The sequence below is a fragment of the Paenibacillus sp. NN59 genome (genome assembly GCF_057597225.1).
On sequence record NZ_CP199678.1, the window covers coordinates 1,960,574 to 2,018,244 of the forward strand.

A 57,671-nucleotide genomic window follows, 5' to 3' on the forward strand; every position below is an offset into this window, starting at 1 on the left:
TACCACCTGAGATTATTCGGATTGTCATCGGTTCGATTATCTTCTTCATTGCTGCACAAGGCATCGTGCGCTGGGTACTTAAACCGTTCTATTCCAAGCGCAAGAAAGAGAAGGTGTTGTAGATGGACTTGTTGACAATCGGGCAAATTATCAATACGACGCTTGTCTTTGCTACGGCATTGATTTTTGCTTCCCTTGGCGGGATATTCTCGGAAAAATCTGGGGTAACAAACCTTGGACTTGAAGGTTTCATGGTGTTTGGTGCGTTCGCAGCCGGTATTGGTGCTCACTATGCCCAAGAAGCGGGTATGGGCGGGACAACATCGGCGTGGATGGGGGTACTGCTTGCCATCGTGCTTGGTGTACTCGTTTCACTTATTCACGCGGTAGCATCCATTACGTTTAAAGCTGATCAGATTATCAGTGGTATCGTCATTAACTTTTTAGCGGCAGGAAGTACACTGTATTTGGTAAAACTGCTGTTTGAAGGTTCAGGTGATTCACCTTTGGTACAAGGCTTCAGCAAATTTAATGTGCCGTTTCTCGAAAACATTCCTTTGCTTGGAGAAGCATTTTTCAAAAATGTATATCCAACGACTTACCTAGCGATTTTGTTTGTATTCCTGACATATTACATTATGTTTAAAACACCGTTTGGACTTCGTCTGCGTTCTGTAGGTGAACATCCAAGCGCGGCGGATACTGTCGGGGTTAAAGTTCGTCGTTACCGTTACGTTGCTGTTATGATCAGTGGTGCGCTTGCGGCGATTGGCGGAGCAGCCATTACATTGACAACAACAGGTACGTTTTCGCATAATACCGTTTCCGGTCAAGGTTACATTGCGATTGCAGCGATGATCTTTGGTAAATGGAATCCAATCGGTGCTTTCGGCGCGGCTGTATTTTTTGGATTCTCTCAAGCGATCCGTAACTATGTGCAATTGTTTGAATGGTCACAGAGTATTCCCCAGGAAATTATTTTCATGTTGCCTTATTTGCTTACGATCATCGTTCTGGTGGCTGCAGTTGGACGTTCTTCGGCTCCATCTGCGCTGGGCGAACCGTATGATCCTGGTAAAAGGTAACTTTAGCAAACCGGATATCATTTGGTATCCAAAACATAATTTCGAGAAAAGACCTGCGATTTTGAGCGGGTCTTTTTTTGTGTGCTCCATTGTAGTACCCAACTTTTTCGGTAGGGACAAAGAAACAGGCGAATTCGGTCATGGACGAATACACTGTTTTGAATGATCCGAGGAGGAGGGATAGTATGAGAAAACAGGTTACGCGTACTGAAGCGATGAAACTTATAGGCAAAAACATAGTTGCGGTCAAAAAAGACGGTACTCGGGTTACGGGGAAACTGTTAAAAGTATCAGGTAACAAACTCGTTCTCAAGCGTTTAGGTGGAAAAAAAGTACGTACCAAAGCCATCTTGCCTTTGGTATTATTTGATCTGCTGGCCATTGCGACCTTACCTTACGCTTATGGCCAAGGCCCGGGATTTGGACCAGGGTATGGTCCAGGTCCGAAACCTGATTGTTGCCCAGGGTACGGCCCTGGTTATGGACCCGGACCGGGTTACGGCCCAGGCCCAGGATATGGTCCTTATGGTCCCGGACCGAGACCGCCTGGATTTTTCTAAAAACGACTAGAGTCTTTTTTCCATTTCGTAACAGCGACTGATCAGGATATATCGCAGGTTTTGATATCCATTTTTTTGATAGAATTGATTCCCCTTGATATTGCCTTCATCCACCATGACTTTGGATTTTTTGCAACCACGGGATGCTGCAAAGTTCTCTGCTTCATGCAGTAACGTCTGTCCGTAACGCTTTCGTTGCTCTTTCGAACTAACGGCCATCATATCTACGTAAAGCAGTTCTCCATGCATGAGAAAATGAATGAATGCCACAGCAGGTTTATTTGGCTCCGGCGAGATTACAAAGGTCATGCCCCTGTTCATTCGCAGGGGTATTTCTTTGCGTATTTTATGGATTTCCTTCTCGCTCATATGTGATAAAGGAACAAGCTGTGTGTCAATCAGCTTCATAATTGCGCCGTCATCCAGCTTGGATGAACGCTGACGAATGATCATGCGGGGCCTCCTTTCAAGGCCAGTCGTGCGGCCTGTATATCTTATGCCTGGGGCGAGATAAAAGGTGACTGCATGAAGGCCGGACATTGAGGCAATCATAGAGTGGAGAGCGTGTGTAAATGTGGTTAGCATATTTTTATCAAAAACAGGTATTGACTTATCGGTTAGAGGAATCATATAATGTTCCTAACATTTAACGAGAATATTTCATCGGCTATGAAGAGGACGAAGTTTTAAGGGCTCTTTTGCTCAGAGAGTGGATGGATTTGCTGAAACCACCACCATTACCCCTTATATACGAGCTCACCTCGGAGCTGTTTTCCTGAAAAGCATTGGAACGTCAAATCCATGCGTATTAGGGGGAATCGTAAGTCTGCGTTACAGACAACAGGTATGGGAGACGACTACGTCGTTTGTACATCGTTTTGTTATACCTGGTAAGGTCCGTTATTGCGAAATTTCGGACAAAGTTGGGTGGTACCACGGAAGCGATAACCTTTCGTCCCTCGCAAGCATGAACTTGTTTGCAGGGATGGAAGGTTTTTTTGTACCTTTTTATGTCAGAATGGTGTAAATTTCGAGAGGAGGATGACTAATGGGAGCTCAAATTCCAGAAGTACGATCGACAGATGAATTACGTGAAAGATGGATGAAGCCGGAGGTCATTAGCGGTTCCGAGATTTTGCTAAGAAGTTTGCTGCTTGAAGGTGTAGACTGTGTCTTCGGTTATCCGGGCGGTGCGGTATTGTACATTTACGATGCGATGTATGGCTTTGAAGATTTCAAACACGTTCTAACTCGTCACGAGCAAGGTGCCATTCACGCGGCTGACGGTTATGCACGAGCAAGTGGAAAAGTCGGCGTATGTATCGCGACCTCTGGTCCAGGTGCAACGAACCTCGTTACAGGAATTGCAACGGCATATATGGATTCCGTACCACTGGTTGTCATTACGGGTAATGTCAATTCCAGCTTAATCGGCTCGGATGCTTTCCAGGAAGCAGATATCACTGGTATTACAATGCCGATCACCAAACACAGTTATCTGGTGAAAGATGTAAAAGACTTGGCGGGCATCATTCATGAGGCATTCCATATTGCTAATACCGGACGTAAAGGACCTGTACTGATCGATATTCCAAAAGATGTATCGGCAAACAAAACGTTGTTTGAACCGAGCACTGAACCTGTTATATTGAGAGGGTACAATCCACGCACGGTACCGAATAAACTGCAGGTGGATCGCTTGGCACAGGCCATTCAGGAAGCAGAGCGACCAATGATTATTGCAGGTGGCGGTGTAGTTTACTCTGGCGGACACGAAGCGCTTTTCGAGTTTGTGGAGAAGACGGGCATCCCGATCACAACAACACTTCTCGGACTTGGAGCTTTTCCAAGTGGACATGAGCTTTGGACTGGAATGCCGGGAATGCACGGAACCTATACGTCGAACATGGCCATTCAGCAATCGGACTTGCTCATCAACATCGGTGCACGATTTGATGACCGGGTAACGGGTAAGCTGGACGGATTCGCACCACACGCGAAAATTGTCCATATCGACATTGATCCTGCAGAGATCGGCAAAAACATTGCGACTGATATTCCGATTGTAGGCGATGTGAAAACAGTACTGGAGATTGCAAACAAGGAAGTTGGACGTGCTGAACGTGCAGATGCCTGGAGAGATCAGATCAAACAGTGGAAACAGGAAAAGCCGTATAGCTACACGGATTCGGATGAAGTGTTAAAGCCGCAATGGGTTGTTGAATTGTTGAACGACACCACAAAAGGTGAAGCGATCGTAACAACGGACGTTGGACAACATCAAATGTGGGCAGCACAATACTACAAATTTAATCAACCGCGCTCATGGGTTACTTCAGGTGGACTTGGAACAATGGGCTTTGGATTCCCATCTGCGATCGGTGCACAAATGGCTAATCCGGATCGACTGGTAATCTCCATTAACGGAGACGGCGGGATGCAGATGTGTTCTCAGGAACTGGCAATCTGTGCGATCAATAACATTCCAGTTAAAATTGTAATTATTAACAACGAAGTACTTGGTATGGTTCGTCAGTGGCAGGAACTGATTTACGAAAATCGCTACAGTCACATTGATCTGGCAGGAAGCCCTGATTTTGTGAAGTTGGCTGAAGCTTATGGAGTGAAGGGACTGCGGGCAACGAACAAGGAAGAAGCCGAGCGTGCATGGCAGGAAGCTTTGGATACACCAGGGCCAGTCGTTGTAGAATTCGTTGTACGTAAGGATGAGAATGTATATCCAATGGTTCCGCAAGGAGCAACAATCGATCAAATGCTGATGGGAGATGCTGAAGAATGATAAGACATACGATTTCGATATTGGTTAATGACCAGCCAGGTGTCCTTCAGCGTGTATCCGGATTGTTTGGTCGACGCGGGTATAACATCGAAAGCATTACAGTAGGTCAATCTGAAGAGCCAGGACTTTCCCGAATGGTCATTGTTACGATTGGTGACGACAAAACACTCGAACAGATTGAAAAACAGCTGTATAAAATTATTGATGTTATCAAAGTGGTTGACTTTAGCTTGAAACCGATGGTTGCTCGTGAACTCGCGCTGATCAAGGTGAAGGCAGAGCCCTCGGAGCGTCCGGAAATTTTGGGTGTGGTGGAAACCTTCCGTGCATCGGTTGTCGATGTAGGCCCAGCAAGTCTGATGGTACAGGCCGTTGGTGATACGGACAAAATTGATGCGATGATCGAGCTGCTCAAGCCATATGGCATTCGTGAATTGTCCCGTACAGGCGTAACAGCATTGGTACGAGGCAACGTATAGAGGTATAATGAAATCAAGATGGGCTGATCCATACATGAACACAATGATTTACTTGTGAAAATGCTCAGTTAGCGTAAAATAAATGCTATCTGATCCAAATGTGTCAGTCCAGTAACTGCTGTAAAGTAACATTTTAGTGATGTAACGCTTGAAAAGAGAGCTACACCCCCGCATTAACGAGCGGGTGTCTGAACGGATCGGATCAGAAGCGGTAATCAGCATTGATCAGGTAATTTTTTAAAAGATGTGAAGTTGACCGGTCCATTGAGACACCCGCTCATTAATGAAGGGTTCTTTACAATACAAAGGAGGACTTATAACATGCCAGTAACTACTTATTATGAACAGGATGCAGAGCTTAGCGTATTGAAAGGAAAAACGATCGCGGTGATCGGATATGGTAGCCAAGGTCATGCTCAGGCACAAAACCTGCGTGACAGCGGATTGAACGTAGTCATCGGACTTCGTGAAGGTAAATCTTTTGACGCTGCTAAAAATGATGGATTTGAAGTGTTGTCTCCGGCTGAAGCAACTAGCCGTGCAGATGTGGTTCAAATCTTGCTGCCGGATGAAACACAAGCTTCTGTATACAAAAACGAAATCGAACCGAACCTGAAAAAAGGCGCAGCATTGCTCTTCTCTCACGGTTTCAACGTTCACTTCGGCCAAATCGTTGCTCCAAAAGACAGCGATGTATTGCTGGTAGCTCCTAAGTCCCCTGGTCACATGGTACGTCGTACCTATGTAGAAGGATTCGGTGTTCCTGGTCTGATCGCGATCGAAAAAGATGCGACTGGTAAAGCGAAAGATATCGGTCTCGCTTATGCTAAAGGAATCGGCTGTACACGTGCAGGTGTTATCGAAACTTCCTTCCGTGAAGAAACAGAAACAGACTTGTTCGGTGAACAAGCGGTTCTGTGTGGCGGTGTAAGTGCCCTCGTTAAAGCTGGATTCGAAACGTTGACAGAAGCTGGATATGCTCCAGAAATGGCGTACTTCGAGTGTCTGCACGAATTGAAACTGATCGTTGACATGATGTACGAAGGTGGTCTTGCAAGCATGCGTGATTCCATCAGTAACACTGCGGAATATGGTGACTATGTAACTGGACCTCGCGTCGTTACTGAAGATACGAAGAAAGCAATGAAAGAAGTGCTTTCCGATATCCAACAAGGTAAATTCGCACGTGACTTCATCTTGGAAAACCAATCCGGCCGTGCATTCTTGACAGCAACACGTCGTAACGAAGCTGAACACCCAATCGAAGTGGTTGGCGGACAATTGCGTGAAATGATGCACTGGATCAAAAAGTAAGCAACGATTCCGTTCACTTTTTGAACAAGCATCTTAAGGGATTCGAGCAACTTACAGCGTGAACTGGAAATAGCGGCCGTGCTTATGCGTGAGCCGCTATTCTGGTTTACAGAAATGAATAATATGCAGGGGGTGCGAAGGTGCGTAAAATCTATGTATTTGACACAACGCTGCGTGATGGAGAACAATCTCCAGGAGTCAATCTGAACACTCGCGAGAAGGTGGAGATTGCCCATCAACTGGAGCGTCTTGGCATTGACCGGATGGAAGCAGGTTTCCCAGCAGCATCTCCGGGTGACTTGGCCGCAGTTAACGCCGTAGCGAAAGCGGTTAAAAATATTACGGTCATCGGTTTGTCCCGCTCCAGAGAGCAGGATATTGATGCGGTGAAAGAAGCGCTTAAAGGTGCAGAAGACCCGTGCATTCACGTATTTCTGGCCACTTCGCCAATCCATCGCCAGCACAAGTTGCGCATGGATAAAGGGCAGGTTCTGGACACGGCTCGCTCTGCGATTCGTTATGCGAAGAAGACATTTTCCAAGATTGAGTTTTCCCTGGAGGATGCAGGGCGTACCGAGTATGATTTCCTCGTGGAAATGGTAAATATGGCAGTTGAAGAGGGTGCTTCTGTTGTTAACATTCCAGATACGGTCGGTTACCTGAGCCCATATGAATACGGGAATATTTTTAAACATCTGAAAGAAAATGTTCATAACATCGATAAAGTTCAGCTGAGTGCACACTGTCACAACGATCTGGGGATGGCAACAGCGAATACACTTGCCGCCATTTTGAACGGCGCTGATCAGATTGAAGGTACGATTAACGGCATCGGAGAGCGTGCAGGCAACACCGCGATTGAAGAAATTGCGATGGCACTCGAAACACGTCAGGAGTTTTTCCAGGCGAAAACGACACTGCAGTTGTCCGAGATCGCACGTACCAGCCGCTTGGTTAGCCGTTTGACCGGTATGGTTGTTCCTGGCAACAAAGCAATCGTTGGAGCTAATGCCTTTGCTCATGAATCCGGTATTCACCAGGATGGTATGTTGAAGGAAAAAACAACCTACGAGATCATGACGCCAGAAACGATCGGTCTCAAAGAAAGCAAGCTAGTGCTCGGTAAACACTCCGGACGTCACGCGTTCCGTGAACGCTTGATTGAACTTGGGTATGAGCTGGATGATGAAGCATTGAACCGTGCTTTTGCACAATTTAAAGATCTGGCAGACAAGAAAAAAGAAGTTACCGATGAAGACCTGCTTGCCGTAATCGAAGAAAAATTACAGGATGCACCTGAGGTGTACAAACTGGAATCGATCTTTGTTACGTACGGTGATGAATCCGTGCCTACAGCCAAAGTGCGTATTGCTACGCTGGATGGGGAAACGGTGGAGAAACAGGCGGAAGGTAATGGTTCGGTGGATGCGATCTATAACGCTATTGATCAGGTGAGCGGAGAAGAAGTAACGCTATCGGACTATTCCATCAAATCCGTAACACACGGTAAAGACGCACTTGGTGAAGTACATGTTGTCCTTACCCAAAATCAAGTTTCTGTTCAAGGGCGCGGTGTGAGCACAGATATTCTCGGTGCTAGCGCTCGTGCGTATGTTGACGGCTTGAACCAACTCATTGAGAAACGTAAAACGTACACCAACCGTGTTAACGTCAATTTGTAGAAGAGTACTGCCGGTGTGCTTGGAGTACAGACATACAAACCTGCCAATTAGGTGGGAATAGTAAGGCCAAAGCCGATATAGCAAAGCTAAAACCGAACATGTGAAAAAGTCTGACCCTTCTGGAGTCAACTGTACCTTTAGTGTAGACGTGATGAAGTCTATCTATGAGTACAGTCCAACAAGGGTCAGACTTTTTTTATTGTAAATTTACCAAGCGTATGCGTTAGGGGCGTGTCCGCCAGGACCAGGGAAGATTTCATCCAAACGGTTAAGAGTGGATTCATCGAGCGTCATGTCAAGACATTTCAAGGCGGTCTCGAATTGCTCCAGTGTGCGCGGACCAATGATTGGCGCAGTAACAGCTGGATTGGCAGCTACCCAGGCAAGTGCAACTGTATCCTGTGGCTCACCAAGATCACGGCAAAGTGCGGCGAAATCCTCAAGCTGTGTCTGATGTTTCTCAATTCGTTCTGCAATGCCTCCACTGCGAGTCCCTTCAAGTTTCTGTAAGGCATTGCGTCCGAGCAAACCGCCATCCAGCGGGCTCCATGGAATAACGCCAAGCCCGAGGGCTTTAGCCGCCGGTAATATCTCCAGTTCAGGCAGGCGGCAATTCAGGCTGTATTTATGTTGCTCAGATACAAGGCCGAGGAAGTGGCGGTTTTTCGCTTCGCTCTGAGCAAGGGCGATCTGCCACGCGGAAAAATTACTTGAACCGACATATCCGATTTTGCCCTGGTATACTGCATGTTCAAATGCACCCCACAACTCGTCCCATGTGATAACAGGGTCGACATGGTGCATCTGGTATAATTCAATATGATCGGTTTGCAGACGCTGAAGAGAGCCTTCAAGGTGACGTCTGATTTTATATGCGGAGAGACCGGCTTCATTGTTAGGGCCATCTGTTTCATCATGCATGGAACCGTAGACTTTGGTGGCAAGCACGACCTTTTCACGTCTGCCTCCGCCTTGTTTGAACCAACGTCCGATGATTTCTTCGGTGAGACCGGAATTTTCACCCCAGCCATAAATGTTAGCGGTATCAAAAAAGTTAACGCCGGCATCCAGCGCTGCGTCCATAATGCGGAAAGCTTCTTTCTCGTCCGTGGCTGGTCCAAAATTCATCGTACCAAGACAGATACGGCTGACCTTAAGGCCTGATTTACCCAAATACGAATATTGCATGTTAAACATCCCTCCAGCATACCTGATTTGATTTCAGCTATATTTTACCTTACCCTGAACTGGCGAACAACTTCGAAGTGCTTGTAATGATCTTCTTATAGGCAAAAACTATTAAAGTCATAGATTGTATATCTTGGTCAAATGACCGTAGAATATGATACAAAGAAGAGAGTTATTAATGAGACGATGTTTACACAGAAACGCTAACATGGGCGGATCAGTGATGAATGAAAATGAAGGAGTGGACAACCTATGGCAGACGTGAAAAAAATTGCAGTAATCGCAGGTGACGGAATTGGTCCTGAAGTTGTGGCCGAGGCGGAAAAAGTTCTGAAACGTACGGAGGAAGTATTCGGTTATCGTTTTGAAACAGAGCACGCACTGTTTGGTGGTATTGCCATTGACGAGAAGGGCACGCCGCTTCCGGAAGAAACATTGACTGTATGTAAAAATGCAGATGCAGTGTTGCTTGGAGCAGTAGGTGGACCGAAATGGGATAATAACAGTAAAGAGTTGCGTCCTGAAACAGGACTGTTGGGTATTCGTAAAGCGCTTGGATTGTTCTCCAACCTGCGTCCTGCCGTTGTGTTTGACTGTTTGAAAGACGCATCCACGCTGAAACCGGAAGTACTTGAAGGTACAGACCTGATGGTTGTTCGTGAACTGACGGGCGGAATTTATTTCGGTGAGAAGTTCAGACGTGAAAGTGCCCAAGGTGAAGAGGCAGTGGACACTTGTGCTTACAATGTTGCGGAAGTAGAGCGCATCGTTCGTCAAGCATTTGAGATCGCTCAAGGTCGCCGTAAAAAACTGGCTTCTGTCGACAAAGCTAACGTACTGGAAACATCCCGCCTCTGGCGTGAAGTCGTTAACCGTGTAGCTCCAGATTACCCGGATGTTGAACTCGAGCATGTGCTTGTAGACAATTGCGCGATGCAGTTGCTGCGTCGTCCGGCAAGCTTTGACGTCATCGTAACAGAGAATATGTTTGGTGATATTCTGAGTGATGAAGCGGCTATGTTGACAGGTTCCATCGGTATGCTCGCTTCGGCATCGCTGGGTGAAGGAAGCTTCGGTCTGTATGAACCGGTACACGGCTCAGCGCCGGATATTGCCGGTCAAGGCTTGGCTAACCCGATTGCTACCATCTTGTCACTCGCGTTGATGTTCCGTACAACTTTTGGCTATGCAGAAGGTGCAGATGCCATTGAAGAAGCGGTAGCGAACGTGCTGAATGCGGGCCACCGTACAAGTGACATTGCTGTCGATAAGAGCAAAGCGATCAGCACGACCGAAATGGGCGATCTGATTGTTGCAGCTATTCAGAAAAAAGCTTAAGTTTCGTTTCAGCCTTGTTCACTTATTGAGACATTAACAGATCTCAGGTTACAGTCCTGTGGTTCGTATAAGAAACAGCCCTTTGATGCCCTAGCAGACCGTCTTTTGGTTTCTAATAGTGGAGAATGCAAAGGGCTGTTCCTTTCTCATTTACAACTTGAATTCGGCACGAAAACTTCTTATTTATAATTATTATAAAAAAATAACGTTTATAATCTTGACTTTGAGAAGTACGGATGATAACATTTTATTTGTACTTGAGAACAAGTATCAACAAATTTAATGACAGGACAAGCGCCCTGCGTGCATCCTGATGATGAGCAATCCATATGGATGCTTACATAATCCCAAAGGAGGAATTTTTAGTTATGGCAGAACGTTTGGTTGGTAGACCAGCACCAGATTTCGCAATGGAAACAGTATCAGGAGACGGACAAGATTTTGGATCCGTTAAACTGTCCGATTACCGTGGCAAATGGCTCGTATTCTTCTTTTATCCTTTGGACTTCACATTTGTGTGCCCAACTGAAATTACAGCTTTGAGCGATGCTTCTGAGCAATTCAAAGCTTTGGATACAGAAATCCTTGGCGTGAGCGTAGACTCCGTACACAGTCACAAAGCATGGATCAACACACCTAAAGACAGCAACGGTCTTGGTCAGTTGAGCTTCCCGCTTGCTTCCGATATTACGAAGCAAGTAGCTAAAGATTACGGCGTTCTGATTGAAGAAGAAGGCGTAGCATTGCGCGGTCTGTTCATCATCGATCCAGAAGGCGAACTGAAATATCAAGTCGTTAACCACAACGATGTAGGCCGCAGTGTTGAAGAAACACTTCGCGTACTGCAAGCACTTCAATCCGGTGGATTGTGTGCAATGAACTGGAAACCAGGCGACAGCAATCTGTAAGCCGGTTTACTTGAACGATTGATGTTCAAGCCCTCATCCCCCTCGGGATTGAGGGCTTTTTGCAACCTTTTTCAAAGATATACCGTTAACTTAATAAAGGTGTTTGAACAAGCTGTCAGACGTGTTAATAATGTAATAGAAGAAGATCTTCTTTTTTATAGAAGAAAGAGGAATTGAAGGCTTGTAAGGCGAATAGGGTATGGAAACCCGGTAATTTAAGTCATTCCGGTAATCCGCATTTATAATTTGCATATGAATGTGATACACTGTTTGAACGATTCCCTTTCGGAGGTCTTTCAAGTGCACGGGTGTATATTGACTAAATTCCCGGCACCTAATAAGGAGGGTGAACAAAAATGAGTTACTGTTGTGGGGCAAGTATGGTGGGAACGAAGGGCACGCTGAAGCATTACCGCACCCAGGTTCATAATGTTCCCCTGCTGTTTTGTCCGGTGTGTCACCGGGTTGAGGTGCATTACAAGGTTGAGAATGAATATGAAATTCTTGCTGAATATGCGCATGGCGATGGGGCTTCTGAGATTGATTTTCAAGACTATGTGACAGAAGACGAGGATGCCATCTTCGAAAATTGCGTAAACCGTGAAAGTGAAGATGCAATGGTGATTGTTCAGCGTCAGATTGATATGTCACTTGATCTGCTACGGCTCGCCAAGGAAATGAAGGATGAGAAATGGGAGAGCGAATTGAAACGCCGCCTTGCCGTCATGAGTCAACGAAAACTTAAAATTCAGCATAACAAGACTGGGCTATAGATTGCAGTGAGATGTGACATGGATAGACCAATATCTATATCTGTAATAAGCAGTATGAAACGAAGCTGATCTCCCTTTATGGAGAGGAGGCTTCGTTTTTTGTGTGTTTTAGAGTGATCTTTTCTTTTTTTTTGCAAAATAATTTCCATTCGACACTTTCTCCGATTGACTCTATTCCCTAAACTTGTCTATGATAAAAGCAGACTTGCAAAAGAGGCGGAGCAAAATAAAGGGTTTTCGTTTGGGAATTGGAAAAGGTTAGTAAGGAACAAAACGTAAATGATTTTTCCGGACATTCTTGAATGAGCCGGATTAGACCAGCTTAAGTTCCGGACATGCCATCCTATTTTCGGCTCAGCCCCCTAATGAAAGGGACCCGGTAATCAATAAAAAATCGGCCCTTCCTGTTTCTGTGATGATATGATGTCCGAACGGCAAAGTTTATCATTTACGTGAAAAGGAGGAACCTGAAGTGATTCGTGAATTTCAGGATATAGCGCCTCAACCAACGGATGTGATTCCTCAAGTACATCTGGATAACAATAAGTATGAAAATGTACTAGAACACATGGATAGCGGTATTATGTTATTTGATAATCATGGGGTCTTGACGTTTATTAACGTTCAGATGGCTAAGCTGCTGGAGCTGCCGAGAGATCTGTTAAGCGGTTGCACGTTAATGCAGATGTTGCGTCTGCCCCAGATGAGCCGATTTAAGAAAAAGAAAATTTTACGAATTTATCGGGAAACGATCTTTCATCGTAAGCGTTATCATGAACTGACGGATGAGTATGGAAGGCACTGGCTTGTGACCGTGACCTATGGTGATCAGATGGATGGCGATTTTCTTTTTAGTGTCAAGGATGTTTCGGATTATAAGCAGATCGAGCAGACGGCCTATCAAAACGATAAACTGGCTATGCTTGGCCGCATCTCCGCATCAATTGCTCATGAGATCCGTAACCCGTTAACAGCCATTCGCGGATTCATCCAGTTGCTTCGGCCCCACCTGCTACAGCTGGGTAAAGACGAGTATGCCAGAATCATACTCACCGAGATCGACAGGGCAAATGACATTATCTATGAATTTCTGAACTCCTCGAAACCTTCGGCTCCGCAGAAAACGGTCATGACCGTAGAATCTTTGCTTAAAGAGGTCGTTCTATTGACCGAGAGTGAAGGGTTGATGAAAGGATGCGAAATTCTGCTTGAGGTGGATGACACCCCGCTTAATGTATCCATTGATGTGAAACAGATCAAACAGGTCATTCTGAATATGGTCAAAAATGCAATGGACGCCATTGAAGAAGTCGGTGAAGAATATACAGGCTTGATCCGAATCACAACAGCTACGGAAAATAATTTTGTGCAAATTACGATTGCGGATAATGGAAGAGGTATGGATCATAACACGCTGGTACGCTTATTCGATCCTTTCTTCACCACAAAAGAAAGCGGCACGGGTTTGGGACTTTCCGTGAGTTACCGTATTATTAAAAATCATGGGGGTACCATCTCTGTGGATAGTAAAAAGGGTGAAGGCACCAGCTTTATGATCAAGCTTCCACTGGTGAATTGACCAAACGTTTTCTGAAGGGATCGGTATTTTGCCGATTCCTTTGTTTTTTGTTGGCAGGATAAGGGTTATAGTTAGAAATGAATGCGAATACATAAGCATCGCGGAAGGAAGGGATTTGTTTGAATATTCAAGATATGGAGCAAATGAACGGACAATTCATGGAACATGTAGGCAAAGTGATTGTGGGTAAAGAGCATACAATGGAACTGATGTTGACAGCGATCATTGCATCAGGTCACGTACTTCTGGAAGATGTCCCTGGTACAGGGAAAACAATGCTAGCCAAATCGATGGCGTCTTCACTGGACTGCACATTTCAGCGGATACAGTTTACACCTGACTTGCTACCATCAGATCTGACGGGTATCCATTTCTATAATCAAAAATCAGGGGATTTCGAATTCAGGCCCGGACCGCTGTTTGCGAATCTTGTACTGGCAGATGAGATCAATCGAGCAACACCACGTACACAGTCCAGCTTGCTCGAATGTATGGAAGAACGCCAGATCAGCATTGATGGTTCAACAAGGCAGCTTGAGCGGCCGTTTATCGTTATCGCGACTCAGAATCCTATTGATAATCAAGGAACATTTCCGTTACCCGAAGCTCAGATGGACCGGTTTATGATGAAGATTCGCATGGGGTACCCAACTGATGAAGAAAGTGTAGAGATCCTAAGAAGGACGGTGGCCAGCCGCTCAGTAAATGATCTGTCTTCTATTATCTCGCGCGAGCAACTTCTGAGAGCACAGGAAACGTATAAGACGGTTAACATAAACGAGGACCTCCTGCTTTATATTGTACAACTCACTGAAGCAACGAGAAAACATTCTGAACTGTCACTTGGGGTTAGTCCACGAGGGGCTCAGGCGCTTCTAAAAGCAAGTCAGGCATGGGCGGCACTTCACGGCAGAGATTATGTTGTACCTGATGACATTAAATTACTGGCAGAGCCTGTTCTGGCTCACCGCCTGGTGTTTCGTAATCGAATCAGACAGCAAGAAGGACTTGCGGAACTCATCATTCAACAGATTCTGACCGAAACCGAGGTGCCAACCGAGACACTTACTACAGGCGGACGTTAAGCTTATGGCACTTCTATGGCTTGTCGTTGTCGGGAGTTTAGTGATTGTGTTGCATGGCATATGGTTTGGACGGCCTGTGTTGCGAAATCTCAAGTATAGTAGACAGTTCAGCAAAACAAGGTGTTACGCTGGTGATGAACTGGAGATGATCGAAACGATATCCAATGAAAAACGAATTTCTGTACCTTGGCTTAGACTTGAAGCAATGATGCCTGCTTCATTTGTGTTTCGTTCAGGTTCAGGTATGGATATTAGTCAAGGTAATATTTATCAGAACCATAAAAGTGTTTTCACATTAAAACCGTATAATCGGATTACACGCACTCATCCGTTTGTCTGCTCCAAGCGGGGTGTGTACACGATGGATACAACTACCATGACCGGTGGAGATCTATTTGGAGTATGGCGTTCCTCAAAGCCGATTCCTGTGCAGATGACGATGATTGTATATCCTTCATTGGTTAACACGGAAGATATGCCAGCCATCTATCAAGTGTGGCAAGGAGAGGTGGAAGTTTCTCGCTGGATTGTAGAAGACCCGTTTCTAATCCTGGGGGTGCGGCCTTATGGGGCTGGTGATCCAATGAATCGTATTCACTGGAAAGCAAGTGCGCGGACAGGAGAACTTCAGGTGTACAAGCAAGGCTGGACGGCAGATCCCCAGTCATGGATTATTGTAAATATACAGGACTCTGCTGAGATGTGGAGTGTGGTTACTCGGCCTGAACTGATTGAGCAGGCACTCCGCTACGCAGCCACTGCAGTGGTAGAGGCCATTGGAAGAGGATTGCCTGCTGGATTTGCACATAACGGCTACCGTGTAGGCGGGGGACGCGATGTACTTCGTATTGAACCGGATTACGGTACACCTCATCTGGAGATGTTACTGGAAGCTATGGCTGAAACTGAATTAAAGTGTCTGGTACCGATGGAGCAGTTTTTGCAAGATGAAGTACGATTGAATGAAGAAGAGAAGCAGATTCGCAGTTATTTGTTGATTACATCATATGTCTCGGTTGCCATGGAACATGAAATCGAACGTTTGCATGAGCAGGGGCATCGGGTAACGGTTTTGCCTGTAGAGCAGTTGAAGCGTGATACAGGGGCGGTGGGCGCATGAGTGAAAATGATGCAATAAAGCGAGCGCATATCATATCCATGTTGGCTGTTCTTTCGATAGGCATATATTTGTTTCCAATCTTTACGATCACATCATTGTATACCCGCGCTTATTTTCCATATCTGTTGTTCGGCTTATATGTTATGGCAGGCCTGCTCGGTCTATGGATTCAGCATCGTTTTACGAGCGTTATTGAGAAAAGCTCATTCGTTCGAGGTGTAATGGCATTTGCTATCTGTATTTTGTTCGTATGGGTTTCTGGTATGTTACTGACGCTTTCACTCCCAGCAATCATTACGCTTGGAGCAGGTTTATTTATCGCTGCACTCACAGGTTTGAATTTTGATTCTGCTTTTCATTCGAGCAGGTTGTGGCGCCTGCAACTCGTGGGTGTAATCAGTGCCATTGTATCCACGATCGCAGCAATGCAAATTGAATTCATGCTACCGATGCAGATGTACACGGGCTACATCTATGCTGCTGGAGTCATCAGTTTCGGATGTTGGATTGTGGGACAATACAGGGCACAACTGGATCGTGCGGTACTTAATGATGGCAAGCGCAGATTGGTACTGCGGGAATTCACACGAGCAAACCACCTTCGGATCCTATGGATGTTAATTATTATTGCAGGTATCGGTGCTTTTCCGAGTCTTGCTGCATGGCTCGCACCGTTGCGGGATCGTCTGCTTGCGTGGATCAGAGGTCTGTTCGGAGCTTCTTCACCTCAGGAACCGCCACTTACACCTGAGATGCCGAATGAGCCGATGAACCTGCCGGATGAGTTCAGAGAGCCACCTTCAGATCCTTCTTTATTCTGGGAAATCCTCGGCTGGATCGTTTTTGGGGCAGCGGCGGCTGTGATTTTATGGCTTTTGGTCAAACTGGGCAGAACCATCATGGACAAACTGGCGGAGCGTTTCAAAGGATTGTTACAGCCTGGGCAAAAAAGACAAGAACCGAGAACGGATTATGTCGATATCAGCGAAACGCTGGAGGTGCCCACAAAGGTTCGTAAACGATGGTTCCGCAAAAAGGAACCTGTCCCCACTCAGGCTGGAGAGCGTATTCGATACTATTATCGGGTATGGGTAAGCAATGCGATGGATCGGGGAGTAAAGGTTGAGAAGTCTTATACGCCACTAGAGACAGCGGAAAGCATTAAGGAGAGTTATCTTAAGAGTAAAGAGGGCACAGAGCAAGAGTTGGCAACGAGGCTTCCTGAAGTCTATAATGCTGTGCGCTACGGGAAGAAAGATGAACATAACCCGGATATGATTGAGATGGACCGAATCTGGAAATCTTACAGTAAATAAGCCCGGAATCCCTTTACTTTTCTTGTCACGTTCAAGTATCATGAGAGGAATACACAAGTTGGTCAGAAAAGGAGCAGACATTAATGAAGACAAATCATAGTAAAATTGTAGATTGTACCATTCGTGATGGTGGATTGGTGAATAATTGGGACTTTAGCGTCGACTTTGTTCAAAAGCTGTATGCAGGGCTGAATGAAGCTGGCGTTGATTATATGGAAATTGGCTACAAAAATTCACCGAAATTGCTTAAAGGCTCCGAAGATGCCGGACCTTGGCGCTTCCTGAATGATGATTTTCTTCGTAAAGTCATTCCGCAAAAAGGCAACACCAAACTGTCTGCACTTGTGGATGTAGGACGTGTAGAAGAGAACGATATTTTGCCGCGCAGTGAGAGCATGCTGGATCTGATTCGTGTCGCTTGTTACAGTAAAGATGTGGACAAGGCGCTTGAACTGGTGCAAACGTTCCATGATCGCGGTTATGAAACAACACTGAATATTATGGCACTCTCGAATGTTATGGAGAATGAATTGCTGGAAGCTTTTGAAATGATCAAGGAGAGCTCCGTTGATGTTGTCTATATCGTAGACTCATACGGTAGTCTGGATCATAACGATGTGAAATATCTGGTGGAGAAGTTCAAAACTCATCTTCCGAACAAACGTCTTGGCGTTCACACGCATAACAACATGCAACTTGCGTTCTCTAACACGCTCGTAGCCGCTGAACTTGGAGTTGAATTGTTGGATGCTTCTGTATACGGTATGGGACGCGCTGCAGGAAACTGCCCAACAGAACTGCTGGTAGCACATTTGAAAGGAACCAAGTATAATTTACGCCCAGTGCTTGAAGTATTGGAACAGCTTATGGTTCCACTGAGAGAAAAAGAAGAATGGGGTTATATCCTGCCTTACATGATTACAGGGACGCTGGATGAGCATCCAAGGTCGGCTATGGCACTTCGTTCATCGGAGAACAAAGACAAAGTCGTTGACTTCTATGATAAGTTGACAACGCCTGAAGTAAACTTCGATAAATAAAAATAGTCTTAAATACAGTTGTAAATTTGAAAAAACATGGCCTCTTACTCGGGGTCCATGTTTTTTTAGTTCTTTGTGCCTTGTTTTTACTCATTTCCATGAATAGATATTCCTACTTATAACTATTTTTTAGTTCACGAATAGGGATTTAAATGTTATTATGTACCAGATAGAATATATGGATTTTTAAATTAAACAGTGGTCAATATATGTTTTTGTCGAAATGTGTAATATACTTGGTGAATCAGATCAATAGAATTCAGTTGTACACGTATTACAGGATAGTGATCCCGGGAAGGAAAACATGGCATGAAGTTTAAAACGCAAGGTCAGAGTCAAATAGGTTGGGTCGCCATCGGCGGCTTATTGTTTTTCCTCGTAAGTCAATGGTTTCGTTCTTCTTCAGGCTATGATCTGAATTATTCGGGTTACCCGGTGATAACACTTTTAGGTGGATTTGCTGCAACGGCCGCCTGTATCGGTATTTATAATCAAAGCTGGCTATTTCAAACTCAAAAATTGACGCTACGCAGAGTGTTAATGACAACACTCTTTTTAATGTTAGGTCTATTTGAACTGGTGCATATCGTTTCGTTTGCAGAAGAAGTTCCTAACAGAGCGATGATGGAATCCGATTTTTCATTAATGATGTCAACGATGGGATCACTGGTTTGTTCTGCGGGACTGTTATTTATATATTGCATACACGAGAAGCAAGTTGCATTACCGCGCAAATTTCTTCTGTTCAGCGCTACCCTTGGTGCCTTTCTGATTTTGTACATCTGTTCTATTCAAGAGTGGAGTTTTCTACCTGAGATGCTTGATGGTCATCTGCTTGGTAAAGTATTCACTCGCCTGCATTGGGTCGCAGGTCTGCTGTATGTTACTGGGGCTGTCGTTCTGTATGTGCAGTGGAAAAAGACAAAAAACGCCGATCTACCACCTATCCTGAGCGGTATACTCTGTTTTCTGCTAGGTCAGGGGTATTTCGTGACTGCAAGTGTAGTGGACGATCTCAATCTGCTGCTTGGTATGCTAAGCAATTGTTTGGGCTACTTTTTCATTCAAAAGGGGCTCTATGCATCCGTAGTTGATACCCCCTTCCTGCAACAACAGGCCGCTGAGGCCAAAATGAACTATATCGCACACCATGATGACGTCACCGGCCTTCCAAATCGCCGTCGCCTAAGTCAACGCCTGCAACTCATGCTGGATGATGCGGTTGTGGAGGAAAAGCTCGTCGGTGTACTTGTACTCAACATTAATCGTTTCAAAACCATAAATGACTCCCTGGGACAACAAGCGGCTAATCGGGTTCTGCGTCAGGTTGGACAGCGATTGAATCATTCATCTCTTCCGGGAGAAGAGGTGTTTGGTCTAGGTAGAGATGAATTTGCGCTGACCATGACGGACTTTTATAGTACAGATACGGCATTACGCCGGACACGGTCCATTCTGCAACTTTTTGAGAAACCCGTTATGGTGGATGGGAGCGAATATCATCTTACGCTGGGCATAGGTATGGCGATCTTTCCTTATGATGGAGAATCTCCCCAAGAGATTATTCAGAATGCCGATACGGCTCTGCATAGTGCGAAGGAGCAGGGAATTGAACTCAACCGCTACGCACATGCCATGCAGATGAAAGCTCAGGAACGATTGCAACTTGAAAATGATCTGCGCAAAGCATTGGCTCGGGGGCAGTTTTATCTGGTATACCAACCTCAGGTGAATCTGCAAAGCGGACTGATCGTAGGCATGGAAGCCCTTGTGCGATGGCATCATCCGCAACGCGGTTCAGTGTCACCGGCAGAGTTTATTCCGCTGGCCGAGGAGAGTGGACTGATTGTTCCGCTTGGAGAATGGGTGCTGCGAGAGGCATGTGCACAGAACAAGCTATGGCAGGAAGCGGGATATCGCAAGTTATGTGTGTCCGTTAACCTGTCGATGAGACAGTTCAGACATTCCCACCTGCTCGACAGCATCAACAGTATTCTCAGAGAAACGGGACTTGAACCGGCATGGCTTGAACTGGAGATCACGGAGAGCATGACGTTTGACAAAGACCGGGCCTTTGAACAGCTTCATAAAATTAAAGAGATAGGTGTACATATCAGTATTGATGACTTTGGCACGGGATACAGCTCACTACATTATCTCAAGGATCTGCCGATTGACCGGCTCAAGATTGACCGATCATTTGTGAATGAAATAATGGAAGACAGCAATAACGCTGCTATTGTATCCACGATTACTTCGATGGCACACCATTTACAACTCAAGGTTACAGCAGAAGGTGTTGAGAACGAGGAACAGATGATGTTTCTTCGCAATCAGCATTGTCATGAGGCACAAGGTTATTTTTTCGGTAAACCGATTGAAGCGGCGGACTTTGAGCAAAGGTTCCTTAGAGATATTGACAAGCCTGCGGGATAAGGAGTAGCAGGGTCGCGAGAGCGTTCCTGCCTTTCTGGTATCCAATTCTAGGAAAAAACTGTTGATATGCCTTGCACGTTAGTGCGGATCGTGGTATATTAGGTTTTGTAAAATCACTGTTAACTTCCATTTGGAATTTAACGGGACGTAGCTCAGCTTGGTAGAGCACCTGGTTTGGGACCAGGGGGTCGCATGTTCAAATCGTGTCGTCCCGATTGTTCATTTTGCGGGTGTAGTTCAATGGTAGAACTTTAGCCTTCCAAGCTAATAGCGTGGGTTCGATTCCCATCACCCGCTTAACAGCAGTACCTGGAAAACCCTTGGATGTTCAAGGGTTTTTCTTTTTTTTGAATTTAGATACAGACAATGACATCTTGACCTTTGCTTTTTTTCAATGATCTGGTACAATAACGGAGAATTGATACTACACATGAATGAGAGGTAACCATACGTCCCATGAAGTAAGACACATGAAGTGAACCCCAGTTAACTGCAGATTGTTGTATGACGCAGTCAGCCGAGCGGCTGAGCAATGAGGGGATTCGTGTGTCCAAATTCAGCTATAGGGAATAGTATGGAAGAAGCAAGTTTTTCGGCTTGCGTAGGCCCTCGTCAGGGTTTCTTTGTTCATGCTATGGTAGCCTCATATCTGTATTTTGAACGCGTTAATCCATTCAAAATTGCTAAACCGCCGGCTGATGCCAGCGGTTTTTTTTTGGATTTTTTGTTCAGGAAGGATGAGGACTCATGACGACATTGGTGCGCTTACATGAAGTATCAAAAGAATGGAACGGTAATGAATTGTTTGCCGGATTGAACCTTGAAATTAACGAGGGCGAACGACTTGCCATACTAGGCCGCAATGGATGCGGTAAAACGACACTTTTACGGATTATACTCGGCGAGGAGGATGGAGGTGGACGGATTGATCGTCAACTTCCATTGTCAGAATGGGGTTTCATGCGTCAGCGCTCAGAGGTGCCGAGTGGAATAAATGTATTGGATGCAGTAAGGCGGGAGAGTGGACGTATTGATGAAATCAAGCGGAAGCTGGAAGAACTCGAGCGCCGATTGAGCGATGCTGATGGTACCGAAGATAACGCTTTGCTGAACGAGTATGCCCGATTTTTGGAGGAATATGAGCAATTGAACGGTTACATGTGGGAAACAGAGGTGGAGAAGGTATTAACCCGCCTCGGGCTTACTACAGAACACTGGAGCAGGCCTTATCACTCACTCAGCGGTGGTCAGAAAACGAAAGCACGACTTGCAGGACTGCTGGTCAGCAATCCCAAATTTCTGATTTTGGATGAACCAACGAACCATCTGGATGAAGAGAGCATGCGTTGGCTGGAGACTTGGTTATCCGCATACGAGGGAACGGTGCTGTTTGTATCCCATGACCGGACATTTATTGACCGGGTAGCGACCAGTGTAATTGAATTTAATGCAGAGAAACTAACCAAATATAAGGGCGGTTACACCGATTACAAAGGCCATAAAGAGCGGGAACTGAAGGAACAGGAGACGATTTATCGCAAGCAACAGCTGGAACGTAAAGCACTGGAGGAGACCATTCGTAATTATCAGCAGTGGTTCCATAAAGCTCATGACTCGGCAGGAGGCCAAGAGGTGAAGATTACCCAGAGCTTCTACAAGGCCAGAGCCAACAAAAATATTTCGCGTTATCATGCCAAACAGAAGCAACTGGAGCGGCTCGAAAATGAGCGAGTGGATAAACCACGGGAAGCTACGAAACTGAATATGGAGCTACAAATGACTTCACTCGGTGCACGTCAACTTCTTGCGCTGGAAGAAGTGAGTTTTTCATACGATCCAAAGCAGTCATTTCTTCATGATTTGCGGCTTGCGGTCGAGCGTGGGGATCGGCTTGCCGTGCGTGGGGCAAACGGATCGGGCAAGAGCACGTTGCTGAAATTAATAATTGGAGAGCTTCAGCCTTTACAGGGAAAGATCAGCCGTCATCCCCAGCTTAGCATCGGTTACTTTTCACAAGAACTGGAGGGATTGCCTGGGGATGCAACGCTGCTGGACAGTTTGCTGGTTCTTCCTTCCATGACGCAAAGTGCCGCGCGAACCATCCTGGGATGTTTTTTATTTTCACGAGAAGATGTGTTTAAACGTATTGGAGATTTAAGTATGGGGGAGAAATGCCGTGTAGCCTTTCTACGGTTGTATTTCGGCGGTGCTAATCTGCTTGTACTGGATGAGCCAACGAATTATCTCGACATCGACACCCAGGAAGTGATGGAGAATGTGTTAAAAGAAGCCTCTGGCGCACTGGTTATCGTATCCCACGACAGGATGTTGACCCGATCTTTGGCGAATCGTCTGTGCGACTTAAAGCCGGATGGAACAGCATCGCTCTTCGAAGGCGGTGTAGCCGATTGGGAACAAACGGTGCAACTACGGGAGTCTGCACTGGGCACACGTGATTCGGATGATGAGCGTCTGCGGCTGGAGATGAGACTGTCTGAGTTGCTTTCTTCCGCAAGTCCTGCAGGAACGGAACGAGAACGCTTTTCGCTCACGGAGCCTGCGGCAGAGATGGAGGCGGAATCAGCCGAGATTCGTGTCATTCAACAACGGTTGAAGGAGCTGAGAAATCAAGGTGCATCTGCAAATTAGCAATTGGGCATGCTTGCTATTTCACCGTATTTTGCATATAATAATGAACGATCATCGATCATTGGTATCGATAAAGGTTAGTTTAATTTGAACAAACGTATTGATGGAGACAAGTAAGCAGTGCCTCTGGACAGGGAGGAAGCGCCGTAGATTGAGAGCGTTTCTGTAGAACCAGGCTGCCGAAATTCACTCCGGAGCGGTTCCCTGAACCTGATGATGTGTGCAGACACAGAGACGAAAGTAGGGGTAAACGGTTAACGGTCGTTATTCCGTACAAAGTGAGACAGAACGTGTTGCAGAGCTTTTTTGCAATGTGACAACGGGAGTCTAACAAGGGTGGTACCACGGTCTTTTCGTCCCTTTTGGGGAGAAAAGGCCTTTTTTTGTTGCAATAACAGCATTTAAAGGAGGCAATTACACATGAAAGAACGTTTGGAAGCATTAAAGATCGAAGCGCTGGAACAGCTATCGGGCGTTAACGATCCGCAGACGCTGGCTGATCTGCGTGTAAAGTATTTGGGCAAAAAAGGGGCACTGACTGAGATTCTGCGCGGCATGGGTTCACTAAGTGCCGAAGAACGCCCAGTCATTGGGCAAGTCGGTAACGAGGTTCGTGGAGCGATTGAAGAGGTGATCAACAGTAAGCAGGAGCAGTTCCAAAAGGAAGAGACTGCGAAGCGTCTTCAATCCGAGAAGGTTGACGTAACCTTGCCGGGGCGTCGCGGACGTCAAGGCGGATTGCATCCATTGACCAAAGTGGTGCAGGAGATCGAAGATATTTTCATCGGTATGGGATACCGCGTAGCAGAAGGTCCTGAGGTGGAGATGGACTATTACAACTTCGAAGCTCTGAATCTGCCGAAGAACCACCCGGCGCGTGATATGCAGGATTCCTTCTATGTTACTGAGGATCTGTTGATGCGTACACACACCTCTCCAGTACAAGTTCGTACGATGCAAAGCATGAAAGGTGAGGTGCCTGTCAAAGTCATCTGCCCTGGTAAAGTATATCGCCGTGATGACGACGATGCGACACACTCCTTCCAGTTCCATCAAGTCGAAGGCCTTGTAATCAGTGAAAACATTCGAATGAGTGATTTGAAAGGAACGTTGCTGCAATTTGTGCGTGAAATGTTCGGCGCTCACACGGAAATTCGTCTGCGTCCAAGCTTCTTCCCGTTCACCGAGCCAAGTGCGGAAGTGGATGTAACTTGTGTACAATGCGGTGGTAGCGGATGTCGTGTCTGTAAGCAAACAGGCTGGCTCGAAATTTTGGGCGGCGGTATGGTTCACCCGAAAGTGCTGGAGATGGGCGGATATGACCCGGAGAAATACAGTGGTTTTGCCTTTGGTATGGGTGTAGAACGGATCGCGATGCTGAAGTACGGCATAGATGATATTCGTCATTTCTATAACAGTGATCAGACTTTCCTGAAACAATTCGGACGTCTGTAATGATATTGATTGTCAATGAACGTCAAACTAATACAAAGATTAAGGAAGTGAACGTGCATGAGAGTATCGACAGATTGGCTGTCTGATTACATTGCCCTTGAAGGTGTAACCCCACAGGAGCTGGCAGAAAAAATCACCCGTGCAGGGATCGAAATTGATGTTGTGGAGAACCGCAACCAAGGGGTGAACAAGGTTGTTGTTGGTTATGTGAAGAGCAAGGAGAAACATCCGGACGCTGATAAACTGAATGTCTGTGTGATTGATGCAGGACAAGAGGAAGAGCTACAGATCGTATGTGGCGCGAAAAATGTGGATGCGGGTCAAAAAGTAGCGGTAGCCCTTGTTGGCGCAAAGCTTCCAGGCGGGCTGGATATTAAAAAAGCGAAGCTGCGCGGCGTTGTATCGCTTGGTATGATCTGTTCGGCCAAGGAGCTTGGCATGAACGACAAATTGCTACCTAAAGAGCAACAGGAAGGTATTCTTGTGCTGCCGGAAAACACAGAGATCGGCACGCCAATCAGCCAGGTGCTGGGTCTGGATGATCATGTGCTGGAGCTCGACTTGACGCCGAACCGTTCCGACGCCTTGAGTATGCGCGGTGCGGCATACGAAGTGGGTGCGATTCTGGGACGCGAAGTGACGTTGCCGAATCCGAAAGATCAACTGGTTGAAGCTGGTGATGAAGCCGCTAATCATATTTCTGTAGAGATCAAAGCTCAGGAGCAATGTAGCCATTATGCGGCTCGTTATGTGACTGGAATCAAGCTGGGGGCTTCCCCGCTCTGGATGCAGAACCGTCTCATGGCGGCAGGCGTACGTCCAATTAACAATATCGTGGATATTACCAATTATGTCATGCTGGAATACGGGCAGCCGTTGCATGCGTTTGATGCGGATAAGCTGGAGAACGGCCGTATTGAGGTGCGTATGGCACACGAAGGCGAAACGATTGTGACGTTGGATGGACAGGAGCGTAAGCTGGAACCGCATATGCTGCTTATTACCGATGGCGTGAAGCCTGTTGCCATCGCCGGGGTTATGGGTGGTGAAAATTCCGAGGTATCGGAAGGCACCGTGAATCTGCTCTTGGAGTCCGCCAAGTTTGATGGCGGAACGGTTCGGAAGACGTCGCGCCAACTGGGGCTACGTTCCGAAGCAAGCTTGCGTTTTGAAAAAGAAGTAGACCCGGGTGCTGTAATTACGGCTCTGGATCGTGCGGCTGAACTCATTCAGCGTTATGCATCAGGCCAAGTACATCAAGGGATTGTGCAGGCTGGGGCTGAAGCTTCCGAGAAACGTGTCATTCAAATGTCTCTGAACAGACTTAATCGTTATTTGGGAACGGATCTTTCTCTGCTTGAGGTGAAAACAATCTTTGCCCGGTTGCACTTTGCATGTGGTGATGCGGAGCAGGGTGTTCTCGATGTGGAAGTGCCTACTCGCAGAGGGGATATCACGATAGATGTGGATCTGTTCGAAGAGGTTGCCCGTCTATACGGGTACGACAACATTCCAACAACGTGGATTGAGGGCCCGACTACACCAGGAGCATATACCCGTCCTCAAGCCATTCGTCGTACGATCCGTGGGTTGATGTCTGGTAGCGGCTGGCAGGAAATGATCAGTTATTCCTTTGTTCATCCGGACAAATCAGTGCTGTTCCCTGCGCTGACACAAGGAAGCAAAGCGGTTAAGCTGGCTATGCCGATGAGTGAAGATCGTAGTGTGTTGCGTACGAGCATTCTGCCGCAGATGCTGGATGCTGCTGTATACAACATGAATCGGAAGCAGGATTCGCTTGCTGTGTTTGAAGTAGGCAGTGTTTTCTTCACGGAGGAAGAGAAGCTGACGAAGCAACCGCATGAAATTCCGGTACTCTCCATGTTGCTTACGGGTGACCGTGTAGCGCAACAATGGAATGTAGGAGCAGAGAAAGTGGACTTCTTTGACATCAAAGGTGCACTTGAGAACTTGTTTGCTTATTTGGGGCTTGAGCAGCGGATTCGCTTCGTGGCGAACAGTCCGGAAGGATTCCATCCAGGGCGTTCTGCCTCCATCTATCTGGATGGCAAAGATGGAAGTGAAGGCACATTGATCGGTACTCTCGGTCAGTTGCATCCAGAACTACAGCAACAATATGATCTGAATGATGTTTATGTTGCTGAAATTGCTCTTGAAGCGATATATCAGGAAGCGGATGCGGATATTCGTTATCGTGAGCTTCCGCGCTTCCCGGCAGTAGAGCGGGATATTGCCGTGGTGGTAAACAAGAATATCGAAGCTGGCGACATGCTCCGTACCATCCGTGAATGTGCGGGTGAACTGTTGCAGAACGTACAGGTATTTGACGTATTCACAGGCAGCAAGCTGGGTGAAGACAAGAAAAGTGTGGCCATGGCTCTGGTATACCGAAACCGTGAACGCACGTTGACAGACGAGGAAGTTACCGAAGCTCATGCGCGGGTCGTAACACGTTTGGAAGAGCAATTCAACGCAGAACTGCGCAAATAAGACAGAAGTCAATTTTTTGAACAAAGATTAGCAGGAATTGCTCGAAGTCACATCGAATCCTTAGCAATAGAGGATCGATGTGACTTTTTTGTCATTACAGCTTAGAATCAACATACAGACTTGAAGGAGGGCACAACTGTGACTACACCTGATCGTACACGCGTCACCGTAGAGATCTACGGGACTTCCTATAAACTGGTCGGCAGCAGTGCCGATTATATGAAACAAGTAGCTAATCTGGTAGATGAGCGTATGAGCGCCATCTCCAAAAGTCATTCCCGTTTGGACACGCCGCGTATTGCTGTACTTGCGGCCGTACATATGGCTGAGCAGTCTCTACAGACGCAGGAGATCCGAAATGAGCTCAAGATGCTCACGGGAGAACGTACAGAACTTCGAAATGAATTGAACCGATTAAACGCCATTCAGAGCGAACACCAAAAAGAATTGCAACAGCGAGATCAGTCTCTCGCTGAGGTTCGCCAGAAGAAGATTGAGGCGGAGCAGGCTTTGCAAAAGCTCACCGCAGACAAGCAGGCTGAAATCTCCAAACTGAATGCGATGTTGGAGCAAGAGCGCAGCCAAATGAAGGATCAGATCCAGAAGATGCAAGCGCAAGCCGCGTCACAACTCAAAGAGGCAGAAGTGAAAGCTAATACACGTGTAAAGGAAGCAGAGGAAAAAGCGGCAAGCCAACTCAAACAAGTACAGGCTCAATCTGCGTCGCAACTTAAAGAAGCACAGAACCGTGCGGCAGCTGAGCTACAGCAAGTGCGGGCCAAAGCCGCAACTGAGTACAAGGAGTTGCAGGAAAGAACTGCGGCACAATTGAAGGAAGCCGAAAGCAAGGCAGTAGCAGAGCGCCAAAAACTGCAGGTTCAGGCGGCAGAGCAGGTACAAGCGGCCAAAGAAGAGGCAGAAGCCGCGATCCTCTCTGAACTGGAACAGGCTGAAGTCAAATTGAGACAGGTGGAGGAAGAGGCAACCCTCCAATATAGCGAACTTGAAAATCAAATGAAGCAACGTCTGGAGCAAGCCGAGCAGAATGCACAGAAGCAGGCGGATGCGTTCGAAGCACAAGCGAAACAAGAGCGTGAAGCATGGATTGCTGAAGCTGAACAGAAGCATCAGGCTACACTGGAGCAATTGCAGGCTGAGTTTAAAGCTCTTTCCGAGCAATCCGAACTGGAATGGATGGAGAAAGAGGCATTTTATGAAGAGCAATTGAAAGAAGAGCAGGAAGCAGCGGCTACCCGTACAGCTGAGGCAACGGCTGCGGCTGAAGAAACGCTACAGCAGGAGCGGAGTAAACTGGCTCGTCAGTTGCAGGAAGAACGCGCTCAGGCAAATGCTCGCATAACGGAGATCAATGAACAACTGGGAGAGGTTCGGAGTCAGCTTCAACATGCGCAGGAAGTGGTGTCTGAGCAAGAACAGTTGCTTCAAGCGGAACGTACCCATGTGGAGTCATTGCAACAGGAGCACGAGATCCGTATTCAGGATCAGGAGACTCAGACACGTCGAATTGCGGAGCTTCAGCAGCAATTGGAGCAATTGAGAGGAGACAGCAATGATCTGCAGAACAAACTCCGTGAAACGGAGCAGTCGTTGAAACAGACACAGGACTCTCAGCAACAGTTGCAAGATCTGTATAATGAAGCAGTGGATCGTGAAACAGCGCTCACAGCTCAACTGCGTAAACTCCAGGAACAGCATACCCAGCTTGAACAGGATGCGCAGCATTTGCTTGAAGCAGAAGCGAAGTCAGAAGAAGAACAGCGCAGATTGCACAAGGTACTTGAGCAGGCACATGCGGCTGTACGTACATTGCAAAATGAGATCACAACACTAACGGAGAGTGAACAATCATGGAAAGATCTTGCTGAACAGCGACTCGCCGATATTGGCGATCTGGAGAATCAGATTCTCGAAGCGGCCGATCAGAATGAAACGCTGGAGGCTGGTGTACAGTCCTTACATGATGAACTTTCCGTTGTAAAGGAAGAAGCACGTCTCTACAATGAAGAGGCTGTTCGTTATGAGAAAGAAAACGAGGTCCTGGAAGAAAAACTCAAGCAATTGGATGAGGAATTACAAGGCACACGCCGTGAACTAAATGATAAGCATGAGGAGTTAGCTGATACTCGCGATGAATTGCATAGTGCCCAAGAGGAATTAAGCCGTTTGCAAGAACAATACAAGCAGATCCGTAACGATTATAGTGATGCTCTCCAACGAGAAGAAAATGCTGGTTCTCTAATGAGTGAACTCGAAGCGGAGAAGAATGCGCTGGAGCAATCGCTGAACGAAGCAAGACAGTCCGCTGAGCAGCTTGCCAAGCGTTATACAGAGCAAGCGAATCAACTCGCGCAGACGGAAGAGGAAGCTCTCGAATGGCAAATTAAACATGAGGATCTGTCGGCCAACCAGGCGGAACTGTCTTCTCGCATCGAGCAACTAATGACACGTGAAGAAGAGCTTCGCTCACAGTTGGAACAGGCAACTCAGTCGGCAGAACAGAACGAACAGGTATGGAAGCTCCGAGCTGACGAATGGGCGGAGCAGGAGCAGGCATGGCAGGATCGCTGGACAGCGCTGGAGAGTGAATTGACAGCGTGGCAACGAGAGAGTGCAGCGAGTTCCGAGAAGCTGGAAGAACTGGTACAAGAACGAGACCAGTTGCTCAGGGAACGTTCACAGCGGGAACAGCATCAAGTGGAGGCTGATGAGGAGAAGCAGATCATGGAGAATGAACTGCGAGAAATAAGTGAACGTTATGAACTAGCGGCAAACCAGCTTCGGTTGATGCAGGTTGAGCGAGAGATGGAACAAGAAAAGGCGGAGCAACTCAATACGGAATATCGTCAGTTGCATGATGAATATACGAAGTTACAGACGGAATATAACGAATGGATTGAATTGATTGAGCAGGATCAGACGTAACGAATGACTCTTTTCGTCGATGTGCTGACCAGCAAACTCTTGCATAATTTGTTATAATACACAAAGAGCTCCCGTCGCTACGGGGGCTCTTGTCTTGAAGTGTTATTCTTCTACTATAATTTTGGAGATCATGCTACTGTGTCCAGATCCACAAGAAACGGAACATGACATTTCGAACTCTCCGACTTTGTCCGGGACAATGACTTTGGAACTTTTTTGAGTGTCTAGCAGAAGATTGAACTCAGGCACGAGCAAACCGTGATTTCCGTTGACGTTTTCATAAACAATCTTCACAGGCACACCTTTTTTGAGTCGATATTCGGGTTGATCGAATTCGTAGTTGCTTGCCTTGATCACCAGTTGTTCGCTGGCTGTAATCTCTGGCTCGGATGCTGAATCTTTGGGACTACCGCATGCAGCAAGAACAAGAATTAACATACACGCGGCAAGCCATGTTATACCTTTCTTCATCATGTACCTCCTTCAGACGTGTGAGATGGATAAAATTTGAATGATTTCTCAAATCATCATACCGCAATCTGGCGATGCCTGTACATGTGGGGTATGTCGTTTTATTGAAATTTATCGATAGTTGCTGATCACTTGATGTGCAAAAAGAAAAACCTCTTCAGGCCAACGGCCTTCCGAGGTTTAGGTGTCTTGTTAGAGCGTTAGCCAACATGGCAGGCTGTCTTTAGCTTTTGGAGCTACGTCCGGCATCAAACGGTGTGGATACCGGGATGAAGAGATCGATAATCCCGATGACCAATGCGGCGAGAATGGCACCGAGCAGGCTGACCTCAACGTGATCAACCACATATTGACCCAGCCAAATGACCAGTGCACTTACGATAAAGCCGACGATTCCCCGGCCAAAAGGATTCACTCTTTTGCCAAAGATGCCTTCAACGATCCAGCCCAGCAAGGCAATGACCAATGCAAGCATCAGTGCGCTCCAGAAACCACCAACGGCGAAACCGGGAACGATCCAGCTTACAACCATTAAGACGATAGCTGCAATAATAAATCGTACGACATGGCCCAGAAAATTCATAGGGGTTACCTCCTTTGTTCAGATTGGATTGGGCATAAACATGGGAACTCTAAGGGAGTAAAATGAATAGCACAATCCTGACACATGTAGTTTGTGGCGTCATACCCCAAGTTATGTGTGGAAGGATTCGTTAAATAGCGCAACAAAGTTTCTTTCGTTATAATACAGGTATAGTTTGGAAGGAGTTGTACACTTGGACACGAAAATATTACACACATTAGAATATCGCAAAATTCTAAATACATTGATTGGCTTTGCTCAAACGTCAATGGGCAAGAAAAAAGCGGAGCAACTTGAACCGAATAGTGATCTTGAAGAAGTAAAACGTTTACTTCAACAAACGGATGAAGCTTTCACCTTTGAGCGTCTCAAAGGTTCCCCATCATTTGGCGGGATTGTAGACATCACGGCTTCTGTAAAACGTGCTGAGATTGGAGGCACCCTGAACCCGCATGAACTGCTGGGTATTTCCACAACGACACATGCGGCCAGACGATTGAAACGTCAGATTGCAACGCTGCATGAGGACGAGCCGATAGCGTCGCTCTTCTATATCAGTGACCAGTTGTCCGAGCAGAAGGAGCTTGAAGATGCGATCCGTATCTGTATTGATGATAATGCGGAGGTTGCAGATAGTGCGAGTGTAACGCTGGCACAGATTCGCCGTGAACTGCGCGGGGGAGAAGCACGGATTCGGGAAAAGCTGGATTCAATGATTCGTTCATCTACGGTATCCAAAATGCTTCAAGATCAGCTTATTACGATTCGTGGAGATCGATTTGTGATTCCGGTCAAAGCAGAGTACCGCTCTTATTTCGGCGGCATTGTTCATGATCAGTCTGGTTCAGGAGCGACTCTATTTATTGAGCCGGAATCCATCGTGGCTATGAACAATAAATTACGCGAAACCCGGATTCGGGAAGAACGTGAGATTGAGGTTATTTTGCAAAAATTGACGGCCCATGTCAGTGAGCAGGGTGAGTGGCTGTTATATGATGTCGATTTGCTGGCATCGCTTGATTTTATTTTTGCCAAAGCACGTTTAGCCCGTGAACTGAAAGCAACCCTGCCTCGGATGAATGATCGGGGTTTCCTGAAGCTGAAAAAAGGACGTCATCCGCTGATTCCGATTGAACATGTCGTTCCAATTGATGTAGAGCTGGGCAACGACTACACCTCTATTATCGTGACTGGACCGAATACGGGTGGTAAAACGGTAACGTTGAAAACCATCGGTCTATTAAGTTTAATGGCGATGTCGGGATTGTTTGTTCCAGCCGAAGACGGCAGTCAGCTATGTGTCTTTGATGCGATCTATGCCGACATTGGTGATGAGCAGAGTATCGAGCAGAATCTGAGTACGTTCTCTAGCCATATGACCAACATCATTCGTATTTTGAAAAATATGACGCCGAAAAGTCTCATCCTGTTGGATGAACTTGGAGCAGGAACAGATCCGGCAGAAGGTTCTGCGCTCGCCATCTCCATGCTGGAGCATATGCACCAGACAGGTTGCCGCATGGTGGCAACGACTCACTATAGTGAGTTGAAAGCTTATGCGTACGAGCGTAAAGGCGTTATTAACGCCAGTATGGAATTTGATATTAATACACTGAGTCCAACATACCGTTTGCTTGTCGGTGTACCGGGACGCAGTAACGCTTTTGCGATTGCAGAGCGCTTGGGGCTTCCGGGTTACATTCTGGATTATGCACGCGGTGAAGTGAAAGAAGAAGATCAGCGGATTGAACACATGATCGCTTCGCTCGAAGAGAACCGTCTAACAGCTGAACAAGAGCGCCAGAAAGCGGAAACGCTTCGTCAGGATATGGAGAAATTGCGCAGCCGCCATCAAGCCGAGCTGGAAAAGCTGGAACAACAGCGTGACCGCCGGATTGAAAAAGCGGAGGAAGATGCACGCAGCATTGTTGATAAGGCCCGTGCAGAAGCAGAGAAAATTATTGCGGATCTTCGTCAGCTGGCCCTGGAAGAGGGGGCTTCTGTCAAGGAGCATAAATTGATCGCTGCTCGTAAGCAGCTGGATGAAGCAGAACCGGAAAAACGTAAAAAAACGGTGAAAAAGACAGCTGCTCCGAAAGCACGTGCAATTGGCCCAGGTGATGAAGTTCTGGTTTATAGTCTGAATCAGAAGGGGCATGTCGTGGAGATGGCAGGCAACAAGGATGCTGTGGTACAGCTCGGCATTATGAAAATGAAAGTGTCGCTGGATGATTTGGAGTTGCAACAGACAGCACCAGCAGCAAAACAGCCAAAGCAAAAACCAGTCACAGGCATGAAGCGTACTCGAGATGATAACGTGAAGAGTGAGCTGGATCTGCGGGGGGCTAACCTGGAAGAGGCGCTGATGGAAGCAGATCGTTTCATCGATGAAGCATTCCTTGCCAACTTGGGTCAAGTGTATATTATCCATGGCAAAGGTACAGGAATTTTGCGTACGGGTATTCAGGATTACCTGCGGAAGCATAAACATATTAAAAGTTATCGTCTAGGCAATTACGGAGAGGGAGGAAACGGTGTAACCGTCGCTGAACTGGAATAGCCTCAAGATGAATAAACAATGCCTGCTGTTCAGTCAAGGTGGATAGCAGGTTCGGAAGGAGAATGGGAGTGAAAGAAGCGATTGACGGACTGCTGTCTCATCCGCTCGGGATGGTCCTCGGTTTCTTCTCGGTTGCCATTATGGAGTTGCTTGTTTTTCTGGCATGCTTCGAACTGGTGACCAAATATAAATGCTGGACGGAGATCAAAAAAGGCAATGTGGCTGTGGCTATGGCTACAGGCGGGAAAATCTTTGGGATTTGCAACGTACTCCGTTTTTGCATTCAAGCAAAATCTTCAGTATATGAAGCGATGACATGGTCATTTGTCGGGTTTGTTTTGTTGCTCATTGCTTATTTTTTGTTCGAGTTCCTGACGCCAGTGTTTTCAATTGACCGGGAGATTGAAGCAGATAACCGTGCAGTTGGATTAATATCCATGATCATTTCTGTCTCACTGTCCTTTGTTATTGGCGCAAGCATTGTCTAGGGGGATCGATGATGAAAATATTGATACGGATTTTGTTTGCGGCGTCGATTGTGTTTTTTGCCATCGGTGTGATCTATGTGTTAAATACGTAATTATATGAAAGAGAAAGGTTGATACATGATGGAAACAACGGTATGTCCTTGGTGTCAAACAGAGATTGTTTGGGATGAGGAACTGGGTCCGGAAGAAGAGTGTCCGTATTGTCATAATGAATTAAAGGGTTACCGTACACTGAACATTAACATTGGTGATGAAGAGAATGATGATAGCGAAGAAGAGTTCGACATGAAGGACATTTCAAACGATAAAGAGCAAATCTCGGACCTGACTTCGCTTTGGGGTGATGAAGTGGAACTGAAGTTGCCAGAACTTCGGACATTGAATAAATATGCAGATGAGGGCAACGATCTGATTCAATATGAACAAGGTGTAGAAAAGCAACTGGATCAGCAAGAGGAAGTACCAGAGTGTCCGAATTGTCGGGAATTCATGATTCTAGCTGGTACGCAGACAGCGAGTCAGGATACATTCACACCAGTGGCCAATGCTGCTTCTGGGAAAGGTGTTGTCTTGTCATCTCCATTTACGGTATTGACTTACGTGTGCTCTGGTTGCTTCCAGGTTCAATACAGTTTATCAGAGGATGACCGTCTGCGTTTGATTCAGAACCTGAGTGCACACGAATAGATCACATTGGTTTGAAAACTAATTTTATACAACACCAAAGATTCATCATGTTTTCCTCCGGCTTGGGGTACGTTAAGCCTTAAGAGCCACCTGTTCAAGTTAAGTTGGATTCAGGTCATGGAGGAGGGGCAGATGAAGATTACTTTGGGAAGACAATCCATTCTGCTTTTAGGCGTGAATGGATTGTTTGCGTTAGCCGGAGCCTTGTCCGGTACGTTTTTGAACGTGTTTCTATGGAAAAGCCGTCCGGATTACGCCATGCTCGGCTGGTTTACCATCAGTCAGCAACTGGCTATTGGCATCACGTTTTGGCTCGCGGGGAAGTGGGTCAAGGAACATAATAAAATGAGTGCATTGAGGCTTGGGACAGCATTATCTGGTATGTTCTATATGCTTGTTCTGTGGACTGGCAAGAGCGCTGTGGATTGGATCTGGCCGTTAGGTTTGCTCCTAGGATGTGCATTGGGGCTATTCTGGATTGCCTTTAATGTCGTCTATTTCGAAGTGACGGATCGGGAAAATAGGGACTTGTTTAATGGCTGGGTTGGTTTGTTAGGCTCTATGACAGGCATTGTTGGGCCGTGGTTTTCGGGCCTCATTATTTCACGTATGGCAGATAATACAGGATATCGGCTTATATTCACCGTATCTCTTGTTATTTATATTATTGCAGTGATTTTCAGTTTTTTTCTGAAAAAACGAAAAGTTAGCGGGACATACTGCTGGTTAGAACCCATCCGGCAGTTGTCCACCCCAAAGAGTCCGTGGAGGCCGCTTTCCATGGGGCTGTTTGCCCAAGGCGTTCGGGAAGGGGTATTTGCCTTTTTGATTGCACTGCTGGTTTATCTGGCGACAAGCCAGGAGTACAAGCTTGGACAATTCTCTCTTATTACTTCAGCTGTTGCGCTCGCCAGTTACTGGGCAGCAGGAAAATGGTTTAAACCTCATTATCGATCTAAAGGGATGTTTACAGGTTCCGTGTTGTTACTTCTGGTGTTGTTACCACTACTCTGGAAAGTGACATATGGGACACTGCTTTTTATGGGAATCGGAAGCGCTATAGCGATGCCGCTATATATTTTGCCGATGATCTCCGCAGGTTTCGACATGATGGGCACAAGCGGCGAAAATGTGGAGAAAAGGGTTGAACTTGTCGTATTGAGGGAACTCAGTCTGATGTGCGGGCGGCTTTTTGGCTTGACCGTATTTATGATTACTGTGTTAAACTCGCCATCAACTAAAGTGTTAATCTGGCTCATTATCATCCTTGGGGCTTTTCCGCTCATTGGCTGGATGTTTATGAGGAAACTTTTGATCAACACGACAGCTCGTGATTCATAAAAGTTTATAACTAAAAAAAAGGGTGCAGCGAGGGAATGGAAGTTATCCCTTAGCCGTACCCTTTTGTTGTTTTTCATACGACGAAACCGTATGTCATCCAATGTGTTTTTGCGTTTAGGCTGGAGATGGTTTGCTCGTTCTTGTTAGGGAGAAAAGCTTCATATCTTCATTCTGAACGCCGCTAATGGCATCTGCGATCAGTGAGGCCGCAATCATGCTGTACACCGTTCCGTTCCCACCGTACCCTTCGACAAAGTATGAATGTGGGTAATCCGGATGCGTACCAATGATGGGAAGGCCATCATGTGTATTACCAAATACAGCACCCCAAGCATAATCCACCTCTAGCTGATCAAGCGGGAAATATGTTTTGAGCTCATCTAGCAGAACATCGCCTTGATTTTTGGAACGGAGCTCGCGCTGATCCTTGTCCGGTGTTTCTTCATCAAGTCCACCCACGATAATGCGGTTGTCTGGCGTGGTACGCATATATAGATAAGGGCGAGCCGTTTCCCAGATCATAGCTTGCTCATGCCAAGAGCTCAGATCAGACAGAGGTTTGGTTGTTATAGCATACGTTGCTTTCAAATACGCTCCCCGGTCTTTTTTGATCTCTTGCGTTTCATAACCGGCTGCATAAACGATCTGCTTAGCTCGAATTTTGCCATGGGGAGTATAACACAAGACCCCTTCATCGTCATATTCACAGTGAATCATTTCTGTTTGTTCGTAGATACGTGCCCCATGTTGAACGGCCGACTCAAACAGCCCTTGCACAAACCGATACGGATTTACTTCCGCATCTCCTCTGGTGTATAAGGCGGCTGGTTTCACAAAAGGAAAATGGCTTTTGATTTGGTCTGCGTTCCATAGCTCTGCTTCGAATCCATGCTTTTGTAAGGTCTGATATTCTTCCTCTAGCAAAGAAACATCTTCTTCGCTGCTGGCAAAACAAAAGCTGTTTCGCGGAATAAACCACGGATCGGTCTTCAGACTCCCGGCAATTTCGGAAAGCTGCTGCATGGCTTCACGGCACAGCTGATAAAAGCGTACCCCTTTTGCTTCTCCAAATGTGTTGATGCACGATGTCAACGTTTTGTCATTGGTATATTGTAGCAGGCCGGTGTTGGCTGAACTGCTTCCATGTGCTATTTTTCGCTTGTCAATGACAACCGTATCGAATCCACGCTCTGCAAGCAGCCTTGAAGTCAGTGCACCTCCCATACCGCCACCAATAATCAAGCAGTCACAAGAGATGTCGCCATTTAAAGAGGGATAATCCACATCCGATTTATAAGTTGAAGGCCAGTAAGGTGTGCCATATACAAGATCCAATTGAACCAGCTCCTTTGTCTTCACATTGGTATAGTTTTGTATTTCAAGGTAACAATAAACTCGCATAAACTATAGATCTAGGAGGTACGACGTACATGCAACATTCACAAATGCAAGCCCTGAGTCCAAAAGAATTGAACTATATTGCCGATTCCATCTCCAACGAGGAGATGCTGATCAAGCAATGTGCAGCTACAGCTTCCATATCTACACATCCGGCTATTCAACAGGCATTGAATCAATATGTTCGCTCTCATGAGCAACATATGAACACATTGATTCAAACATTGCATCAGCATCAATCTCTTGCACCTTCCCAATCACAATAATTCACATCAACAAGCAACCCACAGCAATAAATCAGCACATAGGAGGAAAACACACATGTATAATCAAACCGGAACTTTTATGCAAGAACAGGATTTGTTAAAAACCATTCTTGCAGACCTGAGACGAACTTCGCGCGAATACACAACGGCTACAACAGAATCTTCCTGTCCGATGGTTCGCACTATGTTCAATGATTTGACGAATGATACACTTCGCCTGCAAGGAGAACTGTTTAACCTGATGCAGCAGAACAACATGTACTCCGCTTCTGCTAAAGCACCGCGTCAGGACTTGGACAAGCAGATTCAGTCTGCACACCAAGCACAGCAGAAATGTCAGCAATTCGTGCAAGAAAAAACTGTACAAACTAGCTCTTATGGTCAAGTGCCAAATGTATCTCCGCGTCAACCGAATTACGGCAACCCTTATTACATGTAACCTGTAGATAAGGGTTTTGAAGCATTTGCTTAAAGACCATACCACCGCTTGCCTGAATTGAAGGCAGGCGGTCTTTTGTCTATGCACCAACGTTGAATTCATGTAATATAAGTATTAATTCATTTTAGGAACCTGGATGACGCTGGAGGGAAAACGATGAAAGAGTTGAACGATCTGCAACTTAAAGTTCTGGATCTGTTGAAGGAAGACGCGAGAAGGACTCCCGCACTGCTGTCAACGCTGCTGGGGGAGTCGGAAGATAAAATCAAAGCTGCTGTAGCGCAGCTTGAACAAGAACACGTCATCGTAAAATATGCAACGGTAGTGAACTGGAGCAAAATTGATGATGAGAAAGTGACGGCCCTAATTGAAGTTCAGATTACACCTGAGCGTGGGCGTGGCTTTGAAGGGATTGCGGAAAGAATCTATCTTTATCCGCAAGTAAAGTCGGTTTACCTCATGTCAGGAGCATACGATCTGCTTGTTGAAGTAGAGGGTGGTAATCTGCGTGAAGTGGCTAACTTTGTATCGGAGAAGCTGTCTCCGATTGATTCAGTACTGTCAACCAAGACGAATTTTATTCTTAAAAAATATAAGCAGGACGGGATTATTTTTGAAGACCATCAGGAAGACAACCGTCTCATGATCTCGCCGTAAAGGAAGATGTGTCATGATAGTGAATGAACAGACAACCGGGAATAACAAAACAATGTCCTCATATTTGGCTCCGCTCGTGAAACAGATCCCGCCATCCGGCATCCGCAAGTTTTTTGATCTGGTGGGCGACAATAAAGATATCATCACGCTTGGTGTAGGCGAGCCGGATTTCGTAACACCGTGGCACATGCGTGAAGCTTGTGTATACTCCCTCGAGAGAGGCATGACCAGTTATACATCGAATGCAGGTATGCCGAAGTTGCGTGAGGCAATCAGCAGTTATCTGGATACGCAGTTTGATACCAAGTATGATCCGAAAGATGAGATTATTGTCACCGTAGGTGGAAGTGAAGCAATTGACCTTGCTTTGCGTGCATTGATCGTGCCCGGAGATGAAATTCTTATCCCTGAGCCATCTTATGTCGCATACTCTCCTATTGCTTCCATCGGTGGAGGTATCCCTGTCGGGGTAGAGACATATGCAAAGGATCAGTTCAAGGTAACGGCTGAAGCGCTGGAAGCTAGCATTACACCGAAATCGAAGGTTGTTATTTTATGTTATCCAAGCAACCCAACAGGGGCGATCATGACCTACGAAGACTGGCTGCCGATTGCAGAGGTCATCAAAAAACATGATTTGATCGTCATTGCTGACGAAATATATGCTGAGTTGACTTATAATCAAAAACATGTTAGCTTCGCTTCAATTCCCGATATGAAAGATCGCACGATTTTGGTGAGCGGTTTCTCCAAGGCGTTTGCGATGACGGGATGGCGGATTGGATATATGTGTGGACATCCTGAACTCATTGCAGCAATGCTCAAAATCCATCAGTACACGGTAATGTGTGCGCCGGCAATGGGTCAGGTAGCAGCTCTCGAAGCATTGACAAATGGCCTGGGTGAGAAAGACCGAATGGTCGAATCCTATAACCAGCGCAGACGTTTGATCGTACAGGGGTTCCGTGATATTGGACTGGATTGCCATGAACCGCAGGGAGCGTTTTATGCTTTTCCGAGTATTCAGAAGACAGGCCTCAGCTCCGATCTGTTTGCTGAACGATTGTTAACGGAGAACAAGGTGGCTGCGGTGCCAGGTAACGTGTTTGGGCCGCAAGGAGAAGGATTTTTACGTTGCTCTTATGCGACCTCAGTATCCCAGTTAAACGAAGCTTTGGAACGTATCGGAAATTTTGTTTACAAAGTTCAAAAAGAGGGTTAATACAAAGAAGAACTACAGTATAAATAAGGCATTTGGTACTTTTCCAAAAAAATACTTTCTTTTACAAAATATTATGATATAATTTCAATTTGAAATAGGATTTCATATATTTGGAAAATTATTTTCTGAGGAGGGGTTAGCTTTGTTTTGTGTTGAATATGATTTACCGACAAATCGTGGACACGTTCTGGCAGAAAGCGATCATGGCGACCGATGGTCGGTGAACCCTGATGACGCATCCTTGCATAACATTTCCTTGGAAGATGAGATCCGCATGCTTCGCAGCAAGATGGAACAGATTTTTCTGGAAGAGAAATCATTTACATCCGACATTGTGATTGAAATCAGCAGTTTGCTGGACTTGAAAATTAACGAATACATGAAGGCTAATCCGGTCAAACCGAAGTAAATATCGGGTTGATGGATATATGCTAGGAACATGTAGAATGATATAATTTGTAACACGGCAGAGAGGAGGTCCGAAAGGGTCTCCTTTTTGTTATGTACTTTAATGTAATGTCGAATACGGGTTATTTTTTTGCGTGGAACAATTGTGATATATTGGAGTTAGGAGACTAAAGGGGGAACTGGAATGAGGAGATTTTGGGGACTGACCGCAATAATTTCATTAATCTTTATATTAGCCGGATGTGGCGGTAAAGATGGTTTTACGGTGTTTATTATTGATAACCAGGGTAATCCATCGGGTATTTCGGAACAGTTACAAACAAATCTGCAGCAAAAGCTTGGTGAAGAACCAAAAGTAGAAATCATTACAAGTGCGATGTATGATGTTCAAAAAATATTGGTTGAATATGCCGCTGGCAGCCATGATATCTTTATCTTGCCTGAAAATGATATGAAACAGTATGGTCAGAACGGCTCGAATGTCCCGCTAGATGATACATTTGATCCCAAGAAATATGAACGTGGTGTATTTGAGGGATCTGTATTGGTTGAAAAAGGGAAGGGCGACGATGGATCTGATATGAAAAAAGAAACCCACTTGTACGGTATTCCGCTGGAGAATATGCAGATGTTCAAGGATGTAAACTATGCCCCAAGCAATCTGTTCGCTACCATTCCATTGTCAGCGGCTAACATTGAAGAGTCGAAAAAAGTGCTCAAGGCGCTGACAGAATAACATCTATCTAGAACAGGTATGGGAGGAGGGAACGGATTGCTGATTACGGTCACAGGCGGTATGGGCAGCGGAAAAACGCGCTTTGCGCTGAAATATGCGGCTCAAATGAGCCGGGAAGGTGTATATTTGTCCACTGGTGATCATGATTCCGTAATTCCCGAATTGCCATCCGCTCATTATCGTGCCATTCAGGTGGGGAACGGCCCGAAGCTTGCTGAAGTGGTGAACCAGATTAATCGGGAATCCAATCTTTTTCTGGCGGATCAACGCATGTTGATTGTGGATAGCCTGACGTCCTGGATGGCAGCGAGTTTCAGGGAAGCAACCGATCTGGATCTGCAACGTGTGGAAACACAACGGTTACTAGATGCACTGCTATCCTATCAGGGGAAAATACTTATCATTACAAATGAGATGCAAGGTAGCTTACATCCGTCAGAAGAGGAACGTATTTTTGCGGCGAGAATGGCTTCGGTGAACCGGATTCTGCAGTCTAATGCAAAACAGATGTTTATGCTGGTGTCTGGACTTGCGATTGATCTGAAAGCTCTGCATTTGCGTTATGAAGATGAAGGATAGACGAGCTTTGGGTAATCGGGTAAGATATTTCAGCGTTTGATAAATGATTGATGCACAATTGGAGGGATTATGATGGGGATATATACACGAACCGGTGATGAAGGCCAGACTTCAGTCATTGGAGGCCGAGTTATCAAAGATGATGATCGGGTAGAGGCTTATGGCACGATTGATGAATTAAATTGCTTTGTGGGTCAAGCAATCAGTTTGATTGACTCTGCTAACAGAGAATTTGAGGATTTGCGCGAACATTTGCTTGAAGTGCAACAGGAGCTCTTTGACTGTGGATCAGATCTGGCTTTTGTGCGAATAAGTGAGACAAAGTACAAAGTACGGGATGAGATGGTCACACGTCTGGAGCAGTGGATCGATCAATATGATGCTGAAAATCCTAAAGTGGAACGTTTTATTATCCCTGGCGGAAGTCAACTCTCATCTGCTCTACATGTGTGCCGCACAGTGTGCCGCCGGGCAGAGCGCCGTACCGTTACGCTGGGACAGCATACGGATATTAATCCGTCGGTGCGCCGGTATCTGAACCGTCTTTCGGATTACTTCTTTGTTGTTGCACGGACAGCCAATGCAAGACAACAAGTTGCGGACATTGAATATGTGCGGAGCAAAAAAGTATTCCGCCGCAAAGAATGAGCCAATATTATGCACCGATTGCCTACACGGTGACCGAAGTAGAGGACGGCTGGCTGCTAAAAACCGTGCTTCAAAAGCGGCTTCAGGTTTCGCGTAAGCTTTTATCCAAAATCAAACTCACCGAACAAGGTGTTATGCTGAATGGTGAACGGGTATATATCAGTGTCAAAGTGAGTGCAGGTGATCTGGTGGAGATTCGGATGGAGCGAGAGGAATCCGATGATATTTTACCAGAGGATATTCCATTCGCTGTGTTGTATGAAGACGAACATCTGCTGATCGTGAATAAAGATGCCGGAATTATCGTGCATCCAACCCATGGGCACTATACAGGTACTTTAGCTAATGGTGTGGTGCATTATTGGCAACAAAAAGGCCAGAAATTCCGCTTCCGTCCAATCCACCGATTAGATCAGGAAACATCCGGCGTGCTGGCGATTGCCAAAAACCCGTATGTGCACCAGCATGTATCAGAGCAGATGATCGCCGGCACTGTGGATAAAAAATATATCGCACTGGTGCATGGCAGCCCTGTTCCCGAACAGGGGGCAGTTGACGGGCCAATTGATCGCGATCCCGAGGAACCGCATCGCCGTATCGTTACACCAGACGGATATGCGGCCAGAACGCTCTACACAACGTTGTCTCGCTGGGATGATGGAAGTGCCAGTGCTGTAAGTTTGAAGCTGGAGAGTGGACGAACCCATCAGATCCGGGTACATATGACGTCTATCGGTTGCCCGTTGATCGGTGATCAGATGTATAAGACGTTGCCAGTGCATAACGTGGATGAGCAGACAATGGCTGTTCGTGAGGAACGGGATACGTGGATTGAACGCCAATCGCTACATGCGTGTGAACTGATATTCGAACATCCGATCCTCCGGGAACGTATGACATTCCAGGCTCCACTGCCGCCAGATATGGCCGCGTTGGAAAAACGTTTGGATACCGAGGCGGCCCCGAGAGTAATGCTTCAGGAAGCAGAGGGACAAACCCAAGCGGAAAAGTAACCTCGGATTTAGGACGCAGCTGCATGTTCGAAAATAAAAGTGTATACAGTTCAGAAAGCAGCGCAGCTGAACAGCATGCCGAGGGCTAGAGAGGTTTTGAGCTTTTAAGGTATTTGAGCCTTAGAGTTCAGAGAGCAGCGCAGCTGAACAGCATGCCGAAGGCTAGAGAGGTTTTGAGCTTTTAAGGTATTTGAGCCTTACAGTTCAGCGAGTAGCGCAGCTGAACAGCATGCCGAGGGCTAGAGAGGTTTTGAGCTTTTAAGGTATTTGAGCCTTAGAGTTCAGAGAGCAGCGCAGCTGAACAGCATGCCGAAGGCTAGAGAGGTTTTGAGCTTTTAAGGTATTTGAGCCTTACAGTTCAGCGAGTAGCGCAGCTGAACAGCATGCCGAGGGCTAGAGAGGTTTTAGAGCTTTTAAGATATTTGAGCCTTAGAGTTCAGAGAGCAGCGCAGCTGAACAGCATGCCGAAGGCTAGAGAGGTTTTGAGCTTTTAAGGTATTTGAGCCTTACAGTTCAGCGAGTAGCGCAGCTGAACAGCATGCCGAGGGCTAGAGAGGTTTTAGAGCTTTTAAGATTCTTCAGGCTTTAAGGTAGTTAAGCTTGAGTTCGTAAAATCTCTAGCTCTAGAAATGTTGGAATAAATGTTGAAAAATCACGTCGTAATGAGGGGCGATAAGCCCGCATTCGACTAAAAAAATTGCTGAGCGAGGGTATTGGGATGGAGCGACTTTTGGATTTGCGGAGCAAACCAAGGGAAGCGATAGACCAAAACCCGAGTGGGAGGAACATCCATGAAAAAACTGAAAGTATACCAATATGCAAAATGTGGTACGTGCCGTAAGGCTGTGAAATGGTTGGAAGCGAAAGGGCATGAACTGGAGCTAATTCCTATTTTTGATACACCACCATCGAAAGACGAATTGACAGAGCTTATTCAAAAAAGCGGACTTGAAGTGAAAAAGTTTTTTAACACCAGTGGAGAAGTCTACAAAGAGCAACAGCTGAAAGACAAACTGCCAGGTATGTCCGAGGATGAGCAGATTGCGTTACTAGCTTCCAATGGTCGTCTGATCAAACGTCCGATCGTAACCGATGGAGACAAAGTCACCGTGGGTTTCAAGGAAGATACGTATGAGCAGGAATGGAACAACGCCTAAGACATTCACCAGAGCTAAGCCTTGAATTGTTCGCAATTCAGGGCTTTTTTGGTTGGACGAGGTAGTGGCATATTTATGCTCCATGAGGGTTGGCGTAACTATGTTATAATGATAGAATGAGTTTCGATATTTAATATGCTATTGAAGTTGGAATCAATTGTTGTTCCAGCTTTCATAGATCAAGGAGAGAACAAATTCAAGTGAATCAACGTAATGAACCTACTTTGTTACTGGTAGACGGTATGGCAGTGTTGTTCCGGGCATTCTATGCAACTTCTGCAAGCGGATATATCAGACGTACAAAGGCAGGGCTTCCGACCAACGCAGTCTATGGGTTTATCCGTTATTTTTGGGATGCGGTTCAGACGTTTGGACCAAGCCATGTCATCTGCTGTTGGGATATGGGAGGCAAGACGTTTCGCGGTGAGGAGTACGCAGCATACAAAGGTAATCGTGCTGAAGCACCAGATGACCTTATTCCCCAGTTTACTCTGATTCGTGAAGTGATGGATAGTCTAAACATTCCGAATATTGGTGCAGAAGGGTATGAGGCTGACGATTGTATCGGAACACTTGCCAAATATTACACTGAAGAAACCGATATGAATGTGATGGTACTGACCGGAGACCATGATATGTTACAGCTGATTAATGACCGCACAAGTATCATTATTATGAAAAAAGGTCACGGCAACTACATGGTGTATAATCCCGAAACGTTGATGGCTGAGAAACAATTGACACCACGTCAGGTTATTGACATGAAGGGTTTGATGGGAGATGCCAGCGACAATTATCCCGGGGTACGCGGAATTGGCGAGAAAACGGCTTTGAAGCTTGTGCAAGAGTATGGATCGATTGAAGGGATTTTAAGCAATCTGGATCAACTTACCCCTTCGGTACGTAAAAAAATCGAGAGTGATCTCGATATGTTGCATCTGTCTCGCAGGCTGGCAGAGATTCACTGTGCAGTTCCGGTGGCTTGTACGCTGGAAGGCTGTGAATTGCGTCTGGACCCGGATACGGTGATGGACAAGTTTGAACAACTTGAGATGAAGAGCCTAGGTTCTTGGATGGGAGTGGCGATAGGGTGAGCAACGTGACGATGAAAAAAACGAGTAAAAAGTGGTGGACTGGGGCAATGGCCCTCGTCCTCGCACTTCCGGTATTGCTGTCGGGGGCAGTAAGTGCACCGCAGACAGCGGATGCCAAAGCAGCCATTAGCGTTAAAGTACAGAAAGTGAAGGCAGCAGGACGTAGTTTTAGTGTACAGACCGTTTCGATTCCAAAAGGAACACCAGTAACCGTAGGACTTGCTAAGAAACAGGTTGGTCAAACCGCTACATTGCCGTCTATTGTAAAAGCGTACGGCGCACAAGCAGCAATCAACGGAGCTTTTTTTGAAGCATATCATGGAGCACCAGATCCCTACGGGATGTTAATAGCAAATGGTAAAGTTATACATATAGGAAGATATGGCACATCCATCGGTTTTAAGGCAGATGGGTCGGCGATAATGGATTCGCTTCAAGTGAGCTTAACGGGCACGGTCACAGATACGAAAGGAAAATCAAGCGGCTGGTATGCAACATTTGTTAACCGGACACCTTCAGCAGATGCAAGCATCTCGATGCTGTACACCCCAGAACGTGGAGCCAATGTTGGTTTCAAGGGCGGAACGGCAGTGATTATGGAAAAGGGTGTTGTGACCAAAAAAGTACCGAATACAAACGTAGCGATTCCCAAAAACGGTTCTGTTCTTGTCTTCACAGGTCGAGAGAAGTCCACAGCTGACCGATTTACGGTAGGCTCCACCGTAGAGATGAATTACAGATATACGAACGCAGCCGGTCAGGAAATTCCGTGGCAGGAGGTGGTCACAGCTGTGGGGGCTGGCCCGCGTCTGGTGAAGGATGGCAAGGTATCGGTAAATCCGGCAAGTGAGGGGTTCAAAGATCCCAAAATTCTGAATGCATCCGGAGCGAGAAGCGGAATTGCGATTATGGCCGACGGTTCGGTGATGCTTGCTACCGTTTCTGGTGCTACAATAAAAGAATGGGCAGCTGTGATGCAAAAGCTGGGAGCTAAACAGGCGATGAACTTGGATGGCGGTGCATCCTCTGGGATGTATGCAGGTGGCAAAATGCTGACTTCTCCAGGGCGGCTGTTAAGTAATACATTAGTATTTGGTGGTTCTGTTCGATAAAAAGTAATCATGGAGGTATGATGTGGCATGACACCTGTACCCGATTCGATAACAGAAGAGGCAAGCACGGCAGTTCTGGCGATTAATATAGGGCAACCTAAGCCATTGCCTGGCCAGAAAAATGAAGTGTTGAGTGGTATTGTGAAACATCCTGTCTCCGCCCCGGTTTTCCTGTCATTCACTGGAATGACAGGGGATGCTCAAGCGGATCTGGTGCACCACGGTGGTCCAGATAAAGCTGTTTGTGTATACGATCATAGTCGCTATTCTGCGATTGAGCGTCTGATGGAGCGTAAGCTGGAGTGGGGGGCATTCGGAGAGAATCTGACCGTTACAGGATGCGCTGAGGAAGAGGTTCGCATTGGTGATGTATTTGAACTCGGTGATGCGCAGGTGCAAGTCAGTCAGCCGAGACAACCATGTTTCAAGCTGGGGATAAGATATGATTACAAGGAGTTGCCTGTATATTTTCAGGAAAGCGGGCATACCGGTTTTTATTTTCGAGTATTGCAAGAGGGAGAAGTTGGCCCTGCATCACGTTTAAGAAGAGTTCGAACAGATACTTCATACATGACGATTCTTGAAGCTAACCGGATCATGCATCAGGGGAAACAGGACGTGGAAGGGATGCAGGCTCTACTCTCTATTCCTGTGCTCTCGGATAGTTGGAAACAGACATTGCTTAAACGGTTGAACAAGCTTGAGCGTAACTGAGCCCTGCTGAATAGTCCGAACCGCTATATGGATACGGCAGTGTTCCTATTACAAACCAACGTAGGAGTGAGATCAACATGACAGTTTTAGGTGCGATTGAAGCAGGCGGAACCAAATTTGTATGTGGCCTTGGTACAGAACACGGAGAGGTCCTGGAACGAGTTAGTTTCCCTACAACCACGCCGGAAGAAACGATGGCTCAGGTCATCTCTTTTTTTGAGGGCAAAGGTATTGAAGCAATGGGGGTAGGTTCTTTCGGGCCAATTGATCCCATTGAAGGAAGTCCAACCTATGGTTATATTACGACAACACCGAAGCCGCATTGGGGACAGTACAACATGATTGGCAAACTCAAAGAACACTTTGATGTACCGATGACGTTTGACACCGATGTGAATGGAGCAGCTTTGGGTGAAGCCACTTGGGGAGCTGCGCAGGGGCTGGATAGCTGTCTGTATATTACGGTAGGTACAGGCATCGGTGCAGGAGCTGTCGTTGGCGGAAAAATGGTGCACGGACTGTCTCATCCCGAGATGGGCCATATTATCGTGCGGAGACATCCCGAAGATTCATATGCAGGATTTTGCCCATACCATGGAGACTGTCTGGAAGGGCTTGCGGCGGGGCCGGCCCTGAACAAGCGCTGGGAACAACCTGCTTATGAATTGCCAGCAGATCACAAAGCCTGGGAGATTGAAGCGCATTATCTTGCACATGCTCTAATGAATTATGTGCTGATTCTTTCGCCTCAGAAAATAGTGATGGGCGGAGGTGTGATGAAGCAGGAGCACCTATTCCCGATGGTTCGTAGCAAACTACAGGAATTGCTGGCAGGCTATGTGCAGCATCCGTCACTTCATGCTGGAATTGAGGCGTATGTTGTTCCACCAGGTCTGGGAGATAATGCTGGCTTGTGTGGTTCGCTGGCACTGGCGAAACTGGCCTTGTCAAATAAACGCATTTAGGGATTGACGAAATTTACCAGTATGGTATGATGTGAGCAACAGCATAGTACGGTTAATGAGGAAGCACCTCTCTTGCAGCGATCTGCGGGAGAGGTGCTTTTTTGTGTTGTCTGGAGACAGAGACAGAGAATACCTTCGTTAATCGAACAGGCTGTATCGTCCAAAGGAGGGAACAAGTAATGGAAGTCATTTTCATGAACAAATTATCCAGAGTGTTTGATCAGCATGAACAGATTGCCCAGTTATGGATTGGCGAGGAGGAGAATACTTGGCACTTGGGATGGAGTCGTTATGAAGCAGGGGATCGGGAAGATACGATCTGGTATGAAGGTCATTCGTGGGAAGAGCTGATGCACATATATCGTCATCAACTTGCCATGCAGATGAGCGAAGGGTATCGTCCATTGATGCATGGGTTGTACAATGAGAATGAGGATCTGAAGCTACGTAGTTATGCAGGCCAGCGTCTGCATTGTTTTAGTGAATTATACGGAAATGAACAATTGTATGAGGATTTATGCACATGGCGCAGGCAAAAAGCGGCTTCGGATCGGAAGGCTCCTTATTTTATAGCGACGAATCGTTTGTTGCGGCTGATCAGTGCGTTTGTTCCACATACGATGGATGAGCTGATGCAACTGCCGGGTGTTGGTGAGAGCAAAGCAGCAGAATATGGGCTGGAATGGCTTGAAATGATGAGTGGAATCGAACAATCGAGACCTTTTCCGTTAGACTGGGTGTACATCGTATTGCAAGAAGAAGAGTACGAAAGTTGGTTATATAAGCAGAAAGAGCAGAAGTACAAGCAGGAACTGGATAAATTCATTACGCGTAAGCACGTGCTGGAAGGCATGAAAGAGGGACAAACCTTAGAAGAGATCGTGAATCGATCTGGTCTATCCCGGCGTGAATTAATCGAACTGCTCGAAACATTGGATCTGGAAGGGTATGACACGGATTCATTGCTGGATGTAGAACTGGCCGTTATGCCTGAGACTGAACAAGAGGCGGTATGGAACGCATATGAGGAGTTAGGAGATACATTTCTGAAGCCTGTGTTACATAAAGTTTACGGAGGAGAGCGCCCTGAAGGAGGAAGCTTGGAGCAAGTGTATGAACGGTTACGGATGATTCGCATCCGTTTTCGGAGACATACTGAAACAGAGCGTAATGTTGGTTAGCTAAAATACGCCGTGAGGCGGTGATATTAAAAAAGACGAAGTCGTCCCTGTGAAGGAGCGCTTCGTCTTATTCTTTAAATGGTATGATATAGCGGATAGAGCGGTCGTTTCAGATCCAGTCTTTTTTACGGAAAATAAAGAACATCGTCAGGCCGAGTGTAATCATCAGGCCGATAACAGCATAATACCCGTATTTCCAGTGTAATTCGGGCATGTTGTCAAAGTTCATTCCATAAATACCGGTGATAACGGTCAGAGGCATGAACACGGTGGTGATGGCGGTAAACACACGCATGATCTCATTCGCGCGGTTAGCGATACTGGACTGGTAGGCTTCTCGCAAGTTGCCCATCAGATCGCGGTACGTTTCAAAGGTTTCCGATATTTTTACGGCGTTCTCGTAAATGTCGCTGAAATATTTTTGCAGCTGATCATCAATGAGACGCAGATCTTTTTTGTTGAGTGTATTGATGACCTCCTTTTGAGGTCCCAGTACTTTCTTAAGCCACAAAATCTCGCTTCGCAGACCGATAATCTCATTCAGATGTGACTTTTTGGTATGCATCAGAATGTCTTCCTCAAGTTTCTCAATTCGCGCTTCAATTCGATCACCAACGGTGAAGTAATTGTCCACAATCAAGTCAACAAGCAAGTAGAGGAGACGATCTGGACTGCTGATTTCCTGTTCCCAGAGAATCGGCTTCAATGTACGTAGTTCGCTGATCTTTTGTTTGGTAACCGTAATGATAAAATGTCTACCGAGAAAGAGATTGACTGCACGCAGGAAGATCTCTTCATCATCGAAACGAATGCTATTAATCACGATAAAATAATGGTTCTCATAAATTTCAATCTTCGGACGCTGTTCTTCATCACTCAAGCAATCCTCAACAGCCAGATCATGCATGGAGAACAGCGGCTGAAGTACAGCCAAATCGTCCACGTCCGCATCAATCCAGTAGAATCCTTCTGCTGGTGGAGTCAGCGCTTGCTGAATGTCATCCACCGGGATAAATACACCGTTGTTAACCAACCGGATTTTCATGTTATCTACTCCTTCTGCACCCGCCGTCTTGGCGGATTTCATCGTTAATATGGGCGCAAAAGAACAGATCAGCCGGTCGGCAGCGGAGCCTGTTATCAGGACTGTACTGCGTTGTCAATCTATAATCAAACGGAAGAAACGTCCCGCTGCCGACATGCTGATGTCAATTCTCTATGCAGTTGTTCGGAATTCGACTGCCAGTTGGGCCTCGGGTCGCCATCCATTTAATATGTCACCTCTCACATAAGGGCTTATAAACACTTGTCTAGTATACCGCTGGTCTAGGGTGCTTTCAAGCGCAAAAATGTGTCTATTTCACGCTCTGAGGCAGTGTATGACAACGGATGATGAACGGTTCCGAGTTTAGGTTCAAAACCAATCAACTGGTTCTTGACGTGAGGGCAGTAATGTTTTAAAGTAAAAGTTAATATATCTGAATTAAAATTGAATACAGCGAAATCTTATCAAGAGTAGGTGGAGGGACCAGCCCGATGAAACCCGGCAACCGGCGATATAACGCACGGTGCTAATTCTTGCAGCGACCAAGCATCCTTGTGATGCTGTTGTAACTGAGAGATGAGAGAGGCGCATATCTGTTTACATATGACCTTTCTCGGAATCCGAGAGAGGTCTTTGTCATATGCAGAGCTTCTCAGAGCGTGATTTTCGCACCAGATGCGACCCATGAAAAAGGAGGAGTCAACTCACTATGCCAATTAAAATTCCAGACACATTACCAGCCAAAGAAGTGCTTGAGAGCGAGAATATTTTCGTCATGGACGAATCATCTGCATACAAGCAGGATATTCGTCCACTCCGGATCGCCATACTGAATCTGATGCCTACGAAGGAAACGACGGAAACGCAATTGCTTCGTCTGGTAGGTAATACACCGATTCAAGTGGATGTTGTGCTGGTACACCCCAAATCCCACACTTCCAAGAACACATCTCAAGAATACCTGGATCTGTTTTATAAAACATTTGATGAGATCCAGCATCGCCGTTTTGACGGGATGATCATTACCGGTGCACCGGTAGAGCAAATGGATTTTGAGGACGTGAATTATTGGGAAGAGATTCAGGAAATCTTTGAATGGACCAAAACGAATGTAACTTCGACGATGCATATATGTTGGGCTTCTCAAGCAGGTCTATACCACCATTTTGATGTACCCAAAGTTCCGCTGGATGAAAAGTGTTTTGGCGTATTCCCGCATACGATCAACAAACCTCATGTTCCGATACTGCGTGGATTTGATGAAGTGTTCAACGTTCCACACTCCCGTCACACGGAGGTAAGACGTGAGGATATTGAGAAAAATGATAAACTCGAAATTTTGGCAGAGTCCGAAGAAGCAGGAGTATTCCTGGTTGCCACCAAGGACGGGAAGCAAATTTTTGCCACAGGACATGCCGAGTATGATCCGTTTTCATTGAAATGGGAATATGACCGCGATGTTGCCAAGGGATTGGACATCGCGCTGCCGAAGTACTACTATCCAAAGGACGATCCTTCTCGGATACCTCCGGCTACATGGCGTGCACACGCTAACTTATTATTCTCTAACTGGCTCAATTACTATGTGTATCAGGAAACCCCTTACGATATTGGCCCACAAATCTAATCCAGATTACAGGAGGATGCAGTAATGGAAGATAACAAGTTGAAAATTGAAAGCCGTTTAGCTCAAATTGGGTCCATCAATGAACCCGTAACAGGTGCTGTTAACTTTCCGATCTATCAATCCACTGCGTTTCGTCACCCGAAGCTGGGACAAAGCACGGGGTTTGATTACATCCGTACAACAAACCCAACGCGCAAAGTGTTAGAGGAAGCAGCAGCTGCTCTAGAGTCCGGTGATGCAGGTTTTGCTTGTAGCTCGGGCATGGCAGCACTGCAAACGATCTTTGCGATGTTCGGCCAAGGGGATCACCTGATCGTTTCTCTTGACCTGTATGGCGGTACATATCGCCTGTTGGAACGGATTTTATCCCGGTTCGGTGTAACCGCAAGTTATGTAGATACGAACGATCTGGAAGCATTAGAGAACATCCGTCAGCCGAATACGAAGGCTGTTTTCATCGAGACACCAACTAATCCGCTCATGATGATTACGGACATTCAAGCTGTTGCTTCTTGGGCGAAAAAACACAATCTATTAACCATTGTAGATAATACGCTACTGACTCCATTCTTCCAGCGTCCGATTGAACTTGGCGCCGATATTATTATCCATAGTGCGACTAAATATCTGGGTGGACATAATGATGTGCTCGCTGGATTGATCATCACCAAAGGTGAGGCCTTGTCTGCCGAGATGGCGTTCCTTCATAATTCTATTGGAGCTGTGTTATCACCGAGTGATTCATATCAATTGATGAAAGGTATGAAAACACTGGCTCTTCGCATGGAGCGTCATGAATATAACGCACTTACCATTGCGAAGTTCCTCTTGGAACATCCGGCTGTAGCTGAAGTATTCCATCCTGGTTTGTCCGATCACCCTGGATATGAAGTTCAGCGTAAGCAGTCTTCCGGCAATACAGGCATTTTTTCGTTTAAAGTGAAGGATGCACGCTATGTTGAGCCATTGCTGCGTCATATCCAATTAATTGCATTTGCAGAAAGTCTCGGTGGTGTAGAATCACTCATGACGTATCCTGCGGTGCAAACCCATGCGGATATTCCGCTTGAAATTCGTGACGCTGTAGGTGTGGACGATCGTCTGCTTCGCTTCTCGGTAGGCATCGAACATGCAGAAGATTTGATCGCGGATCTGAATGAAGCATTGCTGGCAGCACAGAAGGAAGTTGAAGGAGGCGTAACCTCATGAGTGAATCGAGTAACCATAAGCCCAGTACGTCGGAGCTGAAGTTTGACACCAAGCTGCTTCACTTTGGAGATGAAATTGATAAAACAACAGGTGCCTCAAGTGTACCGATTTATCAAGCTTCCACGTTCCATCACTTTGATATCTTTAATCCGCCGCAACATGATTATAGCCGTTCAGGTAATCCGACTCGCCAGGCTCTGGAAGATTACATCGCGTTGCTTGAGGGCGGGGTACGCGGATTTGCATACTCGTCAGGGATGTCTGCAATCTCCAGTGTGTTCATGATGTTCTCCGCAGGGGATCATATCATCGTAACGGAAGATGTATACGGTGGGACATATCGTCTACTCACAACGATACTAAGTCGGATGCAGATTGAGACTACTTTTGTTGACATGACCGACATTGAACAAGTCAAAGCAGCAATCAAGCCTAACACGAAGGCCGTATACATGGAAACACCATCCAATCCGACCTTGAAGATTACGGATATTGCCGCAGTGACGTCCTGGTCCAAGGAGCATGATCTGATTACCATTCTGGATAATACGTTTATGACACCGTACTATCAGCGTCCTATTGAGCTCGGCGTAGATATCGTTGTACATAGTGCTACGAAGTTTCTCGGTGGTCACAGTGATGTGCTGGCTGGTCTGGCTGTTGCGCGTACAGACGAGCTGGGCAGACAATTGAAACAGTTGCAAAACGGACTAGGTACCGTTCTCGGAGCTCAGGAATCTTGGCTTCTGATGCGCGGGATGAAGACCCTGGGTGCGCGGATGGCTCACAGTGAACAGAGTACTGCCAAACTGGCCGCATGGCTCAAAGGGCGTCAGGATATAACAGCTGTGTATTACCCTGGACTTGAGGATCATCCGGGCCGTGAAGCGCATGAGCGTCAGTCGACAGGTTACGGAGCCGTAGTATCGTTTGACGTCGGTTCAGGTGATCGTGCAAAAGCTGTCCTGAATCAGGTGAAACTACCCATTGTAGCTGTAAGTCTGGGAGCAGTGGAGAGCATTCTTTCGTACCCAACGATGATGTCTCATGCAGCTATGCCTGCGGAAGTTCGACATGAGCGTGGAATTACCGATGGGTTGCTGCGTTTCTCTGTAGGGCTTGAGGATATTGATGATCTGATTGCTGATCTCGAGCAAGCGTTGCAGGCTACGCTATAAATTGAACGACTAAATAGGTGCATTTTAAAATCGGATGCAGCTAGCATTCAAACGGTTTTCATATGTCAAAATTTTAACTTATTTTATAAGCACCTTTTCATAAGGTGCTTTTTTTCACATGTAACCTGTGTTACGATATGTAGAGTACAAAAATGCGATATTACAGCCACGACTTGCTTTTTGCTAACAAGCCGGGAGTGATCGTCGTATTATTTTCTCTTTACGAGGGAGGCTTTTTTACGATGAGTACGGTAGACCGTATCTTAGATAAAGCCCTTCGGGGCGAACGTTTAGACTTGGAAGACACGATTCAGTTATTTGAATCAGACGAAGTGGACAAAATCGGGGCAGCTGCCAATGTAATCATGAAACGTATGCACCCTGAACCATACAGAACATTTGTTATTGGGCGTAACGTCAATTACACGAATGTGTGCGACGTATACTGCCGTTTTTGTGCTTTTTACCGCAGACCTGGTTCAGAAGAAGGTTATGTGCTTCCAGATGAAGTGATTTTCCAGAAAATCAAGGAAACTGAAGATGTCAACGGAACCGAAATTCTGATGCAAGGTGGAACGAATCCAAATCTGCCTTTCAGCTATTATACGGACTTGTTGAAAGCGATCAAGGAACGTTTTCCGAATATTACGATGCACTCTTTCTCACCAGCTGAGATTATGAAAATGGTTGAAGTATCCGATGGTCTTACGCTGGAAGAGGTAGTGCGTGCCATTCACGAGGCGGGACTTGACTCCTTGCCAGGTGGCGGAGCCGAGATTCTTGATGACCGTACACGCCGCAAAATCAGCCGTCTGAAAGGTTCATGGCGCGACTGGATGGATGTGATGCAGACTGCTCACCGAATCGGTATGAATACAACCGCTACGATGGTTATTGGTCTGGGTGAATCCATGGAAGAGCGTGCGCTGCATCTGATGCGTGTACGTGAAGCGCAGGATGAGTGTATTGCCAATAAGTATGATTCTGAAGGCTTCCTCGCTTTTATTCCGTGGACATTCCAGCCAGATAATACGAACCTTAAGCTGGAGCGTCAGACTCCACAGGAGTACCTGAAAACGGTAGCGATTAGCCGTCTGGTGTTAGATAACATTAAAAACATCCAATCTTCCTGGGTCACAATGGGACCTGAAATCGGGAAGAAATCACTCGAATTCGGCTGTAATGACTTCGGCAGCACGATGATTGAAGAGAATGTTGTATCCTCCGCAGGAGCAACATACAAAGTGAACATTGAATCCATTCTGCGTCTGATTCGGGAGTCTGGTTATATTCCGGCACAGCGCAACACCCGTTACGATATTCTGCGTATGTTTGATGAAGAAAGCATTGTGCCTAAAGATTTCGTAATGCAGAACTAATCCCTACATTTATAGAAAAGCAATATGGTTTTTAATTTATGTCACATCATGTGAAGTAAATAGCAACTCGTTCCGCTTAAAAGGGCCAAAGTAGGTTAAACCTGCTTTGGCCCTTTTCGTTGTGCGTACCTGATTCAGGTACAGTTCTCCTTTTATCCAGGAATCGAGATCATTAAACAGTACATATTACGCATTTGACGATATGTTATATAGATTTTTAACTGATACAATGGAGGGACAGTTGTGTAGTCAAACCTGCTGGGAGGAACGAATTGATGAAAACAAGAAAATTGGGAAAGACAGCATTAGACGTACCTGTTTTGAGCTTTGGCGCATCATCACTGGGCTCTGTATTTCGTGATATTGACCGGAATGAAGGGATTCGTACCGTTCATGCAGCGATCGATGCAGGTATGAATTATATAGACGTGTCGCCGTACTACGGTTTAACCAAGGCGGAGACGGTACTCGGTGAAGCAATCCGTAGTTTGCCGCGTAGCTCTTATACGTTATCAACCAAAGCTGGACGGTATGGTGAGAACGAGTTTGATTTTTCTCGCAAGCGTATTTTGGAGAGTGTACAAGAGAGTCTGGCAAGGTTGCATACGGATTATCTTGATATTTTATTTTTACATGATATCGAGTTTGTGGCTCCTGAGATCATCATTGAAGAAGCTTTTCCAACATTGTTAGAACTGAAAGAGAAGGGCGTGATTCGTTACGCCGGAATCTGCGGTTTGCCGTTGCCTTTATTCGAAAAAATGTTGCCGCAGCTTGATGCGGATGCCATTATCTCCTATTGTCATTATGCTCTGAATGATACGTCATTGTTATCGCTACTGCCGTTACTAGAGGAAAAAGGGGTTGGACTTGTAAACGCTTCCCCACTTTCAATGGGATTGCTTAGCACGCGCGGAACACCGGCTTGGCATCCAGCGGGTGAACGGGTAAAAGAGCTTTGTTTGAAAGCTGCCCGCTTCTGCGAGGAACAAGGCAGTAATATCGCCAAGCTGGCAGTACAATTTTCTACAGCAAATGAACAAATCCCAACAACTCTCGTTAGTAGTGCGAGCCAGCAAAACATTGTCAACAACGCGGCCTGGGTTGAAGAACCTATAGATAAGCAACTTCTGGAAGAGGTATTATTTATTCTGGCTCCATTAAACAATGAAACTTGGCCGAGTGGTCGTGCTGAATATAACGGGTAGTTAAATATATCGTCGAATGGATCTGAGGGGGAACAGTGATGAGAG

The 57,671-nt window shown here is 46.2% G+C and carries 52 protein-coding genes, 2 tRNA genes and 1 riboswitch (2 of these 55 running past the window's edge); of the genes, 48 read left to right on the plus strand and 6 right to left on the minus strand.

The genetic code is table 11. From position 1 onward, the window contains the following. The 3 genes from ACT89M_RS08825 to ACT89M_RS08835 all read left to right on the plus strand — a co-directional run. A protein-coding gene (locus ACT89M_RS08825; protein ID WP_090922198.1) for an ABC transporter permease crosses the window boundary here: on the plus strand, nt 1-122 show its end. It extends 958 nt beyond the left edge of the window; the window shows 122 of its 1,080 coding nt (coding positions 959-1,080); its start codon lies off the left edge, out of view; its stop codon occupies nt 120-122. After that, nucleotides 123-1,085 (plus strand): ABC transporter permease, encoded by a 963-nt coding sequence (locus ACT89M_RS08830; protein ID WP_090922200.1) that lies wholly within the window; start codon nt 123-125, stop codon nt 1,083-1,085. A gap of 185 nt (nt 1,086-1,270) precedes the next feature. Then, nucleotides 1,271-1,645 (plus strand): hypothetical protein, encoded by a 375-nt coding sequence (locus ACT89M_RS08835; RefSeq protein WP_154982995.1) that lies wholly within the window; start codon nt 1,271-1,273, stop codon nt 1,643-1,645. 6 nt (nt 1,646-1,651) lie between these two features. Here the strand turns inward: ACT89M_RS08835 and ACT89M_RS08840 are convergent, their stop codons facing one another. Beyond that, complete coding sequence (locus tag ACT89M_RS08840; protein WP_373323213.1) at nt 1,652-2,095, minus strand: GNAT family N-acetyltransferase; 444 nt, start codon at nt 2,093-2,095, stop codon at nt 1,652-1,654. A 598-nt stretch (nt 2,096-2,693) separates the two neighbouring features. On the opposite strand from ACT89M_RS08840, the gene ilvB reads away from it, so the two are divergent. From ilvB to ACT89M_RS08860, 4 genes are all read left to right on the plus strand, one after another. Further along, the gene (gene ilvB / locus ACT89M_RS08845; protein WP_090922207.1) at nt 2,694-4,445 is read left to right on the plus strand and encodes a biosynthetic-type acetolactate synthase large subunit; all 1,752 of its coding nucleotides are present in this window, start codon (nt 2,694-2,696) and stop codon (nt 4,443-4,445) included. Next, nucleotides 4,442-4,924 (plus strand): acetolactate synthase small subunit, encoded by a 483-nt coding sequence (gene ilvN / locus ACT89M_RS08850; protein WP_090922209.1) that lies wholly within the window; start codon nt 4,442-4,444, stop codon nt 4,922-4,924. Before ilvB ends, ilvN begins: the two co-directional genes overlap by 4 nt. Before the next feature lie 321 nt (nt 4,925-5,245). Further along, on the plus strand, nt 5,246-6,238 hold the full coding sequence (gene ilvC / locus ACT89M_RS08855; protein ID WP_090922211.1) for a ketol-acid reductoisomerase: 993 nt from the start codon (nt 5,246-5,248) through the stop codon (nt 6,236-6,238). A gap of 140 nt (nt 6,239-6,378) precedes the next feature. Then, the gene (locus ACT89M_RS08860; RefSeq protein WP_090922213.1) at nt 6,379-7,920 is read left to right on the plus strand and encodes a 2-isopropylmalate synthase; all 1,542 of its coding nucleotides are present in this window, start codon (nt 6,379-6,381) and stop codon (nt 7,918-7,920) included. A gap of 207 nt (nt 7,921-8,127) precedes the next feature. Here the strand turns inward: ACT89M_RS08860 and ACT89M_RS08865 are convergent, their stop codons facing one another. Beyond that, entirely contained in the window at nt 8,128-9,108 is a 981-nt protein-coding gene (locus tag ACT89M_RS08865) for an aldo/keto reductase (protein WP_154886912.1), read from the minus strand. A gap of 252 nt (nt 9,109-9,360) precedes the next feature. Between ACT89M_RS08865 and leuB the strand changes: the two genes are divergently transcribed. From leuB to ACT89M_RS08945, 16 genes are all read left to right on the plus strand, one after another. After that, complete coding sequence (leuB, locus tag ACT89M_RS08870; RefSeq protein WP_110897647.1) at nt 9,361-10,446, plus strand: 3-isopropylmalate dehydrogenase; 1,086 nt, start codon at nt 9,361-9,363, stop codon at nt 10,444-10,446. Nucleotides 10,447-10,814: 368 nt separating this feature from the next. Continuing rightward, on the plus strand, nt 10,815-11,354 hold the full coding sequence (locus ACT89M_RS08875) for a peroxiredoxin (RefSeq protein ID WP_090922219.1): 540 nt from the start codon (nt 10,815-10,817) through the stop codon (nt 11,352-11,354). 356 nt (nt 11,355-11,710) lie between these two features. Next, a complete protein-coding gene (locus tag ACT89M_RS08880; protein ID WP_090922221.1) occupies nt 11,711-12,127 on the plus strand; it encodes a hypothetical protein in 417 nt (138 codons plus the stop codon). Nucleotides 12,128-12,599: 472 nt separating this feature from the next. Continuing rightward, nucleotides 12,600-13,706 (plus strand): ATP-binding protein, encoded by a 1,107-nt coding sequence (locus ACT89M_RS08885; RefSeq protein ID WP_090922223.1) that lies wholly within the window; start codon nt 12,600-12,602, stop codon nt 13,704-13,706. 119 nt (nt 13,707-13,825) lie between these two features. Continuing rightward, nucleotides 13,826-14,791: an AAA family ATPase gene (locus ACT89M_RS08890; protein WP_090922225.1), complete on the plus strand. Its 966-nt coding sequence runs from the start codon at nt 13,826-13,828 to the stop codon at nt 14,789-14,791. Between the two features lie 4 nt (nt 14,792-14,795). Continuing rightward, nucleotides 14,796-15,911 (plus strand): DUF58 domain-containing protein, encoded by a 1,116-nt coding sequence (locus ACT89M_RS08895; RefSeq protein WP_154886909.1) that lies wholly within the window; start codon nt 14,796-14,798, stop codon nt 15,909-15,911. Then, entirely contained in the window at nt 15,908-17,227 is a 1,320-nt protein-coding gene (locus tag ACT89M_RS08900; RefSeq protein ID WP_154886907.1) for a hypothetical protein, read from the plus strand. Before ACT89M_RS08895 ends, ACT89M_RS08900 begins: the two co-directional genes overlap by 4 nt. 83 nt (nt 17,228-17,310) lie before the next feature. Beyond that, entirely contained in the window at nt 17,311-18,267 is a 957-nt protein-coding gene (locus ACT89M_RS08905) for an aldolase catalytic domain-containing protein (protein ID WP_308722138.1), read from the plus strand. A gap of 309 nt (nt 18,268-18,576) precedes the next feature. Then, nucleotides 18,577-20,703, plus strand: a complete 2,127-nt coding sequence (locus ACT89M_RS08910; RefSeq protein ID WP_154886904.1) for a bifunctional diguanylate cyclase/phosphodiesterase — start codon at nt 18,577-18,579, stop codon at nt 20,701-20,703. A gap of 141 nt (nt 20,704-20,844) precedes the next feature. After that, nucleotides 20,845-20,918 (plus strand) — tRNA-Pro (locus ACT89M_RS08915). An 11-nt stretch (nt 20,919-20,929) separates the two neighbouring features. Then, nucleotides 20,930-21,000: transfer RNA gene (locus ACT89M_RS08920), tRNA-Gly, on the plus strand. A 277-nt stretch (nt 21,001-21,277) separates the two neighbouring features. Then, nucleotides 21,278-21,454 (plus strand): hypothetical protein, encoded by a 177-nt coding sequence (locus tag ACT89M_RS08925; protein WP_487345210.1) that lies wholly within the window; start codon nt 21,278-21,280, stop codon nt 21,452-21,454. Then, the gene (gene abc-f / locus ACT89M_RS08930; protein ID WP_154886902.1) at nt 21,451-23,352 is read left to right on the plus strand and encodes a ribosomal protection-like ABC-F family protein; all 1,902 of its coding nucleotides are present in this window, start codon (nt 21,451-21,453) and stop codon (nt 23,350-23,352) included. The genes ACT89M_RS08925 and abc-f overlap by 4 nt, the downstream gene beginning before the upstream one ends. 420 nt (nt 23,353-23,772) lie before the next feature. After that, a complete protein-coding gene (gene pheS, locus ACT89M_RS08935) occupies nt 23,773-24,807 on the plus strand; it encodes a phenylalanine--tRNA ligase subunit alpha (RefSeq protein WP_154886900.1) in 1,035 nt (344 codons plus the stop codon). A gap of 57 nt (nt 24,808-24,864) precedes the next feature. Continuing rightward, nucleotides 24,865-27,318 carry a phenylalanine--tRNA ligase subunit beta gene (gene pheT / locus ACT89M_RS08940; RefSeq protein ID WP_253495894.1) on the plus strand — a complete coding sequence of 818 codons (2,454 nt, stop codon included), beginning with the start codon at nt 24,865-24,867 and terminating at the stop codon, nt 27,316-27,318. A gap of 138 nt (nt 27,319-27,456) precedes the next feature. Then, nucleotides 27,457-30,261 carry a hypothetical protein gene (locus ACT89M_RS08945; RefSeq protein ID WP_253495892.1) on the plus strand — a complete coding sequence of 935 codons (2,805 nt, stop codon included), beginning with the start codon at nt 27,457-27,459 and terminating at the stop codon, nt 30,259-30,261. Between the two features lie 102 nt (nt 30,262-30,363). Here the strand turns inward: ACT89M_RS08945 and ACT89M_RS08950 are convergent, their stop codons facing one another. Both ACT89M_RS08950 and ACT89M_RS08955 read right to left on the minus strand, forming a co-directional pair. Further along, the gene (locus ACT89M_RS08950; protein ID WP_308722137.1) at nt 30,364-30,735 is read right to left on the minus strand and encodes a cupredoxin domain-containing protein; all 372 of its coding nucleotides are present in this window, start codon (nt 30,733-30,735) and stop codon (nt 30,364-30,366) included. A 220-nt stretch (nt 30,736-30,955) separates the two neighbouring features. Then, the gene (locus ACT89M_RS08955) at nt 30,956-31,315 is read right to left on the minus strand and encodes a phage holin family protein (protein WP_090922244.1); all 360 of its coding nucleotides are present in this window, start codon (nt 31,313-31,315) and stop codon (nt 30,956-30,958) included. A 193-nt stretch (nt 31,316-31,508) separates the two neighbouring features. Here ACT89M_RS08955 and ACT89M_RS08960 point away from each other — a divergent pair, with 193 nt between their 5' ends. The 4 genes from ACT89M_RS08960 (at nt 31,509) to ACT89M_RS08975 (ending at nt 36,391) form a co-directional block, all read left to right on the plus strand. Then, nucleotides 31,509-33,875, plus strand: a complete 2,367-nt coding sequence (locus ACT89M_RS08960) for an endonuclease MutS2 (RefSeq protein ID WP_308722136.1) — start codon at nt 31,509-31,511, stop codon at nt 33,873-33,875. Between the two features lie 62 nt (nt 33,876-33,937). Then, nucleotides 33,938-34,363, plus strand: a complete 426-nt coding sequence (locus ACT89M_RS08965) for a DUF350 domain-containing protein (protein ID WP_090922248.1) — start codon at nt 33,938-33,940, stop codon at nt 34,361-34,363. Nucleotides 34,364-34,483: 120 nt separating this feature from the next. After that, nucleotides 34,484-35,050 carry a hypothetical protein gene (locus tag ACT89M_RS08970; RefSeq protein ID WP_090922301.1) on the plus strand — a complete coding sequence of 189 codons (567 nt, stop codon included), beginning with the start codon at nt 34,484-34,486 and terminating at the stop codon, nt 35,048-35,050. A 132-nt stretch (nt 35,051-35,182) separates the two neighbouring features. Then, the gene (locus tag ACT89M_RS08975; RefSeq protein ID WP_253495888.1) at nt 35,183-36,391 is read left to right on the plus strand and encodes an MFS transporter; all 1,209 of its coding nucleotides are present in this window, start codon (nt 35,183-35,185) and stop codon (nt 36,389-36,391) included. A gap of 114 nt (nt 36,392-36,505) precedes the next feature. On the opposite strand, the gene ACT89M_RS08980 is transcribed toward ACT89M_RS08975, so the two are convergent. Then, complete coding sequence (locus ACT89M_RS08980; protein WP_253495886.1) at nt 36,506-37,726, minus strand: NAD(P)/FAD-dependent oxidoreductase; 1,221 nt, start codon at nt 37,724-37,726, stop codon at nt 36,506-36,508. 95 nt (nt 37,727-37,821) lie between these two features. Between ACT89M_RS08980 and ACT89M_RS08985 the strand changes: the two genes are divergently transcribed. From ACT89M_RS08985 to ACT89M_RS09055, 15 genes are all read left to right on the plus strand, one after another. After that, entirely contained in the window at nt 37,822-38,055 is a 234-nt protein-coding gene (locus ACT89M_RS08985; RefSeq protein WP_090922254.1) for a hypothetical protein, read from the plus strand. A 55-nt stretch (nt 38,056-38,110) separates the two neighbouring features. Next, nucleotides 38,111-38,494 (plus strand): spore coat protein, encoded by a 384-nt coding sequence (locus ACT89M_RS08990; RefSeq protein ID WP_090922256.1) that lies wholly within the window; start codon nt 38,111-38,113, stop codon nt 38,492-38,494. A 156-nt stretch (nt 38,495-38,650) separates the two neighbouring features. Next, nucleotides 38,651-39,151, plus strand: a complete 501-nt coding sequence (locus ACT89M_RS08995) for an Lrp/AsnC family transcriptional regulator (protein ID WP_145328963.1) — start codon at nt 38,651-38,653, stop codon at nt 39,149-39,151. 13 nt (nt 39,152-39,164) lie between these two features. After that, nucleotides 39,165-40,373, plus strand: a complete 1,209-nt coding sequence (locus ACT89M_RS09000; protein WP_090922260.1) for an aminotransferase class I/II-fold pyridoxal phosphate-dependent enzyme — start codon at nt 39,165-39,167, stop codon at nt 40,371-40,373. Nucleotides 40,374-40,593: 220 nt separating this feature from the next. Next, nucleotides 40,594-40,782, plus strand: a complete 189-nt coding sequence (locus ACT89M_RS09005; protein ID WP_308722269.1) for an aspartyl-phosphate phosphatase Spo0E family protein — start codon at nt 40,594-40,596, stop codon at nt 40,780-40,782. A 183-nt stretch (nt 40,783-40,965) separates the two neighbouring features. Next, on the plus strand, nt 40,966-41,517 hold the full coding sequence (locus ACT89M_RS09010) for a type 2 periplasmic-binding domain-containing protein (protein ID WP_090922264.1): 552 nt from the start codon (nt 40,966-40,968) through the stop codon (nt 41,515-41,517). A gap of 36 nt (nt 41,518-41,553) precedes the next feature. After that, on the plus strand, nt 41,554-42,096 hold the full coding sequence (locus ACT89M_RS09015; protein WP_186812213.1) for a bifunctional adenosylcobinamide kinase/adenosylcobinamide-phosphate guanylyltransferase: 543 nt from the start codon (nt 41,554-41,556) through the stop codon (nt 42,094-42,096). 72 nt (nt 42,097-42,168) lie between these two features. After that, entirely contained in the window at nt 42,169-42,744 is a 576-nt protein-coding gene (locus ACT89M_RS09020; RefSeq protein WP_308722268.1) for a cob(I)yrinic acid a,c-diamide adenosyltransferase, read from the plus strand. Then, nucleotides 42,741-43,757 (plus strand): RluA family pseudouridine synthase, encoded by a 1,017-nt coding sequence (locus tag ACT89M_RS09025; protein WP_308722135.1) that lies wholly within the window; start codon nt 42,741-42,743, stop codon nt 43,755-43,757. The genes ACT89M_RS09020 and ACT89M_RS09025 overlap by 4 nt, the downstream gene beginning before the upstream one ends. A gap of 791 nt (nt 43,758-44,548) precedes the next feature. Continuing rightward, nucleotides 44,549-44,914: an arsenate reductase family protein gene (locus ACT89M_RS09030; RefSeq protein WP_308722134.1), complete on the plus strand. Its 366-nt coding sequence runs from the start codon at nt 44,549-44,551 to the stop codon at nt 44,912-44,914. Between the two features lie 200 nt (nt 44,915-45,114). Continuing rightward, a complete protein-coding gene (locus tag ACT89M_RS09035) occupies nt 45,115-46,008 on the plus strand; it encodes a 5'-3' exonuclease (RefSeq protein WP_154958253.1) in 894 nt (297 codons plus the stop codon). Beyond that, nucleotides 46,005-47,120, plus strand: coding sequence for a phosphodiester glycosidase family protein (locus tag ACT89M_RS09040; RefSeq protein ID WP_221786411.1), 1,116 nt, complete (start codon nt 46,005-46,007; stop codon nt 47,118-47,120). Before ACT89M_RS09035 ends, ACT89M_RS09040 begins: the two co-directional genes overlap by 4 nt. Nucleotides 47,121-47,147: 27 nt before the next feature. Further along, nucleotides 47,148-47,834 carry an MOSC domain-containing protein gene (locus ACT89M_RS09045; RefSeq protein ID WP_308722133.1) on the plus strand — a complete coding sequence of 229 codons (687 nt, stop codon included), beginning with the start codon at nt 47,148-47,150 and terminating at the stop codon, nt 47,832-47,834. 77 nt (nt 47,835-47,911) lie between these two features. Continuing rightward, entirely contained in the window at nt 47,912-48,799 is an 888-nt protein-coding gene (locus ACT89M_RS09050) for an ROK family protein (protein ID WP_308722132.1), read from the plus strand. Nucleotides 48,800-48,978: 179 nt separating this feature from the next. Further along, nucleotides 48,979-49,980 carry an HRDC domain-containing protein gene (locus ACT89M_RS09055; RefSeq protein ID WP_154958249.1) on the plus strand — a complete coding sequence of 334 codons (1,002 nt, stop codon included), beginning with the start codon at nt 48,979-48,981 and terminating at the stop codon, nt 49,978-49,980. Nucleotides 49,981-50,089: 109 nt separating this feature from the next. Here the strand turns inward: ACT89M_RS09055 and corA are convergent, their stop codons facing one another. Continuing rightward, on the minus strand, nt 50,090-51,025 hold the full coding sequence (corA, locus tag ACT89M_RS09060; protein WP_090919837.1) for a magnesium/cobalt transporter CorA: 936 nt from the start codon (nt 51,023-51,025) through the stop codon (nt 50,090-50,092). 458 nt (nt 51,026-51,483) lie between these two features. Next, nucleotides 51,484-51,608: riboswitch (SAM riboswitch) on the plus strand. Between the two features lie 126 nt (nt 51,609-51,734). Between corA and metA the strand changes: the two genes are divergently transcribed. The 6 genes from metA to ACT89M_RS09090 all read left to right on the plus strand — a co-directional run. Continuing rightward, a complete protein-coding gene (gene metA / locus ACT89M_RS09065) occupies nt 51,735-52,652 on the plus strand; it encodes a homoserine O-acetyltransferase MetA (RefSeq protein WP_090919840.1) in 918 nt (305 codons plus the stop codon). Nucleotides 52,653-52,676: 24 nt separating this feature from the next. Next, complete coding sequence (locus tag ACT89M_RS09070; protein WP_154886876.1) at nt 52,677-53,861, plus strand: aminotransferase class I/II-fold pyridoxal phosphate-dependent enzyme; 1,185 nt, start codon at nt 52,677-52,679, stop codon at nt 53,859-53,861. Beyond that, on the plus strand, nt 53,858-55,039 hold the full coding sequence (locus ACT89M_RS09075; RefSeq protein ID WP_154886874.1) for a trans-sulfuration enzyme family protein: 1,182 nt from the start codon (nt 53,858-53,860) through the stop codon (nt 55,037-55,039). Before ACT89M_RS09070 ends, ACT89M_RS09075 begins: the two co-directional genes overlap by 4 nt. 242 nt (nt 55,040-55,281) lie before the next feature. Then, nucleotides 55,282-56,418 carry a cyclic dehypoxanthinyl futalosine synthase gene (gene mqnC, locus ACT89M_RS09080; RefSeq protein ID WP_090919848.1) on the plus strand — a complete coding sequence of 379 codons (1,137 nt, stop codon included), beginning with the start codon at nt 55,282-55,284 and terminating at the stop codon, nt 56,416-56,418. A 275-nt stretch (nt 56,419-56,693) separates the two neighbouring features. Then, nucleotides 56,694-57,626, plus strand: a complete 933-nt coding sequence (locus ACT89M_RS09085) for an aldo/keto reductase (RefSeq protein WP_154886872.1) — start codon at nt 56,694-56,696, stop codon at nt 57,624-57,626. Nucleotides 57,627-57,664: 38 nt separating this feature from the next. After that, a protein-coding gene (locus ACT89M_RS09090; RefSeq protein ID WP_154886869.1) for a zinc-binding alcohol dehydrogenase family protein crosses the window boundary here: on the plus strand, nt 57,665-57,671 show its start. It continues 1,007 nt past the right edge of the window; only the first 7 of its 1,014 coding nucleotides appear in the window; its start codon is at nt 57,665-57,667; its stop codon lies off the right edge, out of view.

Coding starts and splice junctions, on each gene's coding strand:
- ACT89M_RS08830 (WP_090922200.1), top strand. CDS start 123: ATGGACTTGTTGACAATCGGGCAAATTATCAATACGACGCTTGTCTTT.
- ACT89M_RS08835 (WP_154982995.1), top strand. CDS start 1,271: ATGAGAAAACAGGTTACGCGTACTGAAGCGATGAAACTTATAGGCAAA.
- ilvB (WP_090922207.1), top strand. CDS start 2,694: ATGGGAGCTCAAATTCCAGAAGTACGATCGACAGATGAATTACGTGAA.
- ilvN (WP_090922209.1), top strand. CDS start 4,442: ATGATAAGACATACGATTTCGATATTGGTTAATGACCAGCCAGGTGTC.
- ilvC (WP_090922211.1), top strand. CDS start 5,246: ATGCCAGTAACTACTTATTATGAACAGGATGCAGAGCTTAGCGTATTG.
- ACT89M_RS08865 (WP_154886912.1), bottom strand. CDS start 9,108: ATGCAATATTCGTATTTGGGTAAATCAGGCCTTAAGGTCAGCCGTATC.
- leuB (WP_110897647.1), top strand. CDS start 9,361: ATGGCAGACGTGAAAAAAATTGCAGTAATCGCAGGTGACGGAATTGGT.
- ACT89M_RS08875 (WP_090922219.1), top strand. CDS start 10,815: ATGGCAGAACGTTTGGTTGGTAGACCAGCACCAGATTTCGCAATGGAA.
- ACT89M_RS08880 (WP_090922221.1), top strand. CDS start 11,711: ATGAGTTACTGTTGTGGGGCAAGTATGGTGGGAACGAAGGGCACGCTG.
- ACT89M_RS08895 (WP_154886909.1), top strand. CDS start 14,796: ATGGCACTTCTATGGCTTGTCGTTGTCGGGAGTTTAGTGATTGTGTTG.
- ACT89M_RS08900 (WP_154886907.1), top strand. CDS start 15,908: ATGAGTGAAAATGATGCAATAAAGCGAGCGCATATCATATCCATGTTG.
- ACT89M_RS08905 (WP_308722138.1), top strand. CDS start 17,311: ATGAAGACAAATCATAGTAAAATTGTAGATTGTACCATTCGTGATGGT.
- ACT89M_RS08910 (WP_154886904.1), top strand. CDS start 18,577: ATGAAGTTTAAAACGCAAGGTCAGAGTCAAATAGGTTGGGTCGCCATC.
- ACT89M_RS08925 (WP_487345210.1), top strand. CDS start 21,278: ATGGAAGAAGCAAGTTTTTCGGCTTGCGTAGGCCCTCGTCAGGGTTTC.
- abc-f (WP_154886902.1), top strand. CDS start 21,451: ATGACGACATTGGTGCGCTTACATGAAGTATCAAAAGAATGGAACGGT.
- pheS (WP_154886900.1), top strand. CDS start 23,773: ATGAAAGAACGTTTGGAAGCATTAAAGATCGAAGCGCTGGAACAGCTA.
- pheT (WP_253495894.1), top strand. CDS start 24,865: ATGAGAGTATCGACAGATTGGCTGTCTGATTACATTGCCCTTGAAGGT.
- ACT89M_RS08950 (WP_308722137.1), bottom strand. CDS start 30,735: ATGATGAAGAAAGGTATAACATGGCTTGCCGCGTGTATGTTAATTCTT.
- ACT89M_RS08955 (WP_090922244.1), bottom strand. CDS start 31,315: ATGAATTTTCTGGGCCATGTCGTACGATTTATTATTGCAGCTATCGTC.
- ACT89M_RS08965 (WP_090922248.1), top strand. CDS start 33,938: ATGGGAGTGAAAGAAGCGATTGACGGACTGCTGTCTCATCCGCTCGGG.
- ACT89M_RS08970 (WP_090922301.1), top strand. CDS start 34,484: ATGGAAACAACGGTATGTCCTTGGTGTCAAACAGAGATTGTTTGGGAT.
- ACT89M_RS08975 (WP_253495888.1), top strand. CDS start 35,183: ATGAAGATTACTTTGGGAAGACAATCCATTCTGCTTTTAGGCGTGAAT.
- ACT89M_RS08985 (WP_090922254.1), top strand. CDS start 37,822: ATGCAACATTCACAAATGCAAGCCCTGAGTCCAAAAGAATTGAACTAT.
- ACT89M_RS08990 (WP_090922256.1), top strand. CDS start 38,111: ATGTATAATCAAACCGGAACTTTTATGCAAGAACAGGATTTGTTAAAA.
- ACT89M_RS08995 (WP_145328963.1), top strand. CDS start 38,651: ATGAAAGAGTTGAACGATCTGCAACTTAAAGTTCTGGATCTGTTGAAG.
- ACT89M_RS09000 (WP_090922260.1), top strand. CDS start 39,165: ATGATAGTGAATGAACAGACAACCGGGAATAACAAAACAATGTCCTCA.
- ACT89M_RS09010 (WP_090922264.1), top strand. CDS start 40,966: ATGAGGAGATTTTGGGGACTGACCGCAATAATTTCATTAATCTTTATA.
- ACT89M_RS09020 (WP_308722268.1), top strand. CDS start 42,169: ATGGGGATATATACACGAACCGGTGATGAAGGCCAGACTTCAGTCATT.
- ACT89M_RS09025 (WP_308722135.1), top strand. CDS start 42,741: ATGAGCCAATATTATGCACCGATTGCCTACACGGTGACCGAAGTAGAG.
- ACT89M_RS09030 (WP_308722134.1), top strand. CDS start 44,549: ATGAAAAAACTGAAAGTATACCAATATGCAAAATGTGGTACGTGCCGT.
- ACT89M_RS09045 (WP_308722133.1), top strand. CDS start 47,148: ATGACACCTGTACCCGATTCGATAACAGAAGAGGCAAGCACGGCAGTT.
- ACT89M_RS09050 (WP_308722132.1), top strand. CDS start 47,912: ATGACAGTTTTAGGTGCGATTGAAGCAGGCGGAACCAAATTTGTATGT.
- ACT89M_RS09055 (WP_154958249.1), top strand. CDS start 48,979: ATGGAAGTCATTTTCATGAACAAATTATCCAGAGTGTTTGATCAGCAT.
- corA (WP_090919837.1), bottom strand. CDS start 51,025: ATGAAAATCCGGTTGGTTAACAACGGTGTATTTATCCCGGTGGATGAC.
- metA (WP_090919840.1), top strand. CDS start 51,735: ATGCCAATTAAAATTCCAGACACATTACCAGCCAAAGAAGTGCTTGAG.
- ACT89M_RS09070 (WP_154886876.1), top strand. CDS start 52,677: ATGGAAGATAACAAGTTGAAAATTGAAAGCCGTTTAGCTCAAATTGGG.
- ACT89M_RS09075 (WP_154886874.1), top strand. CDS start 53,858: ATGAGTGAATCGAGTAACCATAAGCCCAGTACGTCGGAGCTGAAGTTT.
- mqnC (WP_090919848.1), top strand. CDS start 55,282: ATGAGTACGGTAGACCGTATCTTAGATAAAGCCCTTCGGGGCGAACGT.
- ACT89M_RS09085 (WP_154886872.1), top strand. CDS start 56,694: ATGAAAACAAGAAAATTGGGAAAGACAGCATTAGACGTACCTGTTTTG.